Here is a 56570-nt window from a genome sequence, read left to right on the forward strand (position 1 = left end):
CGGCCTGAAGGCCGTCCCCCTCCCCGCATCCGCGTCCGGTCCTCCTACGAGGCCCGGCGTCTGCTCACTCCGGGGGAGACCGCCACCCGGTCCACGCCCCAGAACAGCACGAGGACGAGCAGCGCGAGGACGGCCGTGACGGCGGCTCCGCCGGCCACCTTCTCGTAGTTGTGCTGGTAGAGGCCGTCCAGGATGTACCGGCCGACCCCGCCGAGGGACACGTAGGCCGCGATCGTGGCCGTGGAGACGATCTGGATCGTCGCCGAGCGCAGCCCGCTGAGGATCAGCGGCAGTGCCGCCGGAACCTCGACCTGGAACAGGATCCGCGCCTCCGGCATGCCCATGCCGCGGGCGGCGTCGACGGGGGAGGGGTCCACGGTGCGGATCGCCTCGTAGGTGGTGATGAGGACCGGCGGGACCGCCAGCACAACGAGCGGGATCATCACCGGCACGATGCCGAGGCCCAGCCACACGAACATCAGGACCAGGAGTCCGAAGGTCGGCAGCGCCCGGGCCCCCGCGGACAGGAAGGCGAGCGTGTTGCCGCCGCGCCCGGTGTGCCCGGTGACCAGCCCGATCGGCAGCCCGATGGCCGAGGCGATCGCGAGGGCCGCGGCCGTGTACTGGACGTGCTCCCAGACGCGCTGCGGGATGCCGTCGTAGCCGTGCCAGTGGGAACCGTCGCTGAAGAAGGCCTGCATGAAGTGCAGTACGTTCACGAGGCGGCCTCCGGGACGGGGGTGGCGTCCGCGGCCGTGGCCCCGAAGCGCCCGGTGCGGGCGGACGGGGGCTGCCAGGGGGTGAGCACCCGCCGCAGCAGGACCAGCAGGGCGTCGATCACGACCGCGAGGACGGCCAGGGTGACCACCGCGGTCACGGCCAGGCGCGGGCGGCCGTACAACTGGGCGTAGGTCAGCAGGTTCCCGAACGCGCCCTGGTTGCCGATCAGCGCGCCGACGCTCACCAGGCTGATGCTGGAGGCGACGGCCACTCGCAGTCCGGCCATGATGGCCGGTACGGCGATGGGCAGTTGGACCTGGAAGTAGCGGCGCGCGAGGCCGATGCCCATCGCCGAGGCGGCGGCGTTCGTCTCCTCGGGGACCGACCGGACCCCGTCGACGACCGCCGGGACGAGCACGACCAGGCTGTACAGACACAGCGGGATCATCACGGTGAGCCGGCTCAGCCCGGTGTAGTCGATGAGGACCACGAAGAAGGCGATCGAGGGGATCGCGTAGAGGATCGTCGAGGTCCACAGGACCGGCGCGTAGAGCCAGTCGAAGTGGACGCAGAGCAGTCCGATCGGCAGGGCCAGCAGCAGGCCGGCCAGCACGGGGACGAGCGCCTCCTCCATGTGGAGGGCGATCAGACCGCCGTAGCTGTGCTGGATGGCGCTCGGTATCTCGAAGAACTCGTTCATCGCGCGGCCTTCGCCGTCGGCGTCGCCAGCGGGGCGTCCGCCGCCCGCCGTCGCCGGGCCGACCGGATCGCCGCGGCGATCGTCTCCTGCCCGGCGACCCCGAGGACCGTCCCCGAACCGTCGACCGCCACGGCCAGGCCGGTCGGCGACAGCACGGCCCGGTCCAGGGCGATCCGCAGCGAGTCCCGGCCCACCTCGAAGGCCGGGCCGTACGGTTCGAGGTCCCCGACCTCTCCGCCCCAGCTCCCCGGGTCGGCCCAGCCGAGCGGCCGGCCGTCGGCGTCGGTGACCAGCACGGGCGCACCCACGGGCTCGCGTGCGGCGATCTCGCGCCAGTCGGAGCCGACGGAGAAGACCCGGGAGCGGTCGAGTTCGAGATCGTCGGTGCCCAGGAACGACAGGCCCCGGATGCCCCGGTCGGAGCCGAGGAACTGCTCGACGAACGGATCGGCCGGCGCCGAGAGGATCTCGTCCGGGGCCGCGAACTGGGCCAGCTTGCCGCCGGTCCGCAGCACGGCGATGCGGTCACCGATGGTGATCGCCTCGTCCATGTCGTGGGTGACGAAGACGATGGCCTTGCCCAGTTCGCTCTGGATGCGCAGCAATTCCTCCTGCAGTCCCCGGCGTACGACCGGGTCGACCGCGGAGAACGGCTCGTCCATCAGCAGGATGGGCGGATCGGCCGCCAACGCGCGGGCGACGCCGACCCGTTGCTGCTGACCGCCGGAGAGCTGGTACGGGTAGCGACGGGCCATGGCCGGGTCGAGGCCGACCCGTTCCATCAGTTCCGTGGCGCGTTCCCGCGCCCGCTGCTTGGACCAGCCGAGCAGCCGGGGCACCGTGGCGATGTTGTCGACGACGGTCCGGTGCTGGAAGAGTCCGGCGTTCTGGATGACGTAACCCATGGAGCGGCGCAGGGTGTTGACCGGGCGGCTGCGGATGTCCTCACCGTCGACCCGGATCGTGCCGCTGCTCGGCTCGATCATCCGGTTGATCATGCGGAGCGTGGTGGTCTTGCCGCAGCCCGAAGGTCCGACGAGAACGGTGATGGAGTGGTCCGGTATCTGGAGGGACAGGCGATCGACGGCCACCGTGCCGTCGGCGTATCGCTTGCTGACATCTTCGATGGCTATCAAGCGTCGAGAACCCTTCGGGAACGGCCTTGCCCGCGCGTGGCGCGGTGACGTGCACGAGGGTGCGTAGTCTAGTCAGACGATGTTCGTTCCCGGCCATGACAGATCGTGAATGTCGTGCGCGCGTCCGCCTTTTTCCGGGCGCGTCCCGCTTCCGGACCCCCTCGGCCTCCGCCCGGACCCGTCCGGTCCGGTGCCGACTCCCGCTCGTACGCGGGGAGTTCGGGTCAGCCCTCGGAACCGACGGGCCCCCGGCCCGCGGTGACCAGTTCGCGCGGACGCTCGCTCGTCCGCGGCTGGTGGGTCCGCTCGACGGGTACACCGCTGCCCTGCCGCCACAGCCAGCCGATGTCGCGGCCGAACGACCACACGAGCAGGGCGAGCGCGGTCAGCACGGCGGCCATCTCCGCGTCGTGCGGCAGCAGTCCGGAGCCCGCGACCAGCAGGATGACGCCCTGCAGCGCCGCCACCGTCTTGCGCGCCATGCTCGGCGGCAGCTCGCCGTTCAGCCACGGCAGCACCCGGGCGGCGGCGACGAACGCGTACCGCATCGTGCCGATCAGCAGCACCCACGGGCCGAGCGACATGGAGACGTACACGCTCAGCACGAGGATCAGGAACGCGTCCACCTCCATGTCGAAGCGGGCGCCCAGGGCCGACGACGTGCCGGTCCGCCGGGCCACCTTGCCGTCGACGCCGTCGAGGATCAGCGCGACCGCCGTCAGACCGACGAGCAGGCTCACCGGCGGCGAGCTCTCGAAGGAGTCCGCGACCAGCGCGGTGACACCGCCGACCAGGATCGCGCGGCCGAGCGTCACCCGGTTGGCGGGTCCGAAGGAGCGGGGCTGTGTGCGCCGCAGCGCGCGGGTCAGCACCGCCCAGGTGGCGAAGGCGAACACCAGACCGGTCAGCCAGCCCGCCGGCCCCATCCCGATCGCCGTGCCCAGCAGGGCCAGCACCAGGAGCTGCACACCGGCTCCCACCGTGGTCTCCTGCTGGGGGAGCCTTGCGCCGTACATGTTGTTCAGGGCCACCGCAGTTCCTCCGGCCGAATGACAGATTCGATCAACGCCGCGTACCGTGTGCGCGACTTGTCACTGCTCCGTACGTGAAGATCTGCGGAATCGTTCAGGGGAACGCTCATGGAACTCACAGCTCGCGCCTTCTGGCTCGCGTCTCCGGGCCACGGCGAGATCCGTGACGTCACCCTGAACGAGCCCGCGGACGGCGAGGTGCTCGTCCGTACGCTCTACTCGGGAGTCAGCAGAGGCACCGAGACCCTCGTGTTCCGCGGGGGAGTCCCGGAGAACCAGCACGCCTCGATGCGCGCGCCGTTCCAGGACGGGGACTTCCCCGCACCCGTGAAATACGGCTATCTGAGCGTCGGCCGGGTGGAGGAAGGACCCGAGCGGCTGCTCGGGCGGACGGTCTTCTGCCTCTACCCGCACCAGACGCGCTACGTCGTCCCGGTGAGCGCCGTGACCGTCGTACCCGAGTCGGTGCCCGCCTCCCGCGCCATCCTCGCGGGCACCGTCGAGACCGCGGTGAACGCTCTGTGGGACGCCGCCCCGCTCGTCGGCGACCGGATCGCCGTGGTCGGCGGCGGCATGGTCGGCTGCTCGGTCGCCGCGCTGCTCGCCCGCTTCCCCGGCGTACGCGTCCAGCTCGTCGACGCCGATCCGGCACGCGGTGCCGTCGCCCGTGCGCTCGGCGTCGACTTCGCGCTCCCCGAGGAGGCCGAGGGCGAACGCGACCTCGTCGTGCACGCCAGCGCCAGCGAGGCCGGACTCGACCTCTCCCTGCGCCTGCTCGCCCACGAGGGCACCGTCATCGAGCTGAGCTGGTACGGGGACCGCCGGATCGCCCTGCCGCTCGGCGAGGCCTTCCACTCCCGTCGGCTGACCCTGCGCAGCAGCCAGGTGGGTTCCGTCTCCCCCTCCGCCCGGGCCGGCCGCAGTTACGCGGACCGGCTGGCGCTGGCCCTCGACCTCCTCGCCGAACCGGCCTTCGACGCCCTGATCACCGGCGAGTGCTCCTTCGGCGAACTCCCCGACGTGATGGGGAAACTGGCCTCCGGATCGATACCCGCCCTGTGCCACCGAGTCGCCTACGAACAGGTTTGAGCCGACGAGAACCGGCCTGACCTCCACGGACTCCGAAGAAAGGGCGACGCGCGGCTGAACAAGGTGAACCGGGCAGCCGTACTACACGACGTGATCCCGGCAGGGGATCAGACGCACCGCACCTGGAGGGTCGTCCGTTGTTCAGCATCACCGTCCGCGATCACCTGATGATCGCCCACAGCTTCCGTGGCGAGGTCTTCGGACCCGCGCAGCGCCTCCACGGGGCGACGTTCCTGGTGGACGCCACCTTCCGTCGCCCCGAGCTGGACGACGACAACATCGTCGTCGACATCGGCCTGGCCACGCAGGAGCTCGGCGCCGTCGTGAGCGAGTTGAACTACCGCAACCTCGACAGCGAGCCGGACTTCAAGGACACCAACACCTCGACCGAGTTCCTGGCGAAGGTCATCGCCGACCGCCTCGCCGACCGCGTCCACGCCGGAGCCCTGGGCGCGGGCGCGCGGGGCCTCACCGGCATCACCGTCACCCTCCACGAGTCGCACATCGCCTGGGCGAGTTACGAGCGTGACCTGTGACCGACGTGACCCTCGACAAGGCCTCCCCGGTGTCCGGCCGTGCCGCGCAGGCCGCCGGATCCGGTGCCCTGAACTACGTGCCCGTGCAGAACGCGGCTCTCAAGAACGCCGAGATCATCCCCATGTCCCTGCGCACCGTGCACTTCGTCATGCCGGGCGGCGTCGACGACCCGGCCACGCCGAGCGGCGGCAACGCCTACGACCGCCGCCTGTGCCTGGACCTGCCCGGCTTCGGCTGGCACGTCCAGCGGCACATCCTCGCGGGCCAGTGGCCCCGCCCCGCCGCGGCGGCCCGTACGGAACTCGCCCGGACCCTGGCCGACCTGCCCGACGGCACGGTCGTCCTCCTCGACGGGATCGTCGCCTGCGGAGTCCCCGAGATCGTCGCCCCCGAGGCCGACCGGCTGCGTCTCGTCGTCCTCGTCCACCTGCCGCTCGGCGACGAGACGGGACTCGACCCCGCCGTGGCCGCCGAGCTGGACGCCCTGGAACGTACGACCCTGCGGGCCGTGTCGGCCGTCGTGGCCACCAGCGAATGGGCCGTGCGCCGGCTCGTCGCCCACCACGGCCTCGCCCCCGACCGCGTGCACGCCGCCGCGCCCGGCGCCGACATCGCGCCGGTCGCCTCCGGCACCGACGGTGTCTCGCGGTTGCTGTGTGTCGCCGCGGTGACCCCGCGCAAGGGCCAGCACCGGCTCATCGAAGCCCTCGCCACCGTCACCGACCTGCCCTGGAGCTGCGTCTGCGTCGGCGGACTCACCCAGGACCCGGCCTACGTCGACCATCTGCGCACCCTGATCGACCGGCACGGCCTCGGCGACCGGCTGCACCTCGCCGGACCCCAGGCCGGCGCCGAACTCGACGCCAGCTACGCGGCGGCCGACCTCATGGTCCTCACCTCGTACGCCGAGACGTACGGCATGGCCGTCACCGAGGCGCTGGCCCGCGGCATCCCCGTGCTCGCCACGGACGTCGGCGGAGTGCCCGAGGCCGTCGGACGCGCCCCCGACGGCGGAGTGCCCGGCATCCTCGTGCCCCCGGAGGACCCGGCGGCGCTCGCCGCCGAGCTGCGCGGCTGGTTCGGCGAGGCCGACGTGCGCCGCCGGCTCAAGGCCGCGGCGCGCGGACGGCGCGCCGCGCTCGACGGCTGGGCGACCACCGCGCGCAGCCTGGCCGGAGTGCTCGGCCGGCTGCCCCAGGAACCCCGGAGGGCGGCATGAGCACCGCCACGACGCCCGCGAGCGGGCCGGACTCCGGCATCCCCGAGCAGAAGGTGAGGACGGGCGTGCCCGGTCAGCGAGTCGGGGACCCTGACGCCGAAGAGGTGCGCTACGCACCGCAGTGGCTCCAGTTGCGCGAGCCCGCCGACGCGGCCGCGCGGGCGGTCGACCTGCTCGACCCGCTGCGCATCCGGCTGGCCAACCGGCCGGTCCGCGGCGGAGACCTGGCCATCCACGACCTCGGCTGCGGCACCGGCTCCATGGGCCGCTGGCTCGCGCCCCGGCTCGACGGCGCCCAGCACTGGATCCTGCACGACCGCGACCCGTACCTGCTGCACTTCGCCACGGTCGGGGCGCCCAAGGCGGCGGCCGACGGCAGCCATGTCGCCGTCACCACCCAGCGCGGCGACATCGGACGGCTGACGGCGGACGCCCTCGCCGGCGCCTCCCTGGTGACCGCCTCAGCGCTGCTCGACGTGCTCACCGCCGAGGAGATCGACCGGCTCGCCGCCGCCTGCGCCGGAGCGGGCGTGCCCGCCCTGCTGACGCTGTCCGTGGCCGGCCGGGTCGAGCTCACCCCCGCCGACCCGCTGGACGCCGAGATCACCGAGGCGTTCAACGCCCACCAGCGGCGCGGCGAACTGCTCGGCCCGGACGCCGTCACCGCCGCCTGCGACGCGTTCGCCCGCTACGGCGCGACCGTACGGGTGCACCCGAGCCCCTGGCGGCTCGGCCCCGACGAGGCCGCCCTCACCGCGGAGTGGCTGCGCGGCTGGGTCGGCGCGGCCGTCGAGGAACGCCCTGAGCTGGCCGAACGGGCCGAGGCCTACCTGGAGTCCCGGCTCGACGCCTGCGCCGCGGGCGAGCTGCGCGTGGTCGTGCACCACAGCGACGTGCTGGCGCTGCCCCACCCGGCCGGGGGTGCGGCGTGAGCGCGGGCCTGGAGACGCTGGGACCGGTCGCCGCCCCGGTGGCCGCGGCCCCGGAGCTCGACGGCCCGCACCTGAACCTCCCCGCGGAGTCCGGCGCCTCGCGGGCGCCCGGCCCGACGGACGCCGAGCCGGGACCCGTCCCGGCCGGCGGCTCCGGGAGCCCGGCGGCCGGCGCGGTCTCCCCCGCCCGGCGGGTGTGGGGCCGGGTGCGCGGGCACGTCGGCACCGCCGCCGGTGTCCTCATCCTCGGAGTGCTCCTGTGGCGGCTGGGTACCGGGGTGTTCGTGGACGGGCTGCGCAGGATCGACGCGACCACCCTGACGGTGGCCGTCGCCATCGGGCTGCTCACCACGGTGTTCAGCGCCTGGCGCTGGTGCCTCGTCGCACGCGAGCTGCGCATCGAACTCCCGCTGGGCGCGGCCGTCGCCGACTACTACCGCGCGCTGTTCCTGAACGCCGCGCTGCCCGGCGGGGTCCTCGGCGACGTGCACCGGGCCGTGCGGCACGGGCAGAGCGCCGGTGACATCGGCCGGGGGGTGCGCTCGGTGGTGCTCGAACGCACCGCGGGCCAGGCCGTGCTGGTGGCCGTCGGCGCGGTGGTGCTGCTCACCCAGCCCTCACCCGTCCTCGCACAGGCCCGGGAGACCGCGCTGGTCCTCGTGATCGCCGCGGTGTGCGGCGCGACGGCCTTCGCCGTCGTCCGCGGGCGGCGGACGACGTCCGGCACCGGACGGCGCTACGGAGCCGTCCGCGGCGCACTCGTGGAGGCCCGGGGCGCCCTGCTGGCCCGGCGGAGCTGGCCCGGCGTGACGCTCTCGTCGGTCCTGGTACTCGCCGGCCATCTGGCGATGTTCGTGCTCGCCGCCCGGGCCGCCGGGTCCGGCGCGTCGGTCCTCCGGCTGATGCCGCTGGCGCTGCTGGCGCTGCTGGCCATGGGACTGCCGCTGAACGTCGGCGGCTGGGGCCCCCGCGAGGGAGCCACCGCCTGGGCGTTCGGCGCCGCCGGGCTCGGCGCCGGGACGGGCCTGACCGTCGCGGTGATCTACGGCGTCCTCAGCCTCGCGGCGAGCCTGCCCGGCGCCGTGGTCCTGGTCGTCCGCTGGGGTGCCTCGCTCCGGCGCTCCCGCGAGGAGAGCGCGGGAGGGTCCGGTCAGTGCAGCGTCTCGGACGTCACCAAGGAGAAGTACGCCCCGAAGGCCTCGGTCAGCCCGGCGAGGAGTTCCTTCCCCTTCTCGGCGCCGGCCATCGAGGGACGGCCGATGACCCCGGACTCGGTATAGCCCGCCATGCCGAGAGTGAGCAGATGCCGACGGTCGTCGGCCACGAAATCGGAGGTCTCATAACCGTCTTTGACGCATTCCGGATGGGCATGCAGGAGAATGGACGTCTCGATTTCTCCCGCGTGCATATCAGTGAGCAACGACGTCTGCACACCGGCCCGTTCACACGCGCCCTCCCAGTCCTCCATGGCAGGGAAAAGCGCCATGCGCGTACCGGTGCCCGCGGATTCCTGAACCACATTGCCCAGTACGTAATTTCCGCCGTGCCCGTTGACCACGACCAGCGTGTCGACGCCGGAGCGCCGCAACGAGGCGGCGATGTCCCGGACGACGGCGTACAGCGTGACGGCGGAAATGCTGACGGTGCCCGGCCAGGCCGCGTGCTCGTGCGAGCAGGAGATCGTCACCGGAGGAAGAAGATGCACCGGATAGGCGGCCGCGATCTCCCGCGCGATGGCGCACGCCACCAGTGTGTCGGTCGTCAGGGGAAGGTACGCGCCGTGCTGTTCGAGGCTGCCTACGGGAAGGACGGCGACCTGGCGGGCGACACCGGCCCCCCGCTCGCGGACATCCTCCGTGGTGTCCAGTGACAGCACACCGGACTCCATCACGCGTGTTCCCGAACTACTCATCTTTCACGGCCCTTTCGACTCTGCTTAGGAACCAGATCATGACAGATAACTTTGGCGTACTCGGCGGGAATGCCCACCTCACAGGTGTCGAACGAGTCGTGATTGCCCCGCTCCCCACCGAGTACGGCTTTTTCCACGCCGTCGGCTTCCTCGACCACGACCGCGGTGAGGAACAAGTCGTCCTCGTGCACGGCGACTTGGACACGCTCGGAAAGGGCGACGTCCTGACCCGGCTGCATTCCGAATGCCTGACGGGCGACTCCTTCGCGTCCCAGCACTGCGAGTGCGGCCCCCAGCTCACCGCCTCGCTGCGCGCCATCGTGGCCGAGGGCCGCGGCATCCTCGTCTACCTGCGCGGCCACGAGGGCCGGGGCATCGGCCTGCTCGCCAAGCTCAAGGCGATGAAGCTCCAGGCGGAAGGCCTCGACACCGTCGAGGCGAACGAGGCCCTCGGGCTGCCCGTGGACGCCCGCGACTACCGGGTGGCCGCGGAGATGCTGCACGACCTCGGCGTACGGTCCGTGCGGCTGCTGTCGAACAACCCGCGCAAGCGCGAGTCGCTGCTGCGCCACGGCATCAAGGTGGCCGAGCAGGTGCCGCTCCTCATACCGCCGTGCGAGGACAACCTCACCTACCTGCTGACCAAGCGGGAGCGCCTCGACCACTACCTGCCGCACCTGGACGGCGAGGAGTGGGCGAAGGCGATCTTCGCCGGAGAGGCCAAGACGGTCGTCACCGAGGAATGACGGACGCCGACGACCACAGCGGCACGACGGGGACGAAGGCGGCGGCGCGGGGGCCGAGGATCCGGACGGCACCCCTGCGCAGCGCCGGCTTCCGGCGGTTCGCGCTGGCGAGTCTGATCTCGGCCACGGGATCGGCGATGGCGCCGCTCGCACTGGCCTACGCGGTGATCGGCCAGGGCGGCGGAGCCGGATCGCTCGGCGTGGTGCTCGCCGTGAACACCGTTCCGACCGTCGCCTTCCTGCTGGTGGGCGGGGTGCTCGCGGACCGGATGTCCCGCAGCCGGATCCTGCTGGGCGGCAATCTGACCGCGGCCCTGGCCCAGGGGGCGCTCGCCGTCATCGTGCTGACCGGCGCGGCCTCCACGACGTCCATCGCCGCCTGCGGCTTCCTCTCGGGAGTCGCCGTGGCGTTCACCGTGCCCGCGGGCCAGGGCGTGGTGAACCAGTTGGTCGGACCCGAGCATCTCCAGCAGGCGAACGCGCTGGTCCGGCTGCCGACCAACGCCGTACGGGTGCTCGGACCCGTGGCCGGCGGGCTGGTCGTCGCCCTCTGCGGACCGGGCTGGGCACTGACCTGGGACGCGCTCTCGTTCCTGATCGCGGCCCTGCTGCTGCACGGACTGCGGCTGGACGCGCCCGTCACCGCGGGCGGTGTCCTCGGCGATCTGCGGGCGGGCTGGTCCGGCTTCCGCTCCCGCACCTGGCTGTGGACGTACACGGTGGCCGGGACGGTCGTGGTCGCCGCCTGGCTGGCCGGATTCCAGATGCTCGGGCCGGTCCTCGCCGTGCGGCTCTACTCCGGAGCGGGCTCCTGGGGCCTGGTGCAGGGCGCGTTCGCGCTCGGGCTGCTGACGGGCGCGCTGGTGTGCCTGTGGTGGAGGCCGTACCGGCTGCTCGCCGTCGCCGTCTGCACCGCCTCCCTGCTCTTTCTGCCGTTGACGGCGATGGGGCTCGCGCTGCCGCTGCCCGCCGTCCTCGGCGCCGCGCTCCTCGCGGGCATCGGCCTCGACATCGCCATCGTCGCCTGGACCACCGCCTTCCAACTGCACGTTCCCGAGCACGAACTGGGCCGAGCGGCCGCGTTCAACAGCGTCGGGGAGCGCTGCGCGATCCCGCTGGGCTATCTGCTCGCCGGGTCGGCCGCCGGTGCCTGGTCGGACCGGCAGGTGCTGCTGGTCTGCGCGGGAGTGATCGTGGCGACGACGCTGCTCAACCTGTGCGTACGGGACGTGTACCGCGTCAACCGGACCACTCCGCGGTGATCAGGACCGTACCGCCCGGTGCACCAGGCGCTTGAGATCCGGGAACACCGAGTGCGCGCCTTTCGGGCGCAGTTGGCTCAGGAACTGCACGGTCAGATCGCGCCGCGGGTCGACCCAGAAGGTCGTGGTGGCCACCCCGCTCCAGCCGAACGCGCCCTCGACGGAAGGGGACCGGGTGATCGCCGGGTCCACCACGACGGACACGCCCAGGCCGAAACCGAGGCCGGCGTTGCCCGGTTCCTGGTGGACGGGGCTGCCGAAGGAACGCCGGTCCGCGTTGCCGGGCAGGTGGTTGGCCGCCATCAGGTCCACGGTCCCGGGGCGCAGCAGACGGGTTCCGTCGAGTTCGCCGCGCCGCCGGAGCATCTCCATGAAGCGGTGGTAGTCGTGGGCCGTGGCGACCATGCCCCCGCTGCCCGAGAGGAAGCGGGGCCTGCCGTGCAGCGGGAGACCGGCGATCGGGACGAGCCGTCCGTCGTCGTCCTGCCCGTACAACTCGGCCAGTCTGCGCGCCTGTTCGTCGCTCACCTGGAAGCCGGCGTCCGTCATCCCGAGCGGACCGAGGACGCGCCGCCGCAGGAAGACGTCGAGGTCCTCGCCGGACACCACCTCGATGACGCGGCCGAGGACGTTGGTGGCCACCGAGTAGTTCCACCGGGTGCCCGGCTCGAACTGGAGCGGCAGCCGCGCGTACACCTCGCAGGTCTCGGCCAGGTCGGCGCCCGGTGCCACGGACGACTCCACACCGGCGTCGCGGTAGAGCCCGTCGACGGGATGCGCGTGGTAGAAGCCGAAGGTCAGACCCGCCGTGTGGGTCAGCAAGTGGCGGATCAGGACGGGCTGTTCGGCTGGCCGGGTCGTCGTGTCCGGCCCCGCCCCCGCGACGTACACCCGTGGTTCGGCGAAGGCGGGAAGGAAGTCGGCCACCCGGTCGTCGAGTCCGAGGCGGCCCTCCTCGACGAGCATGAGCGCGGCGACCGAGGTGACCGGCTTGGTCATGGAGTAGATCCGCCACATCGTGTCGCTCTCCACCGGAAGCCCCGCCGCACGGTCGCGCCGCCCGTACGTGGTGAGGTGGGCGACCCGTCCGTGCCGGGAGACGGCGACCAGGAAGCCGGGGAGGCTGCCCTCGTCGACCAGGGCGGCGAAGTGCCGGTCGAGCCGGTCCAGTGCCCCGGGGTCGAGGCCGACGGATCCCGGCTCGACTTCCTGTCGCAGATCTCCCATGGTTCTCCTCTGGACCGCGGCTCGTGTCCCTCATCGTCCCAAACGGGCTGGTGACGCGTCGGCCGGGCGTCCCCCGGCGGTGCTCACGGACTGCTTGTGCCCCGGAAGCCTCAGGGCGAGCAGTGTTCCCGTCGCCGCGAACACCGCGAGCACGGCGAGCGGGGGACCGACGGCGGCGCCGGGTGTCAGCGACATCAGCGTGGCCGCCACCGCGATCCCCAGCGTGGGGCCGATGTTCATCGCCGTCTGCTGCAGGCCGCCCGCCACACCGGCCGAGGCCGCGGGGGCGTGCCGTACCGCGACCGCCGTCGTCGTCACCATCACCGTCACGAAACCGGCGCCCAGCAACAGGAAACCGCAGGCGACGGGCACGGCCGTCGACGCCGGCCCCAGCCGGGCCAGGAGCAGGACACCGAGCGTGAGGACGAGCGTTCCGGCCACGGCGGTGCGGCGCGGGCCGAACCTGCGCATCAGGACGGCGGCGAGCGGAGCGCCGAGCACCATCGTCACCCCGGCGGGCAGCGCCCGCAGGCCGGTCTCCTGCGGGTCGAGGCCCAGGGTGCGCTGGAGGAAGTAGCTGGCGGCGAACAGGGTGCCGAGCATCGCGGCGGACACGGCCACCAGGATGCCGAGCGCGGCGCCGATGGTCGCCGAGCCGAGGATCTCGGCCGGCACCAGGGGGCTCGCGGCCCGGCGCTGGCGGCGGACGAACGCGGTGCCGGCGACGGCCACCACGGCAAGCCCGGCCGTGGTCCGCGCCGTCCAGCCGGTCCCGGGCACGGCGACCAGGGTGTGCACCAGGGCGACCAGGGCGAGAGTGAGCAGGCAGGCGCCCGGCACGTCCAGACGGTCGGCCGCCGCGCGACGGCCGGTCCGGGGCTCAGGGACGGTCGCGGGCCGCACGGCCAGGGCCGCCACGCCCATCGCCAGCGCGGGCGGCACGTTCAGGAGGAAGACCGACCGCCATCCGAAGTGGGCCACCAGCGCGCCGCCCAGCAGCGGACCCGCGGCCGCGGCGATCCCGATGGCGCTCGCCCGCAGCGCGATGGGCGTGCCGAGCCGGTCGGGCGGGTACGCGGCGCGCAGCATGCCGAGCGTGGCCGGCTGGAGCAGCGCGCCGAAGACGCCCTGCGCGACCCGCAGCGCGATCACCCAGCCGATGCCGGGCGCGAGGGCGATGCCCGCGGACGCCGCCCCGAAGCCCAGGATGCCGAGCGCGAAGATCCTTTGATGCCCGTGCCGGTCCCCGAGGCGTCCCGCGAACACCAGCAGGCCCGCCACCGCGATGAGATACCCGGTGCTGGTCCACTGCACCTGGGCGAACGAGGCGCCCAGGTCGTGCTGGAGGGTGGGCTGCGCGACGGTGAGGACCGTGCCGTCGAGGGCGACGATCACGGCGCCGACGACGCTGCTCGCGAGGGTGATCCGGCGGTGGGCGGTCATCCTTCCTCCGGTCCGAGGTGTGCGTCGAGCGCGGCCTTCAGCAGGGGGGTGACGTCCTCGGCGTCCGTGGCGAGCTGCAGGCTTCCCCAGCCCCACAGTTGGGCGATGCCGTGCAGGTTCGCCCAGAGGGCGCCGGCGAGGATCCGCGCGTCGGCCTCGGGACGCACCCGTCCGACGAGCTCCACCAGCGTCCCGAACAACGGCAGACTGGTCTCACGGAGGCCCAACCGGTTGCTCTCCAGCAGGTCGTGACGGAACATCAGCTCGTACATGCCGCCCTGGGACAGCGCGAAGTCCAGGTACGCCGTCGCGAGGGCGGTGAGCCGGGCCCGGGGGTCGGCCTCCGTGCCGCCGACCGCCTTCGCGGCCCGGTCCTGGAGGTCGGTGAAGCCGCGGCGCGCGATGGCGGACAGCAGTTCCCCGTGCGTCGGGAACCAGCGGCGCGGAGCGCCGTGCGAGACCCCCGCCCGTCGGGCGATCTCCCGCAGCGTCAGCGCCTGAGCGCCCTCCGCCGTCACGAGTTCGACCCCGACGTCGATCAGCCGCGTCCGCAGGCCGGTGGCTTCCAGCTCGTTCATGGACACTGTCTACCAGCCGGGAGTAGACAGTGTCTACGGGATGACGTGACGCATCCGGAGCGTTGACGCGGATATGACCGATGAAGAGACCCAGGACGCACTGCTGAAGCTGCTCTCCGAGTACAAGGGCGGAGTGCTCGTCACCCTCAAGAAGGACGGCCGGCCCCAGCTCTCGAACGTCAGTCACGTGTACTACCCCGACGAGGGAGTCGTCCGCGTGTCGCTCACCGACGACCGCGCCAAGACCCGCAACCTGCGCCGGGACCCACGTGCCTCGTACCACGTGACCAGCGCGGACCGGTGGGCGTACACGGTCGTCGAGGGCACGGCCGAGCTGACGCCGGTCGCGGCGGACCCGCACGACGAGACCGTCGAGGAGCTCATCCGGCTCTACCGGGACGTCCTCGGCGAACATCCCGACTGGGACGACTACCGCGCGGCGATGGTCCGCGACCGCCGGCTGGTGCTCAGACTCCACGTGGAGCGGGCGTACGGCATCCCGTCACGCTGAACCGCGGGGGGCCGCCGACTCGGCGGCGCGGTCCGCGGTCAGATAGGCGATGACCATGTCGCCGAGCATCGCGCGATAGTGCTCCCGCTGGTCCGGGGCGGTCAGATCGCGGCCGAACAGGGCGCCGAACGTATGCCGGTTGGAGACCCGGAAGAAGCAGAAGGCGCTGATCATCGCGTGCAGGTCCACCGGGTCGACGTCCGCGGTGAACAGCCCCGACGCGCGGCCGGCCGCCAGGATCCGGCCGATCACGTCGAGCGCTGGCGAGCCGATCCTGCCCAGGGCCGCGGAGTCCGTGATGTGTTCGGCCTCGTGGATGTTCTCGATGCTCACCAGACGGATGAAGTCGGGGTGCGCCTCGTGATGGTCGAAGGTCAGCTCGGCGAGCCGGCGGATCGCCGCGACCGGGTCCAGGCCCTCGACGTCCAGCTCCTGCTCGGCCTCCCGGATCGCCGAGTAGGCACGCTCCAGGACCGCCGTGAAGAGCCGCTCCTTGCCGCCGAAGTAGTAGTAGATCATCCGTTTGGTGGTGCTGGTGCGGGCGGCGATCTCGTCGACCCGGGCACCCGCGAACCCGGCGCGGGAGAACTCCTGGGTCGCCACGTCGAGGATCTCGGCTCTGGTACGGGCGGCGTCGCGGATGCGCCCGCCAGGTCGTGCCGGTTCTTCGACGCTGGTCATCGGGTTCCTTCGGGCGAGACGGTCGGTGCCCGCGATTCTAGAAGCGCCGAACCGCGGGCTCGGCACGCTCCACCGTACGAACGCGCGACGCCCCGGTGCGTCCCGCCGCGCGGCGGGACGCACCGGGGCGCTGAACGACGGCGGCCCGGAGGGGGCGTCCTTACAGGTCGAACTCGTGCGGCGGCAGGTCGAGCGTGAAGCACGCCTCGCGCACGACGGCCTGCTCGGTCTTGTCGAAGTCGCCGTCGGCACCGCCGATGACGATGCCGATCTGGATGACGGCGCGCGCCTCGGCGGGCTTCTTCTTCGCCTTGGCGATCTCCTGGAGAACGCCGACCTTGCCGAGGGCGAAGTCGGCGGTCAGCTTGTTCAGGTTGTCGTCGAAACGGCGCTGGAGGTCCACGGCGTCGAAGTTCTGCAGGACCTCGTTCGTCGCGATGAGCTGCGCCACACGCTGCCGCTCGGACGGGTCGATCGAGCCGTCCGCCGCCGCGACCAGGGCGCACATGGCCATGCTCGCGTCGCGGAAGGCGCCGCTCTTGAGATCGTTCTTCTTCGCCACGAGCTGGGTCTGCATCGTCGACGCGGACTCCTTGATGCGGTCCCACAGGGCCATGAGAACTCCAGAGGTAGTCAAGAGCCCGGTCCGCCCGGGCGGGCGGACCGGAAAGCTCCTCGGTTGTACAGCGGCACGGTGGAAACTAGTGGACCGTGACGGAAGTTCCCGGTTGATTCCACGCGGCGATCACGGGCTCGCCGTGTTCGGTGGAGAGCCGGCTGACGGTCCCGGTCGAGAGCTGGAACAGCCGTCCCGACTCGGGCGGCAGCCCCAGCCGGCGGGCCGTGAGCACTCGCAGGAAGTGCGCGTGCGCCACCAGCACCACGTCACCGGGCCGGTCGCAGAGCGCGGCGTCCACCCGGGAGAGCACCCGGTCGGCGCGCACGCCCACCTCACGGGGTGATTCGCCGGGGTGGCCGTCCGGGCCGGGCGGCACCCCGTCGTCCCACAGCACCCAGCCGGGCCGGGCCCGGTGGATGGCGCGGGTGGTGACCCCCTCGTAGCCGCCGTAGTCCCACTCGTGCAGATCGGGGTCGATCCGCGGACCGGACAGCCCCGCGAGCTCGGCCGTGCGCACCGCGCGGCCGAGGGGACTGGTGAGGACCTGGGCGAAGGAGCGCCCGGCGAAGAACGGCGCGATGGACTTGGCCTGCTCCTCGCCGTGCCGGGTGAGCGGAAGATCGGTCCAGCTCGTGTGCTGTCCCGTCAGCGTCCACTCGGTCTCTCCGTGGCGGACCAGGATGAGATCGCCCATGGTCCTTCCCTACTTCGCCGACTCGACGGCGTGACCGCCGAACTGGTTGCGCAGCGCCGCGATCATCTTCATCTGCGGCGAGTCGTCCTGCCGCGAGGCGAAGCGGGCGAAGAGCGAGGCCGTGATGGCGGGCAGCGGAACCGCGTTGTCGATGGCCGCCTCGACGGTCCAGCGGCCCTCGCCGGAGTCCTCCGCGTAGCCGCGCAGCTTGTCCAGGTGCTCGTCGTCGTCCAGGGCGTTGACCGCGAGGTCGAGCAGCCAGGAACGGATGACCGTGCCCTCCTGCCAGGAGCGGAACACCTCACGCACGTCGGTGACCGAGTCGACCTTCTCCAGGAGCTCCCAGCCCTCGGCGTACGCCTGCATCATGGCGTACTCGATGCCGTTGTGGACCATCTTGGAGAAGTGGCCCGCGCCCACCTTGCCGGCGTGCACGAAGCCGAAGTCGCCCTCCGGCTTGAGCGCGTCGAACACCGGGCGCACCTTCTCGATGTTCTCGGCGTCTCCGCCGACCATCAGCGCGTAACCGTTCTCCAGGCCCCACACACCGCCCGAGACACCGGCGTCGACGAAGCCGATGCCCTTGGCCGCCAGCTCCGCGGCGTGCTTCTCGTCGTCCGTCCAGCGGGAGTTGCCGCCGTCCACGACCGTGTCGCCGGCCTCCAGCAGGTCACCGAGTTCGTCGATGACGGTCTGGGTGGGGGCGCCGGCCGGCACCATCACCCAGACCACACGCGGGCCTTCGAGGCTGCTCACGAGTTCGGCGAGGCTGTGCACGTCGGCGAGGTCCGGATTACGGTCGTAGCCGACGACGGTGTGGCCGGCGCGGCGTATGCGCTCGCGCATGTTGCCGCCCATCTTGCCGAGACCGATGAGTCCGAGCTGCATTGTCAGTTCACTTCTTCCGGAGAGTGCGGTAAGCGGCCACGAGAGCGGCCGTGGAGGGATCGAGACCGGGGACGTCGGCGCCCTCGGTCAGGGCGGGTTCGACGCGCTTGGCGAGCACCTTGCCGAGCTCGACGCCCCACTGGTCGAAGGAGTCGATGTTCCAGACCGCGCCCTGGACGAACACCTTGTGCTCGTAGAGGGCGATCAACTGGCCCAGGACCGAGGGGGTCAGCTCGGCGGCGAGGATGGTGGTGGTGGGGTGGTTGCCCTGGAACGTCTTGTGCGGCACCAGTTCCTCGGGCACGCCCTCGGCGCGGACCTCGTCCGGGGTCTTCCCGAACGCCAGCGCCTGCGTCTGCGCGAAGAAGTTCGCCATCAGCAGGTCGTGCTGCGCCGCGAGTTCGTCGCCCAGCTCACCGACCGGGTTGACGAAGCCGATGAAGTCGGCGGGGATCAGCTTGGTGCCCTGGTGGATCAACTGGTAGTAGGCGTGCTGGCCGTTGGTGCCGGGCGTGCCCCACACCACCGGTCCGGTCTGCCATTCCACCGGGTTGCCGTCACGGTCCACGGACTTGCCGTTGGACTCCATGTCGAGCTGCTGGAGATAGGCCGTGAACCTCGACAGGTAGTGCGAGTACGGCAGCACGGCGTGCGACTGGGCGTCGTGGAAGTTGCCGTACCAGATGCCCAGCAGGCCCATCAGCAGCGGGGCGTTGGCCTCGGCGGGCGCGGTGCGGAAGTGCTCGTCGACCAGGTGGAACCCGTCCAGCATCTCGCGGAAGCGGTCCGGGCCGATCGCGATCATCAGCGACAGGCCGATCGCAGAGTCGAACGAGTACCGGCCGCCGACCCAGTCCCAGAACTCGAACATGTTCGCCGTGTCGATGCCGAAGTCCGACACCTTCTCCGCGTTCGTCGACAGCGCCACGAAGTGCTTGGCGACCGCCTTCTCCTCACCGAGCCCGGCGAGCAGCCAGGAGCGCGCGGAGGTGGCGTTGGTGATCGTCTCGATCGTGGTGAACGTCTTGGAGGCGATGATGAACAGCGTCTCGGCCGGGTCCAGGTCCCGCACGGCCTCGTGCAGGTCGGCGCCGTCCACGTTCGACACGAACCGCACCGTCAGCGAGCGGTCGGTGAACGGGCGCAGCACCTCGTAGGCCATCGCGGGGCCGAGGTCGGAGCCGCCGATACCGACGTTCACGACGTTCTTGATGCGCTTGCCGGTGTGCCCGGTCCACTCGCCCGAGCGGACCCGGCCGGCGAAGTCCGCCATCTTGTCCAGGACCGCGTGCACGGCCGGCACGACGTCCTCCCCGTCGACCTCGACCACCGCGTCCCGCGGCGCCCGCAGCGCGGTGTGCAGCACCGCCCGGTCCTCGGTCGTGTTGATCCGATCGCCCCGGAACATCGCGTCCCGCAGCCCGGACACGTCCGTGGCGGCGGCGAGTTCCTGGAGCAGGGCCAGGGTCTCGTCGGTGATCAGGTGCTTGGAGTAGTCGATCCGCAGGTCGCCGACCTGGACGACGTAGCGCTCGGCGCGCGCCGGGTCGGCGGCGAACAGGTCACGCAGCCGGGGGTGCAGCAGCGTGGTCGCGCGGTGGTCCTCCAGGGCCACCCACTCCGGACGCCGGGTGGGCTTGGGGTAGTCAGACACGGGGGGTCTCCTTGGGGGCCTCGCCGCGCAGGGCGACGGCGTACATCTCGTCCGCGTCGAGGCGGCGCAGTTCCTCGGCGATGAGCTGGGAGGTGGAGCGCACCTTCAGCGCGAGCGTGCGGGAGGGCTGACCGGGCAGGGACAGCGTCGCCAGCGGGCCCTCGGGGCGGTCGATGACGATCTCGCCGTTCTCGGTGCCGAGCCGGACGGCGGTCACCACGGGGCCCGCGGTCTCGACCCGCTCGGTCCTGACCTGGAGGCGGGCCTCCAGCCAGCGGGCCAGCAGTTCGGCGCTCGGGTTCTGCGCCTCGCTCTCGACGGTCGCCGAGATCACCTTCGTACGGGCCTGGTCGAGGGCCGCCGCCAGCATGGAGCGCCAGGGGGTGAGCCGGGTCCAGGCCAGGTCGGTGTCGCCCGGCGCGTACGAGGCGGCGCGGGCGTCGAGCGCCCGGAGCGGTGCCTCGACGGCGTACATGTCGGTGATCCGGCGCTGGGCCAGGGCGCCCAGCGGGTCCTTGACCGGGTTCTCGGGCGCGTCCACCGGCCACCAGACGACGACGGGCGCGTCCGGAAGCAGCAGCGGCAGGACCACCGAGTCGGCGTGGTCCGAGACCTCGCCGTAGGTCCGCAGGACGACCGTCTCGCCGGTGCCCGCGTCCGAGCCGACGCGCACCTCGGCGTCGAGACGGGAGTTGGTGCGGTCGCGCGGGGTGCGGGCGACGCGCTTGATGACGACGAGGGTGCGCGAGGGGTGCTCCCGGGAGGCCTCCTCGGCCGCCTTGATGGAGTCGTACGCGTTCTCCTCGTCGGTGACGATGACCATCGTCAGGACCATGCCCACGGCCGGGGTGCCGATGGCACGGCGCCCCCGTACGAGCGCCTTGTTGATCTTGCTTGCCGTGGTGTCGGTCAGGTCGATCTTCATGGCCTGCGCCAGCTCCGTCCGTCTCGTGCGAGCATCTCGTCGGCTTCCTTCGGGCCCCAACTGCCCGAGGGGTACTGCGCGGGCGTGCCGTGGCTCTCCCAGTACCCCTCGATCGGGTCGAGGATCTTCCAGGACTCTTCCACCTCCTGGTGACGGGGGAAGAGATTGGCGTCGCCGAGCAGGACATCCAGGATCAGCCGTTCGTACGCCTCCGGGCTGGACTCGGTGAACGACTCGCCGTACGCGAAGTCCATGGTGACGTCCCGGATCTCCATGGAGGTACCCGGCACCTTGGATCCGAAGCGCACGGTCATGCCCTCGTCCGGCTGGACGCGGATGACGATGGCGTTCGCGCCGAGCTCCTCGGTGGCCGTGGAGTCGAACGGGGAGTGCGGGGCGCGCTGGAAGACCACCGCGATCTCGGTGACGCGGCGGCCGAGCCGCTTGCCGGTGCGCAGGTAGAACGGGACGCCCGCCCAACGGCGGTTGTCCACCTGGAGCTTGACGGCCGCGTAGGTGTCGGTCGTCGACGCGGGGTCGATGCCGTCCTCCTGGAGGTAGCCGCGCACCCTCGCGCCGCCCTGCCAGCTCGCCGCGTACTGGCCGCGCACGGTGTGCTCGCCCAGGTTCTCCGGCAGCTTCACGGCCCGGAGGACCTTGAGCTTCTCGGCGAGCAGCGACTCGGCGTCGAACGCGGCGGGTTCCTCCATGGCGGTCAGCGCCATGAGCTGGAGGAGGTGGTTCTGGATGACGTCCCGGGCGGAGCCGATGCCGTCGTAGTAGCCGGCCCGGCCGCCGATGCCGATGTCCTCGGCCATCGTGATCTGGACGTGGTCGACGTACGACCGGTTCCAGACGGGCTCGTACATCTGGTTGGCGAAGCGGAGCGCCAGGATGTTCTGGACGGTCTCCTTGCCGAGGTAGTGGTCGATCCGGAACACCTGGTCCGGGTCGAACACGTCGTGCACGATCCGGTTCAGCTCACGGGCGCTCGCCAGGTCGTGACCGAACGGCTTCTCGATGACCGCGCGCCGCCAGGACCCCTCGGGGGCGTTCGCCAGCCCGTGCCTCTTGAGCTGTCGCACCACCTTCGGGAAGAACTTCGGCGGTACGGAGAGATAGAAGGCGTAGTTGCCGCTGGTACCCCGGGACGCGTCCAACTCGTCGACGGCGGAGCGCAGTTGCTTGAACGCCGTGTCGTCGTCGAAGTCGCCCGGGATGAATCGCATGCCCTCCGCGAGCTGCTGCCAGACCTCCTCGCGGAACTCGGTGCGGGAGTGCTCGCGCACCGAGTCGTGGACCACCTGCGCGAAGTCCTGGTCCTCCCACTCGCGGCGGGCGAACCCGAGGAGCGAGAAGCCCGGCGGCAGCAGACCCCGGTTGGCGAGGTCGTACACGGCCGGCATCAGCTTCTTGCGGGACAGGTCGCCCGTGACACCGAAGATGACCAGGCCGGAGGGGCCCGCGATCCGGGGGAGCCGGCGGTCGCGCGGGTCGCGCAGCGGGTTGTCCCAGTCGGCGGCCACGCCGAGCGCGGCGGCGAGTGCGCCGGAGGCGGGGTCGCCGAGGACTTCGGCGAGGCCGGCCGCCGGAGCGCCGGGGGCTTCGGTGAGATCCCCGGCCGCCGGGGCGCCGGGCGTCCCGGCCTGGCCTCCCGGCGTCAGGCCGTCCTGTTCCACGGCCGGGTCACCGGATCCCTGCGGCGCGGCGGCCGCATCCTTCGGGTCGCCGTCGGAAAGCGCCTCACCCTTGGTCATTCCCCTTCAACTCCCTTGCCCCGCAGCGATGTCGCCACGGCTTCGAGCAGGTCCTCCCAGGCCGCCTCGAACTTCGCGACGCCCTCGTCCTCCAGTTGCCCGACGACCTCGTCGTAGGAGATCCCGAGCGCCTCGATCGCGGCCAGGTCGGCCCGGGCGCGCTCGTAGCCGCCGGTCACCGTGTCGCCCTGGATGTCGCCGTGGTCGGCGGTGGCGTTCAGCGTCCCCTCCGGCATGGTGTTGACCGTGCCCGGCGCGACCAGCTCGTCGACGTAGAGGGTGTCCTTGTACGCGGGGTCCTTGACGCCGGTGGAGGCCCACAGGGGGCGCTGCGCGCGGGCGCCGTGCGCGGCGAGGGCGGTCCAGCGGGCGTCGCCCTCCGCCGTGCCGTCGGCGGTGCCGAACACGTTCTCGTACGCCTCGTAGGCCAGCCGGGCGTTAGCGAGCGCCGCCCTGCCCTTGAGCGCGAGGGCGTCCTCCGCGCCGTTCTTCGTGAGCCGCTTGTCGATCTCGCTGTCGACGCGGGAGACGAAGAAGGAGGCGACGGAGTGGATGCCGGCGAGGTCGATGCCCGCGGCCTTCGCCCGCTCCAGGCCGGCGAGGTAGGCGTCCACGACCTCGCGGTAGCGCTCCAGCGAGAAGATCAGCGTGACGTTGACGCTGATGCCGAGGCCGATGACCTCGGTGATCGCCGGGAGACCGGCCTTCGTCGCCGGGATCTTGATCATCACGTTCGGGCGGTCGACCAGCCAGGCGAGCTGGCGGGCCTCGGCCACGGTCGCGGCGGTGTCGTGCGCGAGGCGCGGGTCGACCTCGATGGAGACCCGGCCGTCACGGCCCTCGGTCGCCTCGAACACCGGGCGCAGGATGTCCGCGGCGGCGCGCACGTCCGCGGTCGTCATCATGCGGACGGCCTCGTCGACCGTCACCTTGCGCACGGCGAGGTCGGCGAGCTGCTGCTCGTAGCCCTCGCCGGAGCCGATGGCGGCCTGGAAGATGGACGGGTTGGTGGTCACGCCCACCACGTGTCGCGTCGCGACGAGTTCGGCCAGGTTGCCGGACTCGATGCGCTTGCGGGAGAGGTCGTCGAGCCAGATGGAGACGCCTTCGCCGGAGAGGCGCTCAAGAGGTACCGCGGTCGCGGTTGCTTCGGTCACAGTGATCATCTTCCTTCGTGCGAACGGATCAACCGCGCAGGGCGGCGACGGATTCCCGCGCGGCGGCGGCGACGTTGTCGGCGGTGAAGCCGAACTCGGCGAACAGCGTCCCGGCGTCGGCCGAGGCGCCGAAGTGCTCCAGCGAGACGACGCGTCCGGCGTCACCGACGTACCGGTACCAGGTCAGGGCGATCCCGGCCTCGACCGCCACGCGGGCCTTCACGGACGGCGGAAGGACCCGGGCCCGGTACTCGGGGCTCTGCTCCTCGAACCACTCGACGGACGGCATCGACACCACACGGGTGCCCACGCCCTCGGCCTCCAGCAGCTCACGCGCCGCGACGGCGAGCTGCACCTCGGATCCGGTCGCGATGAGGAGGACGTCCGGGGTCTCGGTGGAGGAGTCCCGCAGGACGTAACCGCCGCGCGCGGCGTCGGGGTTGACGGGGAGGGTCGGTACGCCCTGACGGGTGAGGGCCAGTCCGTGCGGGGCCGGGTTCGTGGCGTGCCGCCGGAGGATCTCGGCCCAGGCGACGGCCGTCTCGTTGGCGTCGGCCGGACGGACGACGTTCAGGCCGGGGATGGCGCGCAGCGAGGCCAGGTGCTCGACCGGCTGGTGGGTGGGTCCGTCCTCGCCGAGGCCGATGGAGTCGTGCGTCCACACGTACGTCACCGGCAGCTGCATCAGCGCGGAGAGGCGGACGGCGTTGCGCATGTAGTCGGAGAACACCAGGAAGGTGCCGCCGTAGATGCGCGTGTTGCCGTGCAGCGCGATGCCGTTCATCTCCGCGGCCATGGAGTGCTCGCGGATGCCGAAGTGGATCGTGCGGCCGTACGGGTTCGCCTCGGGCAGCGGGTTGCCCTCGGGGAGGAAGGAGGACGTCTTGTCGATCGTGGTGTTGTTCGAGCCGGCGAGGTCGGCGGAGCCGCCCCACAGCTCGGGCAGCACACCGCCGAGCGCCTTCAGGACCGTGCCGGACGCGGCGCGGGTGGCCACGGAGCCGCCCTCCTCGAACACCGGCAGCGCGCTCTCCCAGCCGTCGGGGAGCTGCCCGGCGACGATCCGGTCGAAGAGCTTCGCGTTCTCGGGCCGCTCGGTGCGCCAGGCGCCGATCCGCTTGTCCCAGTCGGCGTGCGCCTCGGCGCCCCGGTCCAGGGCCTGGCGGGCGTGGGCCAGCACGTCGGTGTCGACCTGGAAGGTCTGCTCCGGGTCGAAGCCCAGGAGCCGCTTGGTGGCGGCGATCTCCTCGGCGCCCAGCGCCGAGCCGTGCGAGGCCTCGGTGTTCCGCGCGTTGGGGGCGGGCCAGGCGATGATCGTGCGCATCGCGATGATGGACGGGCGGCCGGTCTCGGCCTGCGCGGTCATGAGCGCGGTGTACAGCGCGTGGACGTCGATGTCGCCGTCGGGCGAGGGCTCGACGCGCTGCACGTGCCAGCCGTAGGACTCGTAGCGCCCCAGCACGTCCTCGGAGAAGGCGGTCGCCGTGTCGCCCTCGATGGAGATGTGGTTGTCGTCGTAGACGAAGACGAGGTTGCCGAGCTTCTGGTGGCCGGCGAGCGAGGAGGCCTCCGCCGAGATGCCCTCCTCCAGGTCGCCGTCGGAGACGATCGCCCAGATGGTGTGGTCGAACGGGGACTCGCCCTCGGGGGCCTCGGGGTCGAAGAGGCCGCGCTCGTAGCGGGCGGCCATCGCCATGCCCACGGCGTTGGCGGCACCCTGGCCGAGCGGGCCGGTCGTGGTCTCCACGCCCGCGGTGTGCCCGTACTCGGGGTGGCCGGGCGTCTTGGATCCGTGGGTGCGGAACGCCTTCAGATCGTCGAGGCCGAGTTCATAACCTGACAGGAAGAGCTGGGTGTAGAGGGTCAGCGAGGTGTGGCCGGGGGAGAGGACGAAGCGGTCGCGGCCCGTCCACTCCGGGTCGGCCGGGTCGTGCCGCATCACCTTCTGGAAGAGCGTGTACGCCGCCGGGGCCAGGCTCATCGCGGTCCCGGGGTGGCCGTTGCCGACCTTCTGCACGGCGTCGGCGGCCAGGAGGCGGGCGGTGTCGACGGCGCGGCGGTCGAGCTCGGTCCAGGTGAAGCCGTCGGAGCTCTGCGTACTCATCTTCAAGAAGTCCTCACGGGGTGCGCTGAAACATGGTCTGTGCCTTCAAACCTAAAAGTCAGACTTTTGCTGGGGAAGGTGCCCGTGTGTCAGCCTTCGGTGAAAGTGGGACACATGGAGCCGTGGCGAGCCGACGCGAGAAGGACATGAACGACAGAACCACCCAAGGCGGCACCGGCGATGCGGACGGCGTGGAGGGGATCAGGACCTTTCCGTTTCCGGCCGATCTGAGCCTGTCCGGCGTGGGCATGCAGGTCGGCGCGATGGGAACCGGACGCACCTGGCACGCCGACGCCCCGCTGGAACGCGTGCACCGCATCGACTTCCACGTCGTGATGCTCTTCCACGAGGGGCCCGTACGGCACATGGTCGACTTCGCCGAGTACGAGGCCCACGCGGGCGACCTCCTGTGGATCCGGCCCGGGCAGGTGCACCGCTTCTCCAGCACCGACCCCTACCGCGGCACCGTCCTGACCATGCAGCCCGGCTTCCTGCCCCGCGCGACCGTCGAGGCGACCGGCCTCTACCGCTACGACCTGCCCCCGCTGCTGCGCCCGGACGCGGACCGGCTGGCCGCGCTGGAACACGCGCTGACCCAACTGGAGCGCGAGTACGTCGACACCACCACCCTGCCGCTCAGTCTGCACACGGCGGTGCTGCGGCACTCGCTCACCGCGTTCCTGCTGCGTCTGGCCCACCTCGCGGCGAGTTCCGCCGAGGCGACCCACGAGCACACGGACACCACGTTCACGCGGTTCCGGGACGCGGTCGAGAAGGACTTCGCCGTCAACCACAGCGTCAGCGCCTATGCCGACGCCCTCGGATACTCGCGCCGCACCCTGGTGCGCGCCGTGCGGGCCGCCACCGGCCAGACACCCAAGGGGTTCATCGACAAGCGGGTCGTCCTGGAGGCCAAACGGCTCCTCGCCCACACGGACATGCCGATCGGGCGCATCGGGGCCGCCGTCGGCTTCCCCGACTCGGCCAACTTCTCCAAGTTCTTCCACCAGCACACGGGGGCGACCCCGGTGGCCTTCCGGACCGAACTGCGCTGAGCGGGACGGACCGCGTACGTCCGTCCCGCCCGGCCCTGCGACGGGGCGGCCCGTCGCCTCCCCTGCCGGTGACCGGCAGGGGAGCGAGTGACCGCCCCGTCACCTCACCCGTCAGTGACCGAAGTCGAACCAGTTGACGTTCACGAAGTCCGCGGGCTGGCCGCTGGTGAAGGTGAGATACACGTCATGGGTTCCGGTCACGGAGCTCATGTTCGCCGGCACGGTCCGCCAGGACTGCCAGCCACCGGTGTTGGCCAGCGCGAAGCTGGCGACCGGTGTGCTCGTACGGCTGTCGAGGCGCACCTCGACCAGGCCGCTGACCCCGCCGGCCGCGCCGCTCGCGACCCGGCCGTGGAACTGGGTCGCCGCCGAGGAGCCGAAGTTGACGCCCTTGTAGAGCGCGTAGTCGCCGTTCGCGATGGTGCCGATGTCCTGGCCGCCGCCGCTGTCCGTCGTGGTCTCGGTGACGACACCGCTCTGGCCGTCGTAGGACTCGGCCTGGATGGCGCTGTAGGCGTCACGGTTGCCGGTGGGCGGCGGAGTGGTGCCGCCGCCACCGCTGCCGGCCGCCTGGAGCACCTGGACGTAGTCGACGACGAGCGGGTGACCGGGTTCCGTGCCGCTGTCGGGGCCGCCGCCGAAGGCGCCCGGGAAGCCGCCGCCCATCGCGACGTTCAGGATGACGAAGTAGCCGTGGTTGGTGGCGTTCGCCCACGTGGTCGCGTCGACCTGGTTCGCCTTCACCGTGTGGAAGTTGACGCCGTCGAGGTAGAAGCGGACCTCCTCGGGGCTCGTCGACCTGTCCCACTCCATCGCGTAGGTGTGGAAGCCCGCCTGGCAGGTCGTGCCGGCGCAGGGCGTGTTGTTGCCGATGCCGCTGGTCTCGTTGCACGGACCGCCGGGGCTGGTGCCGCAGTGCATCGTGGCCCACTCGGTGTTGAGGCCCTGGACGTTCTCCATGATGTCCAGCTCGCCGACCCCGGGCCAGTTCTGGTAGTTGCCGCGATAGGGCGCGCCGAGCGCCCAGAAGGCGGGCCAGTAGCCCTTGGCCGCGGCGCCGGTCACGTTCGGCATCTGCAGCCGCGACTCGATGCGCAGCTTGCCCCCGGCGGGGGGCTCGAAGTCGGTGCGCTTGGTCTCGATGCGGCCCGAGGTCCAGTTGCCCGAGGCGTCACGGCGCGGGGTGATCAGCAGGTTGCCGTTGCCGTCCAGGGCCACGTTGTTGGTGCTGGAGGTCATCGTCTCGACCTCGCCGGTACCGAAGTTGGCCGGCCCGCCCGGGTAGCTCGTACCCGTCGTGTACTGCCAGTTGGCGGTGTTGACGCCGCTTCCGGCCGCCCCGGTGAAGTCGTCGACGAAGACCTGGGACCAGCCGGAGGGGGGTGTGGGCGCCGACGCGTCGGCCGGGAAGGTGGCCGCGGTCGCGGCGGCCGCCGCCAGGCTCACGGTACTGAGCACGGCGATGAGGACGCGCCGGACCGAGCCGCGTCCTGGTGTGCGGGAAGTTCCACTCATGGGTGCCTCTTCGCGTACGGAGTGTGGGGTGCGCGGGTGGGGAGGGAGCGCTCCCACGGATCCTTGAGAGCGCTCTCAAAAAAGGTGCGCGGCCAATGTGCTCTCTGTCACTCCGGTCGTCAAGAGGTGAAGCCGAGAAAGTCCTTACGCCGAAAGGGAGTTCACGCCGTGAAGGAAGGGAGAAGGCCCGATGAGCGTGCCACGGAGGGTAGTTGAAGTCCGCTCATCGGGCTCGACCCTCACAGGGCGCTGCCGGCCTTCCAGTCGGCCCATGACAGGTTCCAGCCGTTCAGGCCGTTCGACGCTTCGACGGTCCGCTCGCCGGAGTTCCGGACGACGACCACGTCACCGAGCATCGAACTCTCGTAGAACCGGTAGCCCGCCACGGAACCGTCGTTCGCGCCCTTCGTGTCGTGCAGGCCGACGCAGCCGTGGCTGGTGTTGCTGCTGCCGAACACCGAGGGCGCGGCCCAGTAGTTGCCGTGGATGAAGGTGCCCGAGGTGGTCAGGCGCTGGGCGTGCGGCACGTCCGCGATGTCGTACTCGTCGCCGAGCCCGACCGTGGAGGACTCCATCCGGGTCTCCTCGAACCGCTCGCTGATCACCATGATCCCGGACCACGTGGTGTGCGCCGGGGCGCCGCCGCTCACCGGGTAGCTCGCGAGCGTCGCCCCGTCCCGCTCGACGGTCATGGTCTTCGTCGCGAGGTCGACGGTGCTCACCTGGCGGCGGCCGATGTGGAAGACGACGTCCTTGGACTGGACGCCGTAGACGCCGTCCCCGCCCTCGACGTCCCTCAGCCGCAGGCTCAGCGTGATCTTCGTCCCGGCCGCCCAGTACTCGGCGGGACGGAAGTCGAGCCGGGTGTTCCCGAACCAGTGACCGACCACCTCCACCGCGGGCTCCGCCGTCACCGTGACGGCCTTTTCCACCGCGGCCCGGTCCGTCACGGCCCGGGTGAAGTTGATCGACACGGGCATACCGACGCCGGAGGTCGAATTCGCCTCGGGCGTGAAATAGCCCGCGAACGTCTCGCCCGGGGACTTCGTGACGAACGTCGAGGTGTGTTCCGCGGCCCCCGTCACTTTCGCGGTGACCGTGTATTTGGTGCCCGAGTACGGATTGCGGGCCGAGGTCCAGCGCGTACGGTCCTCGTCGAAGGATCCGGCCAGAGTGGAACCGTCGTTGCCCGACACCTCGACCGCCGACAGCGTCCCGTCCGTCACGGAGACCACCACCGGAGCGGTGAAGCCGGCCTTCCTCGTGCCGTCGGCGGGGGAGACGGTGACCGTCGGCGTCCTCACCTGTGCCTTCGCCGTCGTCCCGGCCCCGGTCGCTTCCGTGTCCTTCCCCTCGGCGGCACCCGCCGGACCGCCGCACCCGCTCAGCGCGAGGGCCGGGACGGCGGACCCGAGGGCCGCGAGGACCCCGCGCCGTGACCAGGCCGGACGTCCCGGACGCCGTCGGGCCCGCTCCGGGTCTCCCGGTGCGGACTCGGGCCGATTCGCTATCTCAGGGACACCCACGGAACGCCTTTCCTCGCGTCTTTCGCTCACCAACACTGCGAGTGCATCCTGCGGGACTTCCCTGGGTTGATTCTTTGAATCCGCCTGCCCCAGCCTGAGATTCCGGTGAGGACGACCGGAGAGACGGCCTGAATCCACGGTTGCCGGGCCGCCACGAATTGTGAACAGAGTATGAAGCGCCCAGTCCGCTCCCCGAGATGTACGTGAGACCCACGTTCCCGGGGCCCATTCCGGCCTCTCCGGCCCACCAGGGCCAAGGAGAGGTTCGTTTGTCGGATCCGCGACAACCACGCCGGAGGTATCAGTGAGTCCAGCCCGTGAGAGGCACACCGTGGCCGTCGTCGGAGCGGGCGCCGCCGGCACGCTCACCGCCGTGCAGCTCTGCGAGACGGCGACCCGCCGCCGCACCCCGCTCGACCTCTTCCTGGTGGACCCCGCCCCCGAGGCCGGGCGCGGCACCGCGTACGCCACCACCGATCCCCGGCACCGGCTGAACGTGCCCGCGGGCGGCATGAGCTGCTATCCCGACGACCCCGGCCACTTCACCCGCTGGCTGTGCCGGCACGGCGAACCCACCGTCAGGGCCACCGACTTCGCCACCCGCCACCGCTACGGCGCCTATCTCGCCGACACGTTGGCCCAGGCGATCGTCCACGCCCACGGCACGGTGACCGTGCGCCGGCTGCGCACCAGGGCGCAGGCCTGCGCCCCCGCACCGGACGGCGGACTGGAGCTGCGGCTGGCCGACGGACGCGGCCTCGTCGCCGACGGCGTCGTCCTCGCCACCGGACCGGCCGCCACGACCGGTGCCTGGGCCCCGCCCCGACTCCGTACCTCCGCACGGTTCATCGGCTCGCCCTGGACGCCCGGCGCGCTCGACGGACCGCTCGCCGAACCCGCCGACCGCGCGGGAGCGGCTACGAGCGACGACGTCCTGCTCGTGGGTACGGGACTCACGGCCGTCGACCTCGCCCTCAGCCTCGACCGGCCCGGACGCACCGTCCACGCCCTCTCCCGCACCGGACTGCTGCCCCAGCCGCACGCCCTCGACCCGGCACCCGCGATGGCCCCGCCCGAGGGACTCGACGCGCCGACCCTGCCCACGCTGCGCCGGACCGTCTACCGCCACATCGGCCGCGCCCTGCGCGCCCACGGCGACTGGCGCCCCGCCCTCGACAGCCTGCGCCCGCACACCGCGCACCTGTGGCGCAGCCTCACCCCCGAGGAACGCGCCGCCTTCCTGCGCGCCGAGGGCACGCTCTGGAACACCCACCGGCACCGGATGGCCCCGACGACCGCCGAGTCGCTGGACCGCGCCCGCACGGCCCGCCGCCTGCGCGTCCACACCGGCCGGATCACCGACGCCGTCCCCCGGGCGGACGGCTCCGAGCTGATCACGCTCTCCGGCGGGCGGCGCATCACGGCCAGCTGGGTGATCGACTGCACCGGACCGGGTCCGCGCCCCGAAGACCCCCTGTGGGCCTCGCTGTTCGACACGGGCGCCGCCGTGCCCGGCCCGCTCGGCCTCGGTGTCGCGACCCGCGACGGCCGGCTCCTCGACGCCGAAGGCGGCACCGGGCCCGCGCTGTTCACCCTCGGCGCCCCACGCCGCGGCGAACTCTGGGAGACCACGGCGATCCCCGAGATCCGTGTCCAGGCCGCCGAACTGGCCGAGCGGCTGCTCGCGCCCCTGGCCCCCCGGCGCCGCCCCGCACGTCGCCGGCCCCTCGACGCGCACGGGCTCCCGCTGTCCACCCACGCCGAGGCGGCGGCGGCCCACCGCACCGGCCTCGACCGTGTCCTCAAGGTCAGGGCCGGCGCCGAGGACGCCTTCGCGCGCGCCGTCGCCCTCGACCCCGGCTTCGCGCTCGGGCACGCCGCCCTCGCCCTCCTCGGCCACGAGTGCGGCGCCGACGTCGACGTACCGCGTGCCCTGGCCGACGCACGGCGCTGCGCACGGGAACGGGCCGACGCGCGCGAACGCTCCTTCGTCGACGTCGTGAGCAGGCGTGTGCACGGCGACGGCCCGGACACCGGTACCCGCGCGCTGCTCGGGCATCTGGCGGCCCACCCCGCCGACGCGCTGGCGCTCGCCGTGGCCGTGCCCACCATCGCCTTCTCCGGCGTCAATGACCTCGACACCAGCTACGCGTCGGACCTGGTCGAGCGCTCTCTGCCCGCCTACGACGGCCACTGGTTCCCGGCCTCGCTGCTCGCCTTCCTGCGCCAGGACCAGGGCCGCCACGACGAGGCGGCCGAACTGGCCGGGCGCGCCCTGGACGCCGAGCCCGCCTCCGGGCACGCCGTGCACGCCCTCGCCCACGTCCACTACGAGTCGGGAGCCCACGCGTTCGGCCGCGACTGGCTGGACGCCTGGGTGTCCGGGCACGGCCGGGGCGCCGTCCACCGCGCCCACTTCTCCTGGCACATCGCCCTGCACGAACTGGCCCTGGACGATCCCGCCGCCGTCCGCCGACGCTGGTTCGCCCAGCTCGCCCCCGGACGGGTGACCGGTGTCCGCGCCCTGGTCGACTCGGGGTCGCTGCTGTGGCGCGCCCGGATCAGCGACAGTTGGCGTGGCCGCGTGCCGGCGGCGGACGTGCTCGACAGCGTCGCCCGCGAGATCGTGGAACGGCCCGCGACCGCCTTCACCGCGCTGCACGCCGCCGTCGCGCTCACCGCCGCCGGCGACATGGCGGGACTGCGCCGGCTGCGCGACCACGCGGCCGGCGCCGATCCGGTGCAGCGGGAGGTCGTCGTCCCGCTGTGCGAGGCCCTCGCCGCGCTCGTCGAGGAACGCTTCCAGGAGGCCGCCCGGGGGCTGGACGCGCTGCTGCCGGTGCTCGCCCGGGTCGGCGGCAGCGCGGCCCAGCGCGAGGTCGTCGAGGAGACGCTGCTGTACGCCCTCGTCGCGGCGGGCCGCTGCGAGGCCGCCCGGCGCCTCCTGGACACCCGCCTCGACCGCGGCCACGCGCCACGCGACCGACGCCTGCTGGCGGCCCTGCCCGACTGAGAGCCTGTCCAGGGGCGCGACTCCCCGGGCACGTCAGGTGCCGGCCTTCAGGTGCGCATCGGGCAAGCGGGCCGCGCCCACGTCAGGCGTCCGGCTCCGCGGGGGGAGCCGGGAGCCAGCCGAGGGCGCGGGAGATTCCCCGGGCCGCCAGCCGCACGGCCGGGATCAGCGCCGGTACCCGGGCCTCGGCCCGGGGCACGACGAGCGACACGGCCGCGACGACCGAGCCGTCGGAGCCCTGCACCGGCGCGGCCACCGACAGGGCGTCCTCGGTCACCTGACGACTGCTCACCGCGACGCCCGTCCGGCGTACTTCGGCCAGCACGCGGCGCAGCCGGACCGGATCGGTGATCGTGTACGGGGTGTACGCGGCCATCGGCCCGGCGCAGTAGGCCTCCTGGAAGGCGGGCTCCGCGTGGGCGAGCAGCGCCAGCCCGACGCCCGTCGCGTGCAACGGCCAGCGGGCGCCGACCTGGATGCGGACGCCGACCGAGGAACGGCCCGAGATCCACTCCGTGTAGACGACCTCCGCTCCGTCCCGGACCGCCAACTGCACGTTCTCGTGCGTCGCTTCGTACAGGTCCTCCAGATACGGCAGGGCGCTCTGGCGCAGCGCGAGGCCGCGTGGAGCGAGCGCCCCGAGCTCCCACAGGCGTAGGCCCACGTGGTAGACGCCGTTCACGTCCCGCTCCAGCGCGCCCCACCCGGCGAGCGCGCTCACGAGCCGGTGGGCCGTGGTGAGGCTCAGGCCGGCCCGGCGGCTGATGTCCGTCAGGGACAGCGCCGTGTGCTCGTGGTCGAAGGCGCCGAGCACGGCGAGGAGGCGGCCGGAGGCGGACGGGGCGGTCATGATGCCTGGATCCAACAGGCCGCGGGGGCGCGAGGGCAACGGCCGGTGACGCGGAAAGCCGTCCGAGGGGCGGCCGGTCCCCGGGAACAGGTGCGCGCGATGGCAGGCTGCTGGTCGGAAGACAGGGGTGGAACGGGTGGCCGGCGTTCTCGGATGCCGCCAGGCCCGTGGCACCGTACGGACTGCGAAGGTGGTACTTGCGTGAGGCTGACCATTCTGGGCGGCGGCGGATTCCGTGTCCCGCTCGTGTACGGGGCACTCCTCGGGGACCGGGCCGAGGGCCGCGTCACCAGGGTCGTGCTGCACGACCTGGACGCGGGACGGCTCTCCGCCGTGGCCCGCGTGCTCGCCGAGCAGGCGGCCGGGCACCCGGACGCGCCGGAGGTGACCGTCACGACCGACCTCGACGAGGCCCTGCGCGGCGCGGACTTCGTGTTCTCCGCGATCCGGGTCGGCGGTCTGGAGGGCCGGGCGGCCGACGAGCGGGTCGCCCTCGACCAGGGAGTCCTCGGCCAGGAGACGGTCGGCGCCGGCGGCATCGCGTACGGGCTGCGCACCGTGCCCGTCGCCGTGGACATCGCACGGCGGGTGGCCCGTCTCGCGCCCGACGCCTGGGTCATCAACTTCACCAACCCGGCCGGACTGGTCACCGAGGCCATGTCCCGTCACCTCGGCGACCGGGTGATCGGCATCTGCGACTCGCCGGTCGGCCTCGGCCGCCGGATCGCCAAGGTCCTGGGCGCGAACCCGCGCGAGGCGTGGATCGACTACGTCGGGCTCAACCACCTCGGCTGGGTACGCGGCCTGCGCGTCGCCGGCCGGGACGAACTCCCGCGCCTGCTCGCCGATCCCGGACTGCTCGGCTCCTTCGAGGAGGGCCGGCTCTTCGGGCCCCAGTGGCTGCGGTCCCTGGGCGCCGTCCCCAACGAATACCTGCACTACTACTACTTCAACCGCGAGACCGTCAGCGCCTACCAGCGGGCCGACAAGACGCGCGGCGCGTTCCTGCGCGACCAACAGGCCGGATTCTACGAGGAGATGAAGCAGCCGAGCGCGGCGGCTCTGGCGGCCTGGGAACGCACCCGGGCCGAGCGTGAGGCCACGTACATGGCGGAGAACCGGGACGCCGCCGGTGCCGGGGAACGCGAGGAGGACGACCTCTCCGGCGGCTACGAGAAGGTGGCCCTCGCCCTGATGCGCGCGATCGCCCGGGACGAACGGACCACCCTGATCCTCAACGTCCGCAACCGCGGCACCCTGAGCGTCCTCGACGCGGAGGCCGTCATCGAGGTGCCGTGCCTGGTGGACGCCAACGGGGCGCATCCGGTCGCCGTCGACCCGCTGCCCGGGCACGCCACCGGACTGGTGTGCTCGGTCAAGGCGGTGGAACGCGAGGTGCTCTCCGCCGCCGAGTCGGGATCCCGTACGACCGCGGTCAAGGCCTTCGCCCTGCACCCGCTCGTCGATTCGGTCGGCGTGGCACGCGCGCTCGTCGACGGCTACACGTCCGTGCACCCGGGGCTCGCCTATCTGACCTAGGGCGGCCCGTGCACCGGAGGCGGCGCACACGGGTGGTGGCCGGTCCCTCCCGATGACACCCGCTTTGCGCACCGGACTTGCCGACGCCTTGACGATCCGTTCCCTGCGTGTTCAACCGGCTGTCCGTGCCCGCGTTGTGTAGCGTCCCTAGGGTCCCTGAGTGCTTCGAGTGCGTCGAGTGCTTCGAAGGAAGGGACCCATGGACAGACCCCTCGCCGTCCGGGCTCGCGGGATCACCAAGTGCTTCGGCGACGTCGTCGCACTCGACGGCGTCGATCTGGATGTGGCACGCGGCCGGATCCACGGCCTGGTCGGACAGAACGGCGCCGGCAAGACGACCCTGCTCGGTCTGCTGCTGGGCCTGGCCGTCGCCGACGAAGGCCGCCTGGAGATCCTCGGCACCCCCCTCGGACGGGCGCTCGCCGCGCCCGGCGGCGTCGCCGGCTTCGTCGACGGACCCGGCCTCTACCCCTCGCTCACCGCCCGGCAGAACCTCGCCGCCCTGGCCGCACTGCGCGGCCGGAGCGCCCGGTCGGCCGGAGTGGACGACGTGCTCGGCCAGGTCGGACTCACGGACGTCGCCGACGACCCGGCCCGCGGCTACTCCCTGGGGATGCGTCAGCGGCTCGGCCTGGCCGCCGCCCTGCTCACCGAACCCCGGCTGCTGGTGCTCGACGAACCCTCCAACGGCCTCGACCCGGCGGGCAAACGCCATGTGCACGGCGTGCTCGACCGGCTCGCCGCGAACGGGACCGCGGTCGTCCTCTCCAGCCACCGCATGGACGACCTCCAGGCCCTGTGCTCCGAGGTCACCATCCTCGCGACCGGACGGGTCGTCTTCAGCGGACCGCTGGGCAAACTGGCCGCCGAGAACCGTGAACTCGACTACCGGCTGCTCACCTCCGACCCGGCCGCCGCCCGCTCGCTGGCCCTGGACACGGCCGGGATCCGGGTCGTCGACGAGGCGGCGCCACGGCACTCCGCCGACGTCCTCGTCGTACGCGCGCCGGTGCCCGCCGTCGACGCACTCGTGGTGCGGCTCGTGGGCGCGGGCGTCGCGCTGCGCGAGCTGGCCCCCGTGGTGTCGCCCCTCGAAGCCGCGTTCCTCGCCCTCACCGACCAGAAGGAGACCGGCGGATGACCGCGACCGTCGCCGAGGACGCGGACCTCGAGGCAGTGGGCCCGGACGACGACGGCGCCGCCGCCCCGCGCGTGCCGGTCGGCCGCGTCTACCGCTTCGAGGTGGTCAAACTCGTCTCCCAGTGGCGGATCCGGCTGCTGGTCCTCGCCTGCTGGATCGTGCCCGCGCTCTTCGTCGCCGCGGTCGGACAGCAGAGCACGCTCCCCGTCGACACCCTCTTCGGCCGCTGGATGCACGCCACCGGATGGGCCGGACCGCTCGTCATGCTCGGCTTCGCGGGCACCTGGGCGCTCCCGCTGCTGACCTCGGTCGTCGCCGGTGACGTGTTCGCCTCCGAGGACCGGCTCGGCACCTGGCGCCATCTGCTCGTCGCGATCCGGTCGCCGCGCCGCATCTTCGTCGCGAAGACCCTGGCCGGCCTCACGGTCGTCCTGCTGCTCGTGGCCGGGCTGGTCGCCTCCAGCTCGGCCGGCGGAGCCGTGGCGATCGGAGTCCATCCGCTCGTCGGCCTCGACGGCCATCTGCTGACCCCCGCGGACGCCGCCGGCAAGGTCCTGCTCGCCTGGCTCTGCGTCCTCGCGCCGACCCTGGCCCTCGCCGCGGTGGGGCTGCTCGGCTCGATCACGCTGGGGCGCTCCCCGATGGGGCTGCTGCTGCCGGCGCTCGTCGCGCTCGCGATGCAGCTCGCCCAGATGATGCCGCTCCCCGTCGCCGTGCGCCTCGCGCTGCCCAGCTACGCCTTCATCTCCTGGAGCGGTCTGTTCACCAGCCCCGCACAGCTCGGTCCGCTCCTGATCGGCATCGCCGTCAGCCTGTCGTGGGCGGTGGCCGCGACGGTGTCGGCCTATCTGCTCTTCATGCGGAGGGACTTCACCGACGCGGCCCACGACGGCTCGGGCCGCGGCGCGGTCACCGGAGGCGTTCTGCCGCTCGTCGGGCTGGCCGCCGTGACCGCCGTGGTCGTCGGGCTCACCACCGGGGCCACGGGCTCCGGGATCGAACAGGACAAGGTGCAGCGCTCGGCCGCGACGGCCTTCGCCCACCTCTACCGGCTCCAGACTGCCGAACTCAACCGCCCGGCCGTCACCGAGGCACAGCTCAAGGCCACGGCGGCCTGCGACAAGGGCAGCGTGAAGGTCGCCGCCGAGGGGCCGGGCAACGACTGGCGCTGCGTCATCACCTGGCACCTTCCCGGCGTCGACGCCGTGGGGACGGCCGTCTACCAGCTCGACGTCACCCCGGACGGCCGCTTCATGGCCGACGGCGACGGGCCGAAAGAGGTGAACGGCTACTTCCTGGTCCGCACCCCGGCCGGGGACGCACCGAATCCGCTGTGGCAGTTCGACGGCGACGTCGACCTGCTCGCCATCACGAAGGGATGACCCCATGCAGGTGACGCGTCGCCGACGGAGTGCGGAGAAGGGGCGTTCGAGCCCACTTCGCAGATACACGGGACGACGGATACCTCTGGTGACGGCGGGCATCACCGCGCTCGCCCTCGTCGCGGCAGGGGCCGCGTTCGCCCGGACGACGGACTTCGGCACCGACCAGGTCGGCCAGGTCACCGATCGCGGCCAGGTCGTCTCCAGCGACCAGTACATCGCCCCGTACGGCGACCGGCTGGTCGTCCAGAACGGGAAGATCATGTCGTCCTCGGTCAGCCCGGACGGCACCCACCTGGCGGCCTCGGTCACCGACGGCGGCAGCGCCCTCGCGATCGTCGACCTGAAGAGCTGGAAGGTGCAGCAGCTCGTCGGCAGCTCCGCGTCCTCCGTCCCGCGCATCAGCGGCAACAGCGTGGGCCAGGAAGGCCCGACGTACTCGCCCGACGGCTCGCAGCTCTGGCTCGGCCAGACCGACGGCTACACCCGGTTCACCGTGAACGCGGACGGCGGCGTCACGAACCCGGTGGCCGTCCCGATCGCGGCGGACGGGCCCAAGCACGCGCTGGTGGGCGCGGCGGTGTTCTCCTCCGACGGCACCACCGTGTACTCCGCGGTCAACGGACAGAACCGGGTGGTCGCCATCGACGCGGCCACCGGGACCGTCCGCCAGAGCTGGAACGTGGGCAACGCCCCGCGCGGCCTGGTGGAGGCGGGCGGCAAGCTCTACGTGAGCAACGAGGGCGGGCGCCCGGCCCGGGACGGCGACACCACCATCAACTCGTACAACACCCAGGTGCCCGCGGACCCGGTCACCGCCGCGACCACGACCGGCACCGTCAGCGTCATCGACCCCGCGGACCCGGCCGCCGCCGTCACGAGCATCCCGGTGGGCCTGCACCCGACCGCGCTGTACGCCAAGGGCCGGGCGCTGTTCGTCACCAACACCGCCACCAACGACGTGTCGGTCATCGACACCACCCGGAACAAGGTCGTCCAGACCATCGCGACCCAGCCGTGGCCCGAGGCCTCGGTGGGGTACGAGCCCGACGCGGTGACGCTCACCGACGACGGGCACCTGCTGGTGACGCTCGGCCGCGCCAACGCCGTGGCCGTCTACCGGTACCGGTCGCCGCAGGACCCGGTCCGGTACATCGGTCTGCTGCCGACGGACTACTTCCCCGCCGAGATCGCCGCCGTCGGCAAGGACATCGTGGTCTCCAACACCCGTGGCGTCGACGCCCGCCGGACCACCACGGCGGCCGGGCACGGGACGCACGACACCACGTCGAGCGTGCAGCGGTTCACCCTGCCCGACGACAGCGTGGTCCGGGCCCAGACGGCCAAGGTCTTCCGGCAGAACGGCTGGACCAGCGGCTCGGTCGCCCGGTCCCCGGGCAGGAACCACGCGAAGCCGGTGCCCGTCCCGCAACGGCTCGGCGAGCCCTCGACGATCAAGCACGTCTTCCTGATCGTCAAGGAGAACCGCACGTACGACCAGGTCTTCGGGGACGTGCCGGAGGGCGACGGCGATCCGTCGCTGGCCCAGTTCGGCGAGAACGTGACGCCCAACCAGCACGCTCTGGCCCGGCAGTTCGGCCTCTACGACAACACGTACGACATCGGCACGAACTCGGCCGAGGGCCACAACTGGCTGATGCAGGCGGACGATCCGGAGTACACCGAGTCCTCGGCCGGTGAGTACGCGCGCAGTTACGACACCGAGGACGACGCCCTCGGCCACCAGCGGACCGGCTTCCTGTGGACCGGTGCGCAGGCCGCGGGCAAGTCGGCCCGGGACTTCGGCGAGTTCCAGCAGTTCCTCACCAAGCCGGCCGACGCCACCTGGCAGAACCTGTACTGCGACTCCCGCAACATGACGTCGACCGGCCAGGACACCGCGTACACACTGAACTCGTCCTCGCCGATCCCGTCGCTCAACGACGTGTCCGTGCACGGCTTCGCGAAGTTCGACACCAGCGTCCCGGACATCTACCGGGAGGAGATCTGGAAGCGTGACTTCGAGAAGAACGGTCCGGCGAACCTGAACATGTTCTGGCTCTCCAGCGACCACACCGGCGGTCCCGCGAACGCGGCCGCCCAGGTCGCGGACAACGACCTCGCGACCGGCAGGATCGTCGACGAGATCTCGCACAGCCCGTACTGGAAGGACTCGGCGGTCTTCGTGGTCGAGGACGACTCCCAGGCCGGTCTCGACCACGTCGACGGCCACCGCGCGCCGATCCAGATCATCAGCCCCTGGGCCCGGCACGGCGTCGTCGACAGCCACTACTACTCGCAGATCACGCTGATCCGGACCATCGAGCAGATCCTCGGCGTCCACCCCATGAACCAGAAGGACAGCGCGGCCACTCCGATGCGCGCCGCCTTCACCGGGCGTCCCGACTACACGCCGTTCACGGCGCTGCCCAACCGGACCTCGCTGACCGACGGCCTCAAGACCGCGCCCTCCTGCGGTCTGGACACCCCGGCGCCGCAGAATCCCGCCGCGGCGCCCGTGCCGTCGGCGAAGGTCCCGGCGGACAAGCGGGCGCTCGCGGCGACGTGGGACACCTGGAAGTCGCGTCAGCGGCTGACCGGGCCGAACGCCGTTCCGGACTTCGCCAACCCCGCGCAGATGAACCACTTCACCTGGTACCAGACGCACGGGTGGACCAAGCCGTACCCCGGCGAGCACCGGATCTTCGCGCCGAAGGACGTGCCGGGCGCCTACCTGCCGTCGTCGGAGTCCGACGGCTGACGACCGTCGCCCGGCAACCGGCAGTCGGTGACTGCCGGCCCGCCGGCTGACGTACAGGCACAAAGAGATGGGCCGCCCGGATCACGTCCCGGGCGGCCCACCGCGTTGCGCTCGTTCCCGTCGGCGTCAGCCCGTGAAGCCGGCCGTGATCGACGTGAACTGCCAGGTGCTCTGGCTGATGCCGGAGCAGTTGCTCACCACGCCGCCGCCGGGGCAGGACCGGTCGCGGTTGACCGACCAGTAGGCGAGCCGGGCGATGTGGTGGCTGTTCGCCCAGTCACGGATCGAGGTCCAGATCGCCGGGGTCGTGTTCTCCTGCTGGTCGGACAGACCGTTCATGCCGGAGATGCCGATGTGCGAGTAGGCCGTGGCGTCGTCCCAGCCGAACGTCGACTTCAGCTTGGTCTTCAGCCCCTCGGTCGCGTTGACCGTGTTGCCGTACATGTCGGAGCCGCCGCCGAAGTCGAACGGCATGATGGTGAACACGTCGATGTTCGCGTTCAGCGACTGCGCCTGCTCGATGAGCCGGTTGCCGTAGTAGGTCGGGCCGGTCGTCGAGGTGCCGAAGGTGACGATCGTCTTCAGGCCGGGGTTGTTGGCCTTGACGGTCTTCAGCGCGGTCAGGATCCTGGCCTGCACGGCCTCGTTCTCGAACTCGTCGGTGTTCTCGATGTCCATGTCGATCGCCTTGAGGCCGTAGGCGTCGATCACCTTCTGCAGCGCACCGGCGAGCGCGCTCGCCGAGGAGCAGTTGGCGCCGAGCTTGCTGCCCTGCCAGCCACCGAACGACGGGACGATGTCACCGCCCGCGGAACGGATCTGGTTGATCGCCGTCTGGTCGACACCGCCGGTCAGCGCCCGGCTTCCGTCCCAGGCGGGGTTGCAGCCGCCGGAGTCGAGCACGAACGCCATCGTGAACCACTTGATCCCGGTCGCGTTCATCACCGTGGTCGGGTTCGGGGGGTCGCCCCAGCCCTCGTACAGATAGGGAGCGGCCTGCTTGAAGCCCGTCCCGCCTCCACCGCCCGCGGACGTGGTGACACTGACCGCGTTGGACGCACCCGAGGTGTTCCCGGCCGCGTCACGCGCCTTGACGGTGAACGTGTAGGCGGTGCTCGCCGACAGCCCGCTGACCGTGCCGCTCGTGCCCGACACGCTGAGCACCTTGTTGGAGCCGCTGTAGATGTCGTACGCCGTGACGCCGACGTTGTCGCTCGACGCACCCCACGACAGGGACACGCTGGACGAAGTCTTGCCGGTGGAGGTCAGGTTGGTAGGCGTGGTCGGTGCCTGGGTGTCGGTCCCGCCGCCACCGCCGCCCGGGCCGTCGAGGCTGATGTCGTCGGCGTAGTAGGTGCCCTGCGCGTACCAGCCGTGGACGTAGATCTTGGCGCTGGTCTGCGAGGCCCCGGTGGTGAAGGAGACGGTGAGCTGGCTGTACGCCGACGGGGACGTCGTCCAGGTCGAGGCACCGCCGTCCACGCCGAGGTAGACGTAGCTGCCGCGCACCCAGCCGGAGAGGCTGTACGTCGTGTTCGGCTGGACCGAGACGGTCTGGGTGCACTGGGCGTTGTCACTCGAACTCACCGCCCCCGCGAGGGCTTTGGAGCCCCCGTGCACGGGGCTGGAGACGATCGATCCCAGGTTCCCGGAGCAGGACCAGGGGGAGAGGCCGCCGGTCTCGAATCCCGGGTTGGACAGGATGTTGGCGGCCTCCGCGGTACCCGGCAGGGCGACCGCGCCGGCGAGGGCCAGCGCGGCCGTGCCCAGCAGGGCGAGGAAACGGTGTCTGGAACGTCTGAGCATGGTCATGCGCACGCGATCTCCCTGGAGATATGGGGGTGTTCGGGAGTGCAGAGAGGTGCGCAACCAAGTTGGTATGGACCAATCCCGCTGTCAAGACACTGCGCGGGAATTGGTCCAGACCGGTAAAGGGGGAGCGGCGCCGACCCGGCCTCCGGCCGGATTCCGGGCCGGGGTCGCCAGGCCCTAGACCAGGGCCTAGGTCGGGGCCTAGGCCGGGGCGATCGCCGCGGTGGCGGCAGCGGCGGACTGGGCCGGAACGGCGGCGGCCGTCGCGTCGGCCGGCAGGGGCTGTGCGGAGGGCGCCGACTGCACGGGCTGCGGGGACGGTACGGGCTGCGGGGACGCCGGTTCCGCGGTCTGCGCCGGCATGGCGGACAGGGTGGGCACGCCCGGCTCGGTCCGCTGCGCCGGCAGCGACACCGGACGCACCGGGCGCGGCCCCGCGACCACCGTGTAGTCCGGTCCGAGGAACGGCGGGACCACCTCGCCCGTCTCCTCGCCGAGCGCCAACTGCACGGCCGCCCATGGGGCGTTGACTCCGCACTGGGCGATCTGGTGCAGCCCGCCCGCAGGACGCGTGTTCACGTCCATCAGCACCGGCTCGTCGCCGAACATACGGAACTGGATGTTGGACAGATAGTGCAGCCCGAACGCCTCGGCGAGCAGCCGGGCGGGCTCGATCCACGCCTCGTCGAGGGTGAACCCGCGTCGACGGCCGTTCTTGGTGCGGCCGATGGCCATGCGGACGCGGCCGTCCGGCCCGGTGAGACAGTCCACCGACACCTCCGGCTGTCCGAGGTGCGGCATCACCAGCCAGTCGACCGGCTCCGTGGCCGTGCGCAGCGCCTCCACCACCAGCTCCAGAGGCACGTACGGGCTCGGGAAGCCGTTCAGGTGCAGGAGCGAGAAGGGCGTGCGGGTGATGACCCGGAAGCCCACACCGCCCGCCCCGGCCGCCGGCTTGAAGCAGGCCCGGTGACCACCCGCCTCCAACTCCTCGACCGCCACGACGAGTTCCTCCACCGTGCGTACCCGGTACCACGGAGGGACCGGGATGCCCACGGCCTCCACGGCCTGGTAGGCGACGGCCTTGTCGTGGAAGACCGCGACCGCCTCCGCAGGCGGCGCCAGCAGCGCCGTCCCGAGCGCCGCGAACTCGGCGCGCTGCGCCACGATCGCGTCCTGGTGCAGCACCGGCACGAACACGTCGACGGAACGGCGTGCGCACATGTCGAGCGCGTACTCGACGTAGGCGCGCGGCGACAGGCCCTCGGGCTCCGGCTCGGCGGTGTCGGCGGCGGCCAGGACGGGGGAGTCGGCGTCACCGTGGGTGGCGTGGATCTCGACCGCGCGGTGCTGCGGATTATGGCGAAGCTGGTCCATGAAGAAGACGTTCTCCGCGTACGTGCGGTTGAGCCAGACGCGTACGGGAGAGCCCATGCAAGCCACCATTCGGGGTTCGCGGGCACGGCGGAGCGGGCCGGGCCCGGCCAGGGTTGGGGGAGGTACACCGAGCCGTCGCACGCGAAAGCAGATTGGAGCGGTGGTGTTGGGGCGATCATAAGGGTCCGGGAACCCTCATGCTGCTACAGGGATGTTACGGATTCGCCCGCCTGCCCGCCCGGGCCTCCTTGTCCGGTGGCGGGAGCGTGTGCTGTGGTGTCGGTATTCGCTTTCTACGGGGGTGGCGCGTGCGGCCTACAGACGGCGGTGCCGGAAATCTGCTGGCCATCAGCGACCTGCACATCGGCTACGCGGAGAACCGCGCCCTGGTCGAGGACATGCGCCCCGAGACGGACCGGGACTGGCTCCTGGTGGCCGGTGACATCGGGGAGATCGTCGAGGACATCCGGTGGACGCTCACGACGCTCGGCGAACGGTTCGAGAAGGTCGTCTGGGTGCCCGGCAACCATGAGCTGTGGACCCATCCCAAGGATCCGGTCCAGCTCCGCGGTGTGGCCCGCTACGAGCATCTGGTGTCCCTGTGCCGGGAGTTGGGCGTCGTCACCCCCGAGGACCCCTACCCCGTCTGGAACGGCCCCGGCGGTCCCGCCGTCGTGGCGCCGCTCTTCCTCCTCTACGACTACTCCTTCCTGCCGCAGGGCTGCGCCACCAAGGCCGAGGGGCTGGCGTACGCCGAGGGGACCGGCATCGTGTGCACGGACGAGTACCTGCTCCACCCCGACCCGTATCCGAGCCGCGAGGACTGGTGCCGGGCCCGGGTGGCCCTGACCGAGCGCAGACTCGCCGAGATCCCCGACGGACTGCCGGTCGTCCCGGTGAACCACTACCCCCTGGACCGCCACCCGATGGACGTCCTGTGGCACCCCGAGTTCGCCATGTGGTGCGGTACGGAGGCCACCGCCGACTGGCACCGCAGGTTCCGCGTCGAGACCATGGTCTACGGACACCTGCACATCCCCCGGACCACCTGGCACGAGGGTGTCCGGTTCGAAGAGGTGTCGGTGGGCTATCCGCGAGAATGGCGCAAGCGACCGGGACCGCCGGCCGCGCTGCGCCGCATTCTGCCGATGGAGGTCAAAGCCGGTGATGGAGGAGCTGCTTCCGGAGTCGGTGGTGGCCGTGGAGAGCCACGGTGACGAACCGGCCGGGGACGCGAGTCTGTACCCCGAGGAACTGGCGGTCCTGACCCGCGCCGTGGGCAAGCGGCGCCGCGAGTTCGCCACCGTGCGCGTCTGCGCCCGGCGTGCCATGGAGAAGCTGGGTGTGGCCCCCGGGCCCGTGCTGCCGGGCGAGCGTGGCGCCCCGCGGTGGCCGGCAGGCGTCATCGGCAGCATGACGCACTGCGAGGGCTACGCCGCCGCCGCGCTCGCCCGGGCCGGCGATCTGGCCTCCCTCGGCATCGACGCCGAACCCCATCTGGCGCTCCCCGACGACGTCCTGGAGGCCGTCGCCCTGCCCGGGGAGTCGGACCGTCTGGACCGGCTCGCCGCACAGGTCCCCGCCGTCCACTGGGACCGGCTGCTGTTCAGCGCCAAGGAGTCGGTCTACAAGGCGTGGTTCCCGCTCACCGGCAAATGGCTCGACTTCTCCGGGGCCGACATCGCCATCTCCGTCGACCCGACGCCCCTCGACCCGACGCCCGCAGCGGACGGCCTCTCGGGCGGGCTGAGCGCTCAACTTCTCGTTCCGGGGCCCGTGGTGGACGGGGTTCCGGTCCAGGTCTTCACCGGCCGCTGGACGGTACGGGGCGGCCTGGTCGCGAGCGCGATCACGGTCCCGCACGCCGGACCGGGCTCGGCGCCGGGCCCGGCCACCGTCTGACCGTACGACGCACGGCCAGGGCACCCGACCCGAACCCGCGATCGCCGGCCCACCCCGGCCGTACGCCCCGACCGGCCGGGCGCCGGGCCCGTACGTCTCCACGCCGAGCCCCGCCCCCCCGCCTGCGGGCGGTCAGCCCGGATCCGGGCACCAGGCGTGCAGCAGTTCGAAGAACGCGTCCTCGTTGCCCGCGAGGCCGGCCGCCTTCAGGGCCCGTTCCGTCTCGGCGAGCACGGCGGGCGGGACCATGGGGGGCCGGCCGCCGTCCGTCGGGCCGTCGAAAGCCGCTCGTACCGTCTGGAGGAGGCGGAGGTAGGCCTGCACGGCGGCGCGTTCGTGGTCGGTCAGTACGGCTGTCGGCATCGGACGGCTCCCCTGGTCGGCTTGTCGTGACACTGGTCCTGACCCCAGCTTGCCGTCCGCCACTGACAATGCGGTTTCCGACCGGGGAGGTTCGCCCGCTTAGCGGAGGCGAAACCTCACCGAAACCCCAGGTGGAACAGGGCCCCTACGCTGGAGGGAAGAGCTCGGGGCCGTCCGCGGGACGGCCCCGCAGGCCGCCGTGAAGGCGGCTCGGGTGCCGTCATCGCGGCGGCCTGGGAACGGGAGGTCGGCCCGTGGTCGACGTACAGCCCCGGCAGTCGCGGCGCACCGCGCGGCTGCGTTCCGTCGGTGACGGAGAACTGCGTCTGCATCACCGCCTCGTGCACGGCTACCGGCGCGCCTACCGGATGGCGGGACAGGGCCCCGCGCTCGTCCTGATCCACGGCATAGGCGACTCCTCGGCGACCTGGGCGGAGCTGATCCCCGACCTCGCCCGCACCCATACGGTCATCGCACCCGACCTGCTCGGCCACGGCGCGTCCGACAAGCCGCGCGCCGACTACTCGGTGGCCGCCTACGCGAACGGCGTGCGCGATCTGCTGGCCACGCTCGACATCGAGTCCGCCACCCTGGTCGGGCACTCGCTGGGCGGGGGAGTGGCGATGCAGTTCGCCTACCAGTTCCCCGAGCGCACCGAGCGGCTGATCCTGGTCAGCGCGGGCGGAGTGGGCGGCGAGGTCAATCCCGTCCTGCGTGCCGTGTCGCTGCCGGGCGCGCATCTGATGCTGTCCCTGCTGCGACTGCCCGGCATGCGGCTCAACGTGGGCCTGTTCCTGCGCCTGATGCGGCTGCTCGACGCCGATCTGGCGCAGGACGCACCGGAGTTGGTGCATCTCGTGGACGCGCTTCCCGACGCCACCTCCCGCAGCGCGTTCGTCCGGACCCTGCGGGCCGTGGTCGACTGGCGCGGCCAGGCGGTCACCATGCTCGACCGCTGCTATCTCACCGAGGGCATGCCCACCATGCTGCTCTGGGGGGACCGGGACAGCGTGGTGCCGGTGCGGCACGCCCACGGGGCGCACGCGGCAATGCCGGGCAGCCGTCTGGAGATCTTCGAGGGAGCCGGTCACTTCCCCTTCCACAGCGATCCGGCGCGTTTCCTCGCCCTGGTCGAGGAGTTCACGACCACCACCAGTCCGGCCGACTGGAGCCGCGAACGCTGGCGCGAGCTGCTGCGCGCCGGACGCCCGGGTACGGCGGCGGGGCAGCCGGACACCGCGCGGAACCGTTCGCTGGAACGGGACCTGCGCGAGGCGAGCGAACGCAGCGCGACCTGAGGACCCGGCCGGGGGACGGCGGTGCGGGGTCAGCCGGTTCGTTCGCGGGTGTCGTGTCCCGGTCCGGTCGTGGCGTCCGCCCGGCCCCGGACGGCCGCGACGACCGGCGAGTGACGCAGCGCGTCGGACATGCGGACGAGGTCGCGGCGGCCGTCGGTGTGCGCGGGAGCGGTCCCGGTCACGGGCGGCGGGTCCGCCGTCTCCGCCGAGCGGATGACACGGCCCTCCGGGTCGGCGGCCCGTGCCCGCACCGCGACCGTCACCATCGCCGCGTCGGCCTCGGCGTGCGCCTCGGCGGCGGAGGAGCCCGCCGCGACCGCGGCCCCGTACGCCCGGGAGCGCACCTCGGAGTCGAAGTAGGGGTAGAGGCTCAGCATGCCGTCGTGGATGTCAGACTCCCGCTGGGTGACCTGGAGTTCGGCGGGCGTCCACCAGGACATCCGCACCGCGCGGTCCTCCGGCACGGCGACCGGCTTCAGTTCCCGCCACAACGGTCCGAGCCGCCGGTAGGCCGACCAGGTGTTCCAGACGTCCTCGACACGGCGCCAGGCGAGGGGGAGGCAGAAGCCGACCGCGGTGATCTGGGCCCCGGCCGAGGCCAGCATGGGGGCCACGTTGGTACTGAGGCCGTCCAGGTCCGCGCTGTTCCAGCGGGCGACCACGGCGGTGAACTTGGCGGCGGAGTAAGGGATGTTGCACAGGGACCCGAAGGCGATGATCACCAGCCCGGCGCGCAGCCGGCCCTGCACCTGGATCGCCCAGCGCCAGCACATGAAGTTCATCGCGACACCGGCGACGGTCAGCGACGCGAGGTACAGGACGATCATCTCGCGGATGAAGGGCGTGTTGGCGTAGTACGTGTCGAGGTCGCGCAGCCGTTCGACGGAGGCGTCCCCGAGGGCGAACAGGACGATCAGTGCCACGCCGACCACGGTGTATCCGAGGATCCAGCGGCGGGAGAGCCGCCGCGTCACCTCGGGCGGTCCGCCGCGCCAGTTGATGATCAGCACCAGACAGGAGGCGCTGTAGGCGCTCAGCAGGCAGTAGACGAGGGGGGCCGAGATGTTGGCTATCCCGGTGGCGTCGTTGACGGCGGCGATGGTCGGCGGGGCCGCGAAGAGGAACACCAGGCCGGCGAGGGCGAGGAGCGCGCCCACGGAGCGCAGCAGCGGATCGCGCCGGCCGCGCAGCAGCGAGGGGCCTTTGAACGCGATCGCCGCGCCCATGGCGACGGCCGGGATGTAGTAGCTGGATCCGTCCATGCCCCCGGGACCTTCAGCCTCGCGGCCCGCGACAGCCCAGGGAGGCCTCGATGCGGCCGGCCAGGCCGTGTCGCTGCACCGGGCCGCGGAGCGAGGAACCGGCCAGCCAGGTACGGCACTTGCTCGCGAGCAGGAGTCCGAAGCTCTCGGCCTCCTGCTCGTCGGCGCGGTCGAAGCGGGTGCGCGCCGCCACTTTCAGGACGGTGGCCTGAAGATCGGCACCGTCGTTCAATAAGCGCGCCGCGACGGCCGCGCCCTCGACGTGATGGCTGCAGTGCCCGGCCTTCATGTGCCACAGCTCGTGACCGAGGATGACCAACTGGTGGTCGGGCGCGGTGCGTTCCTCGATGACGACCAGGTCCTGTTCGGCCATGTCGAGCCACAGCCCGCTGGCGGTGCCGGGCGGGAAGGCGGCCGTACGGAACTGGACGGGACGCCCGCGGCGCCTGCTCATCGCGCCGCACAGCTCGGTGTAGAGGTCGGCGGGTGCCGCCGGTGCCGGGAGCGAGAGCTCCGAGACGAGTTCGCCGCACAGGCGGCGCATTTCCCTTCCGATGCCCACTGGTCTCCCCCGGCTCACGACTCTGGCCGCTTGACGCTCTCCAGGAGCATGTCCAGCCATTCCGCGACCTTGTCCCGGTGCTGGTCGGTGGGCAACTGCGCGGCCCGCCAGGCGATCCCGCGGACGCCGTGGTCGAGGAGCAGCCGTTCGAGCGGATCGTGGGCGACGGTGGCGGCGGCCCGTTCGCGGTCCGCGAGGCGCTGCAGGAGTTCCTGCTCCGACCGCTGGAGCGCGCCCACGAGCGCTTCGGAGTCCTCGGCCGTGAGGAACCCGGCGTGCACCCGGAAGAAGCGCTGGATGGCGTCGCAGTGCTCCATGGTGGGGCGCCGGTCGCCGTTGATGAGGGCGCCCGCCTGCTGCCGGGACATGCCGGCACCGTCCGCTATCTCCTGCTGCGTGTAGCGGCGGCCGTTGGGCTTGAGCCGGGTGCGCCGCAGCAGGTCGAGGCGTTGCAGGAACCGTGCCTGCAGGTCGGGTTCACCGGCGGGCCGGCCGCCCAGCAGGGCCTTCGCGACGGGTTCGGGGACACCGGACTCGGCCGACAGCCGCCGGACGTCGAAGACTTCCGCCTGCGGCACGCCGAGCCGGTCGGCGAGTGCGGTGACCCTGGCCACGACGGCCTGCAGCAGAACCGTCGCCGTGGCGCACGGAACCTCGAAGCCATCCGTCACCGACAGATCTCCTACGTCTCTCTCAGGTGGCTCTCACGAAGTTCGGGAACCATGTGGACACGAGGGTCAGGAACCATCCCGGCGGCAAGACCGGGGACCATCCGGAGCCTAGCCGGTCGCTCGAACTCACATCCAGGTCTCGCCACAACTGTGGCGAGATTCAGCCGTCAACAAGCGCCAAATGCCACGATAGTTGACACGCCTGTCTCCGGGGCAGCAGGATCGGGGCGCCGCGTGAAGGCCGCAGAGGCAAGAGGGGTGACCTCCCGATGGCGTACCAGGCAGGAAGGCAGCGGTCCCAGCCGCGACCTGTCCCCGAGAGTCTCGAAGCGCAGGCGTACCTCCAGGACTACGCCACGCTCCTCGAGGCCGTGCCCTTCCCCTCCTTCGTCTTCGACCGCCGCTGGGACGTCGTGCTGTCCAACGACGCGTTCGAGACACTTTTCTCCGGCGTGGGCGCGCATCCGACCGCCATGCCGGGCGACAACTTCCTGCGTTTCGTGCTGTTCCACCCGGACGCCGGGTCGGTCCTCGGCGAGCACGAGTCGAGTTGGTGCCTGCCGATGCTCGCGCACTTCGCCGCGGCCGTGGAGCGCAACGGCCAGGACCGCGGACTCCAGGCGATCCGCCGGGACATCGCCCAGGACCCGATCATGGACGCCGCCTACCGGCACGGCCTGCCGCACTGGATCGAGGCCGTCGGACCGCGCGGGGTCGAGCACGACGGGGCCGTGCGCCCGCTGGTCCACCCCGATCCCCGCTGGGGCGGCACGGACTGCCGGATCGTCGACGAGACCCCCAAGGCCCTTCAGGACATGGGGTATTCGCGCATCACCCTGGTGCTGCGCGACGCGGCCCGGCCGGTCGCGGGCGGACCGGGCAGGGCACGCAAGACGCGCAACGGCGCGGCGGAGCTTCGTGCCGTGTGACGCGCGTTGACTCCCGGCGCGGAGGGGACCGAGGGACGCGGTCCCAGGGGGCGGATCGGCGCGTTCAGCCGCCCGGCATGACGAGGACGAGGGGCACACTGTCGCAGGGGACGAGCCGCATGTCCTCGTGGCGGGTGCCGCGGGCCGCCGCCAGCACGGCCGCGAAGTCGGGCCCCTTGACGAGTGATCCGGCCAGATGCGCGGGATCCGCCGACGCGGCCACCCGGCCGCGGGCGTTCACCAGGAAGGCGGCTCCGGGCAGCCGTTGCAGCAGCGGGACGACCGCCTGCTCGAAGTGCCGCAGATACACGTCGGCCGCGGCGACCCCCACGAACCGGCCCTCCACCTGGACCGGAGCGGACAGCGTCAGGCTGTACTCGTCGGAGCAGAGGTAGTCGACGTAGGGCCCGGCGACCGCGCGCTGCCCGGTGTCGCGGGGGAGGGCGAACCAGTCCCAGTGCGTGTAGTCCGAGTACGCGGAGTGCGCCGGGTCGAGGTCGAGCAGCAGCGGTCGTACGCTGCCGTCGGAACCCTGCTGCCACCACTCCAGCCACGCCGGTACGTCGCCGAGGAGGCCCGGTGCCGCCACGAACCCGGCGCCCGACACCAACTCCTGCCGGGTCAGCCGCAGATGCAGTCCCGGTCGCAGTGCCGCCAGGTCCACCGTCGCGGGGCGGCGGCCCCCGGCGGCGACGCGGGTGAGCAGCGCGGCCGCGTCGGCCCGGGTGTCGGCGACCGCGTCGAAGACGGCCTCCAGCGTGCAGCGGACCTGCGTGGCGACGGCCGCCTCGGCGGAGACGTCAAGCGTCGCCGTCGCGCCGGCCGGCCCGGGGCTCCTGCGCATGGGTGCCCTCCAGTGGACGCGTACCTGACACGGCACGCGGCATCTGGAGGCGCAGGGTGATGAGCCGCGCCGTCGAGTCCACCACGCACCGCTCGGCCAGTGCTCTGGCCGAATCGTGGGCCCCATCTTGCACGGCCGAGATTACGGAGCGGTGACGGTCGGCGACTTCTTCACGATATTCGTCGTCCCCCAGCACGAGGCACATCAGCGCCCCCACCTCGGTCTGGAGCACGACCTGCTCACGCGTCAGCCGCGCGGACTGCGCCGCCGCGGCGAGCTCGACGTGGAAGCGGCCGTAGACGCGGCTGCGGGCGGCGGCGTCCTCGGCGGCCGACAGGTCGTCCAGGGTGCGCCGCAGGGCCTTGAGGTCGTCCGGCTCGGTCCGCTGCGCCGCGAGCCGGGCCGCCGCTCCGGACAGCGCGGCCCAGTGGTCGCCCAGGTCGCGCAGCTCCTCGGTGCTCCACCCGGCCAGCCGGGCCAACAGCCTTTCCTCGCCGGGGACTTCGGGAAGCGACACGAAGCTGCCGCCGCCGCGCCCACGCCGTGTGGTGACCAGTCCCTGCTGCCGCAGGGCCATGAGGGCCTCGCGCAGGGTGACCGTGGACACGCCGAGCTGGCCGGCCAGCTCCATCTCTCCCGGCAGTTGCTCGCCGTCGGCGAGCAGCCCCAGCTCGATGGCGTCACCGATCCGGTGCACGACCGTCTCGACGCGGGCGCGGTTGTCCACGGGTGTGAAGACGGCTCTGCGGACGCCGTCGCCCCTGTGTTGCTTCACGGTCACCACCTTGTGCGTTGACTCAACCTTTACTCTAAGGGGGTCTTGAGCTTTGAACTATGGCTTCATATCTTTCCGGTCAGTGTTGCAACGCACCAACGCACCAGAAAGGTTCCCCGCCCATGGAGGCAAAGGCGATCCGGCTCCAGGGCCTGCGCAAGGCGTTCGGTGAGACGACCGCCGTGGCCGGAGTCGATCTGGAGATAGCCGACGGCGAGTTCTTCTCGATGCTCGGTCCCTCGGGCTCGGGCAAGACGACCGTGCTGCGGATGATCGCCGGATTCGAGAGCCCGACGGAGGGCCGGATCGAACTGGCGGGCCAGGAGGTCACCGGTCTCGCCCCCTTCGAACGGGACGTGCACACCGTCTTCCAGGACTACGCCCTGTTCCCGCACATGACCGTCGAGGAGAACGTCGCCTACGGACTCAAGGTCCGCAAGGTGCCCAAGGCCGAACGGCTGGTCCGGGCCCGCAAGGCACTCGCGGACGTCCGCCTGGAAGGGTTCGGGCGCCGCCGTCCGGGTCAGCTCTCCGGAGGGCAGCGCCAGCGCGTGGCTCTCGCGAGGGCTCTGGTCGGCCGCCCCAGCGTCCTGCTCCTCGACGAACCCCTCGGCGCCCTCGACCTCAAGCTGCGTGAGCAGATGCAGGTCGAACTCAAGGCGATCCAGCGCGAGGTCGGCATCACCTTCGTGTTCGTCACCCACGACCAGGAGGAGGCCCTGACGATGAGCGACCGCATCGCCGTCTTCCACCAGGGCCGCATCGAACAGGTCGGCACCCCGGCCGAGATCTACGAACGCCCCGCCACCGCCTTCGTCGCGGGCTTCGTCGGTACGTCCAATCTGCTCGACGGGCAGTCGGCGCAGCAGATCGTCGGCGCCCCGGGCACGTACAGCATCCGGCCGGAGAAGATCCGGGTCCTCGCGGAGCCCACGGATCCCGCCGGGCCCACGGATCCCGCCGACGGCGCCGGGTCCGCCGACGCCGGCGCGGCCGGCGAGCCGGAGCACTCGACCGCCACCGGCACCGTCGCCGAGGTCGTCTATCTCGGCGACGCCACCCGCTTCCTGGTCGATCTCGACGCGGGCGGCCGCCTCACCGCGCTCCAGCAGAACCTGGACACCTCCTCCGAGGACGTCGCCGCCCTGCGCGGCACCCGGGTCCGGCTCCGGTGGCACCGCCGCCACGCCTTCCAGGTCCCCGACCCCCGCTGACCCTCCCGCTCAGTCCACCGTCACGTATGGAGTACGCCGTGCGCCTCACCCCACCCCTCAAGGCCGCCGCCGCCGTCGCGGTGCTCCTCGCCGCCACCGCCTGCGGATCGTCCGGTACGGGCTCCTCCGCGTCCACCGGCCTCAACCCACCCGACCTCAAGGCGCAGTCGAAGCTCGGCAAGACCGAGGGCCAGGTCAACCTGATCGCCTGGGCCGGCTATGTCGAGGACGGTTCCAACGACCCCAAGGTCGACTGGGTCGGCGACTTCGAGAAGCAGACCGGCTGCCAGGTCAACTCCAAGGTCGCCGCCAGCTCCGACGAGATGGTCAAGCTGATGAAGACCGGTCAGTACGACGCCGTCTCCGCCTCCGGTGACGCCTCCCTGCGCCTCATCGCCTCGGGCGACGCGGCCCCCGTCAACACCAGCCTCGTACCGAACTACAAGAACGTCTTCAGCGGCCTGAAGAAGGGCGCCTGGAACTCCGTCAAGGGCCAGATGTACGGCATCCCGCACGGCCGGGGCGCCAACCTCCTGATGTACAACACCGAGAAGGTCAGCCCGGCCCCCACGTCCTGGTCGGCGGTCTTCGACGACGCCTCGGCGAACAAGGGCCACGTCACCGCCTACGACTCGCCGATCTACATCGCCGACGCGGCGCTGTATTTGAAGGCGACCAAGCCCGAGCTGAAGATCAAGGACCCCTACGCGCTCGACCAGAAGCAGTTCGACGCGGCCGTCGCCCTGCTGAAGAAGCAGAGCGCGAACGTGGGGGAGTACTGGAGCGACTACCTCAAGGAGATCTCCGCCTTCAAGAGCGGCGACTCCGTGGTCGGCACCACCTGGCAGGTCATCGCCAACCTGACGGCCGACGAGGGCGCCAAGGTGAAGGCCTTCGTGCCCGAGGAGGGTTCCACCGGCTGGTCCGACACCTGGATGGTCTCCGCCAAGGCCAAGCACCCCAACTGCGCCTACAAGTGGATGGACTGGATCATCTCGCCGAAGGTGAACGCCCAGGTGGCCGAGTACTTCGGTGAGGCGCCGGCCAACTCCGAGGCCTGTCGGTACACCAGCGACAAGTCCTTCTGCGACACCTACCACGCCACCGACGAGAGCTACTGGAAGAACATCGCCTTCTGGAACACGCCCATCGAGCAGTGCCTCGACGGCCGCACCGACGTCAAGTGCGTCCCGTACGCCAAGTGGGTCCAGGCCTGGACCGAGATCAAGGGCTGACCGAACGATGACCTCCATCCCGCAGGCCGCCGGACGCTCCCCCGTCCGGCGGCTCGCGGGGACACTGCACCGGCACTCCCGGCTGCGGCTGTCCCTGCTGCTGACCGCACCGCTGCTCTGGCTGACGGTGCTCTATCTCGGCTCCCTGGCCGTGCTGTTCGTCTCGGCCTTCTGGACGACGGACTCCTTCACCTCCGAAGTGGTGAAGGTCTGGTCGACCGACAACTTCCACCAGCTCCTGACCACCCCCGTCTACCGCCAGGTGATCCTGCGCAGCGTCGGGGTCGCCCTCGCCGTCACCGCCCTGTGCGCCGTGATCGCGTTCCCCGTCGCCTTCTACACGGCCCGGATCGCCCGGCCGCAGCGGCGCCCGCTGCTGGTCGTCGCCATCCTCACCCCGCTGTGGGCGAGTTATCTCGTCAAGGTGTACGCCTGGCGGCTGATCCTCTCTCAGGACGGCCTCGCCGACTGGGTGTTGAAGCCCCTGGGACTGAGCGGACCCGGGTACGGACTCACGGCCGCGATCATCGCGCTGACCTACCTCTGGCTTCCGTACATGATCCTGCCGATCCACACCGCGCTGGAGCAGTTGCCCGCCAACCTGCTGGACGCCTCGGCGGACCTGGGGGCCCGCGCGGGCCGCACCTTCCGGTCGGTGGTGCTGCCGATGGTCCTGCCGTCCGTGGCCGCCGGCTCGGTGTTCACCTTCTCGCTCAGCCTCGGCGACTACATCACCGTGCAGATCGTCGGCGGCAAGACCCAGCTCATCGGCAACGTCGTCTACTCCAACATCGAACTGAACCTGCCCATGGCCGCCGCGCTCGGCACGGTCCCCGTCGTGGTCATCGTGGTGTACCTCCTCGCGATGCGCCGCACGGGCGCCCTGAGCAGTCTCTGAGGAGCCCGCTGTGCAACTCTCCCGTCCCGCGCGTATCGCGCTGCGCGTCGCCGCCGGGCTCGGCTTCGCGTTCATCTACGTGCCCCTCGCCCTCGTCCTGGTCAACTCCTTCAACCGGGACCGCAGCGCGAGCTGGCCGCCGTCCGGGCTCACCTTCCACTGGTGGTCGGTCGCCTGGGAGAACGAGGGGGCCCGCGCCGCGCTGTGGGTCTCGGTCAAGGCCGGCCTCGGCGCCACGGCGATCGCGCTGGTGCTGGGCACGCTCGTCGCCTTGGCCGTCGCCCGCCACCGGTTCTTCGGCCGGGACACCGTCTCCTTCGTGGTCGTCCTGCCGATCGCGCTGCCCGGCATCGTCACGGGCATCGCGCTCAACTCGGCGTTCAGCACGGTGCTCGAACCGCTCGGCGTCGGCCTCGGCATGTTCACCGTGATCGTCGGCCACGCCACCTTCTGCATCGTCGTCGTCTTCAACAACGTGGTCGCGCGACTGCGCCGTACGTCGGGAACGTACGAGGAGGCGGCGATGGACCTGGGCGCGGACACCTTCCGGGCCTTCGTCGACGTCACCTTCCCGCTGGTGCGCTCGGCGCTCCTGGCCGGCGCGCTGCTCGCCTTCGCGCTGTCCTTCGACGAGATCGTCGTGACGACGTTCACCGCCGGGCCCGGCATCGAGACCCTGCCGATCTGGATCTTCGACAACATGACCCGGCCCCGCCAGGCGCCGGTCGTGAACGTCGTGGCCGCCGTGCTCGTCCTGCTCTCGGTGATCCCGATCTACGTGGCCCAGCGCCTGTCCGCGGACACGGCCACGGAAAGCCGGATCTGACGGGCGCCGCGCGAACCGCCTTTCACGCGAACCCCGCTCCGCGCGATCCGCCCTTCCCGCGAACCGCCCGGCACGGGATCTGCCGCGCATCTGAAGTATGTGACATAGTACTGATGTGAGTAGGCCTGTCACCTGCGATGTCGTGATCGTCGGAGCCGGAATGGTCGGCGCCGCCTGTGCCTGGTACGCGGCTCGTGAGGGCCTCGACGTCGCCGTGGTGGACCGCGGCTCCGTGGCCGGCGGGACGACCGGCGCCGGAGAGGGCAATCTGCTCGTCTCCGACAAGGAGCCCGGACCC

General features: G+C 71.7%; 50 protein-coding genes and 1 pseudogene (1 of these 51 running past the window's edge). 23 read left to right on the forward strand and 28 right to left on the reverse strand.

Annotation, left to right across the window (positions count from 1 at the left end; all coding sequences use genetic code 11):
• Window positions 1-44: 44 nt before the first annotated feature.
• From ACFRIC_RS37775 to ACFRIC_RS37790, 4 genes are all read right to left on the reverse strand, one after another.
• Window positions 45-719, reverse strand: a complete 675-nt coding sequence (locus tag ACFRIC_RS37775) for an ABC transporter permease (RefSeq protein WP_382796012.1) — start codon at window positions 717-719, stop codon at window positions 45-47.
• Window positions 716-1420: an ABC transporter permease gene (locus ACFRIC_RS37780; protein ID WP_382796015.1), complete on the reverse strand. Its 705-nt coding sequence runs from the start codon at window positions 1418-1420 to the stop codon at window positions 716-718. Before ACFRIC_RS37780 ends, ACFRIC_RS37775 begins: the two co-directional genes overlap by 4 nt.
• A complete protein-coding gene (locus ACFRIC_RS37785) occupies window positions 1417-2556 on the reverse strand; it encodes an ABC transporter ATP-binding protein (protein ID WP_382796017.1) in 1140 nt (379 codons plus the stop codon). Before ACFRIC_RS37785 ends, ACFRIC_RS37780 begins: the two co-directional genes overlap by 4 nt.
• Before the next feature lie 224 nt (window positions 2557-2780).
• Window positions 2781-3587, reverse strand: a complete 807-nt coding sequence (locus tag ACFRIC_RS37790) for a CDP-alcohol phosphatidyltransferase family protein (RefSeq protein WP_382796019.1) — start codon at window positions 3585-3587, stop codon at window positions 2781-2783.
• Between the two features lie 108 nt (window positions 3588-3695).
• Here ACFRIC_RS37790 and ACFRIC_RS37795 point away from each other — a divergent pair, with 108 nt between their 5' ends.
• The 5 genes and pseudogenes from ACFRIC_RS37795 to ACFRIC_RS37815 form a co-directional block, all read left to right on the forward strand.
• Window positions 3696-4676 (forward strand): FAD-dependent oxidoreductase, encoded by a 981-nt coding sequence (locus ACFRIC_RS37795; protein ID WP_382796021.1) that lies wholly within the window; start codon window positions 3696-3698, stop codon window positions 4674-4676.
• A 137-nt stretch (window positions 4677-4813) separates the two neighbouring features.
• The gene (locus ACFRIC_RS37800; RefSeq protein ID WP_382796023.1) at window positions 4814-5212 is read left to right on the forward strand and encodes a 6-pyruvoyl tetrahydropterin synthase family protein; all 399 of its coding nucleotides are present in this window, start codon (window positions 4814-4816) and stop codon (window positions 5210-5212) included.
• On the forward strand, window positions 5209-6432 hold the full coding sequence (locus tag ACFRIC_RS37805; protein ID WP_382796025.1) for a glycosyltransferase family 4 protein: 1224 nt from the start codon (window positions 5209-5211) through the stop codon (window positions 6430-6432). Before ACFRIC_RS37800 ends, ACFRIC_RS37805 begins: the two co-directional genes overlap by 4 nt.
• Window positions 6429-7364, forward strand: a complete 936-nt coding sequence (locus ACFRIC_RS37810; RefSeq protein WP_382796026.1) for a class I SAM-dependent methyltransferase — start codon at window positions 6429-6431, stop codon at window positions 7362-7364. The genes ACFRIC_RS37805 and ACFRIC_RS37810 overlap by 4 nt, the downstream gene beginning before the upstream one ends.
• 284 nt (window positions 7365-7648) lie before the next feature.
• Window positions 7649-8377 (forward strand): annotated as a pseudogene (locus ACFRIC_RS37815) (lysylphosphatidylglycerol synthase domain-containing protein); the annotation flags it as partial.
• A gap of 137 nt (window positions 8378-8514) precedes the next feature.
• Here the strand turns inward: ACFRIC_RS37815 and ACFRIC_RS37820 are convergent.
• Complete coding sequence (locus tag ACFRIC_RS37820) at window positions 8515-9276, reverse strand: creatininase family protein (RefSeq protein WP_382796029.1); 762 nt, start codon at window positions 9274-9276, stop codon at window positions 8515-8517.
• A gap of 38 nt (window positions 9277-9314) precedes the next feature.
• On the opposite strand from ACFRIC_RS37820, the gene ribA reads away from it, so the two are divergent.
• Window positions 9315-10022 carry a GTP cyclohydrolase II gene (gene ribA / locus ACFRIC_RS37825; RefSeq protein ID WP_382796031.1) on the forward strand — a complete coding sequence of 236 codons (708 nt, stop codon included), beginning with the start codon at window positions 9315-9317 and terminating at the stop codon, window positions 10020-10022.
• Window positions 10019-11284, forward strand: a complete 1266-nt coding sequence (locus ACFRIC_RS37830) for an MFS transporter (RefSeq protein ID WP_382796033.1) — start codon at window positions 10019-10021, stop codon at window positions 11282-11284. The genes ribA and ACFRIC_RS37830 overlap by 4 nt, the downstream gene beginning before the upstream one ends.
• Here the strand turns inward: ACFRIC_RS37830 and ACFRIC_RS37835 are convergent, their stop codons facing one another.
• From ACFRIC_RS37835 to ACFRIC_RS37845, 3 genes are read right to left on the reverse strand one after another with little or no spacing between them, the layout of a single operon-like run.
• The gene (locus ACFRIC_RS37835) at window positions 11285-12511 is read right to left on the reverse strand and encodes a serine hydrolase domain-containing protein (RefSeq protein WP_382796035.1); all 1227 of its coding nucleotides are present in this window, start codon (window positions 12509-12511) and stop codon (window positions 11285-11287) included.
• 30 nt (window positions 12512-12541) lie between these two features.
• Window positions 12542-13954 (reverse strand): MFS transporter, encoded by a 1413-nt coding sequence (locus ACFRIC_RS37840; protein WP_382796037.1) that lies wholly within the window; start codon window positions 13952-13954, stop codon window positions 12542-12544.
• Complete coding sequence (locus tag ACFRIC_RS37845) at window positions 13951-14532, reverse strand: TetR/AcrR family transcriptional regulator (RefSeq protein ID WP_382796039.1); 582 nt, start codon at window positions 14530-14532, stop codon at window positions 13951-13953. The genes ACFRIC_RS37840 and ACFRIC_RS37845 overlap by 4 nt, the downstream gene beginning before the upstream one ends.
• A 73-nt stretch (window positions 14533-14605) precedes the next feature.
• Here ACFRIC_RS37845 and ACFRIC_RS37850 point away from each other — a divergent pair, with 73 nt between their 5' ends.
• Entirely contained in the window at window positions 14606-15043 is a 438-nt protein-coding gene (locus ACFRIC_RS37850; RefSeq protein ID WP_382796041.1) for a PPOX class F420-dependent oxidoreductase, read from the forward strand.
• On the opposite strand, the gene ACFRIC_RS37855 is transcribed toward ACFRIC_RS37850, so the two are convergent.
• The 9 genes from ACFRIC_RS37855 to tkt all read right to left on the reverse strand — a co-directional run bounded on the left by ACFRIC_RS37855 (window position 15035) and on the right by tkt (window position 25522).
• Window positions 15035-15724, reverse strand: coding sequence for a TetR family transcriptional regulator (locus ACFRIC_RS37855; protein WP_382796043.1), 690 nt, complete (start codon window positions 15722-15724; stop codon window positions 15035-15037). The two genes, ACFRIC_RS37850 and ACFRIC_RS37855, sit on opposite strands and share 9 nt — an antisense overlap.
• A 160-nt stretch (window positions 15725-15884) precedes the next feature.
• Complete coding sequence (locus tag ACFRIC_RS37860; RefSeq protein WP_382796045.1) at window positions 15885-16340, reverse strand: tellurite resistance TerB family protein; 456 nt, start codon at window positions 16338-16340, stop codon at window positions 15885-15887.
• An 85-nt stretch (window positions 16341-16425) separates the two neighbouring features.
• Window positions 16426-17037 carry a histidine phosphatase family protein gene (locus ACFRIC_RS37865; protein ID WP_382796047.1) on the reverse strand — a complete coding sequence of 204 codons (612 nt, stop codon included), beginning with the start codon at window positions 17035-17037 and terminating at the stop codon, window positions 16426-16428.
• 9 nt (window positions 17038-17046) lie between these two features.
• Window positions 17047-17925 (reverse strand): phosphogluconate dehydrogenase (NAD(+)-dependent, decarboxylating), encoded by an 879-nt coding sequence (gnd, locus tag ACFRIC_RS37870; RefSeq protein ID WP_382796049.1) that lies wholly within the window; start codon window positions 17923-17925, stop codon window positions 17047-17049.
• 7 nt (window positions 17926-17932) lie between these two features.
• Window positions 17933-19579, reverse strand: coding sequence for a glucose-6-phosphate isomerase (gene pgi, locus ACFRIC_RS37875; protein ID WP_382796051.1), 1647 nt, complete (start codon window positions 19577-19579; stop codon window positions 17933-17935).
• Window positions 19572-20504: a glucose-6-phosphate dehydrogenase assembly protein OpcA gene (gene opcA / locus ACFRIC_RS37880; protein ID WP_382796053.1), complete on the reverse strand. Its 933-nt coding sequence runs from the start codon at window positions 20502-20504 to the stop codon at window positions 19572-19574. The genes pgi and opcA overlap by 8 nt, the downstream gene beginning before the upstream one ends.
• The gene (gene zwf / locus ACFRIC_RS37885) at window positions 20501-22030 is read right to left on the reverse strand and encodes a glucose-6-phosphate dehydrogenase (RefSeq protein WP_382796193.1); all 1530 of its coding nucleotides are present in this window, start codon (window positions 22028-22030) and stop codon (window positions 20501-20503) included. Before zwf ends, opcA begins: the two co-directional genes overlap by 4 nt.
• 227 nt (window positions 22031-22257) lie before the next feature.
• Window positions 22258-23427, reverse strand: a complete 1170-nt coding sequence (gene tal, locus ACFRIC_RS37890) for a transaldolase (protein WP_382796055.1) — start codon at window positions 23425-23427, stop codon at window positions 22258-22260.
• Between the two features lie 19 nt (window positions 23428-23446).
• Window positions 23447-25522 (reverse strand): transketolase, encoded by a 2076-nt coding sequence (gene tkt, locus ACFRIC_RS37895; protein ID WP_382796057.1) that lies wholly within the window; start codon window positions 25520-25522, stop codon window positions 23447-23449.
• Between the two features lie 146 nt (window positions 25523-25668).
• Here tkt and ACFRIC_RS37900 point away from each other — a divergent pair, with 146 nt between their 5' ends.
• Window positions 25669-26577 carry a helix-turn-helix domain-containing protein gene (locus tag ACFRIC_RS37900; protein WP_382796059.1) on the forward strand — a complete coding sequence of 303 codons (909 nt, stop codon included), beginning with the start codon at window positions 25669-25671 and terminating at the stop codon, window positions 26575-26577.
• A 111-nt stretch (window positions 26578-26688) separates the two neighbouring features.
• Here the strand turns inward: ACFRIC_RS37900 and ACFRIC_RS37905 are convergent, their stop codons facing one another.
• Both ACFRIC_RS37905 and ACFRIC_RS37910 read right to left on the reverse strand, forming a co-directional pair.
• A complete protein-coding gene (locus ACFRIC_RS37905; RefSeq protein ID WP_382796061.1) occupies window positions 26689-28092 on the reverse strand; it encodes a glycoside hydrolase family 16 protein in 1404 nt (467 codons plus the stop codon).
• Window positions 28093-28331: 239 nt separating this feature from the next.
• Window positions 28332-29618, reverse strand: coding sequence for an Ig-like domain-containing protein (locus ACFRIC_RS37910; protein WP_382796063.1), 1287 nt, complete (start codon window positions 29616-29618; stop codon window positions 28332-28334).
• Window positions 29619-29922: 304 nt separating this feature from the next.
• Here ACFRIC_RS37910 and ACFRIC_RS37915 point away from each other — a divergent pair, with 304 nt between their 5' ends.
• Entirely contained in the window at window positions 29923-32631 is a 2709-nt protein-coding gene (locus ACFRIC_RS37915; protein ID WP_382796065.1) for an FAD/NAD(P)-binding protein, read from the forward strand.
• Window positions 32632-32713: 82 nt separating this feature from the next.
• Here ACFRIC_RS37915 and ACFRIC_RS37920 read toward each other — a convergent pair whose 3' ends face one another.
• Window positions 32714-33481, reverse strand: coding sequence for an IclR family transcriptional regulator (locus tag ACFRIC_RS37920; RefSeq protein ID WP_382796067.1), 768 nt, complete (start codon window positions 33479-33481; stop codon window positions 32714-32716).
• Between the two features lie 201 nt (window positions 33482-33682).
• Between ACFRIC_RS37920 and ACFRIC_RS37925 the strand changes: the two genes are divergently transcribed.
• The 4 genes from ACFRIC_RS37925 to ACFRIC_RS37940 all read left to right on the forward strand — a co-directional run bounded on the left by ACFRIC_RS37925 (window position 33683) and on the right by ACFRIC_RS37940 (window position 40304).
• Window positions 33683-35020, forward strand: coding sequence for a 6-phospho-beta-glucosidase (locus ACFRIC_RS37925; RefSeq protein ID WP_382796069.1), 1338 nt, complete (start codon window positions 33683-33685; stop codon window positions 35018-35020).
• A gap of 199 nt (window positions 35021-35219) precedes the next feature.
• The gene (locus ACFRIC_RS37930) at window positions 35220-36161 is read left to right on the forward strand and encodes an ABC transporter ATP-binding protein (RefSeq protein ID WP_382796070.1); all 942 of its coding nucleotides are present in this window, start codon (window positions 35220-35222) and stop codon (window positions 36159-36161) included.
• A complete protein-coding gene (locus ACFRIC_RS37935; RefSeq protein ID WP_382796072.1) occupies window positions 36158-37543 on the forward strand; it encodes an ABC transporter permease in 1386 nt (461 codons plus the stop codon). Before ACFRIC_RS37930 ends, ACFRIC_RS37935 begins: the two co-directional genes overlap by 4 nt.
• A gap of 4 nt (window positions 37544-37547) precedes the next feature.
• On the forward strand, window positions 37548-40304 hold the full coding sequence (locus ACFRIC_RS37940; RefSeq protein ID WP_382796074.1) for a bifunctional YncE family protein/alkaline phosphatase family protein: 2757 nt from the start codon (window positions 37548-37550) through the stop codon (window positions 40302-40304).
• 126 nt (window positions 40305-40430) lie between these two features.
• On the opposite strand, the gene ACFRIC_RS37945 is transcribed toward ACFRIC_RS37940, so the two are convergent.
• A complete protein-coding gene (locus ACFRIC_RS37945; protein ID WP_382796075.1) occupies window positions 40431-42116 on the reverse strand; it encodes a carbohydrate binding domain-containing protein in 1686 nt (561 codons plus the stop codon).
• Window positions 42117-42317: 201 nt separating this feature from the next.
• Window positions 42318-43550, reverse strand: coding sequence for an ATP-grasp domain-containing protein (locus ACFRIC_RS37950; protein WP_382796077.1), 1233 nt, complete (start codon window positions 43548-43550; stop codon window positions 42318-42320).
• Between the two features lie 251 nt (window positions 43551-43801).
• Here ACFRIC_RS37950 and ACFRIC_RS37955 point away from each other — a divergent pair, with 251 nt between their 5' ends.
• A complete protein-coding gene (locus tag ACFRIC_RS37955; RefSeq protein WP_382796079.1) occupies window positions 43802-44710 on the forward strand; it encodes a metallophosphoesterase family protein in 909 nt (302 codons plus the stop codon).
• The gene (locus ACFRIC_RS37960; RefSeq protein ID WP_382796081.1) at window positions 44658-45395 is read left to right on the forward strand and encodes a 4'-phosphopantetheinyl transferase; all 738 of its coding nucleotides are present in this window, start codon (window positions 44658-44660) and stop codon (window positions 45393-45395) included. The genes ACFRIC_RS37955 and ACFRIC_RS37960 overlap by 53 nt, the downstream gene beginning before the upstream one ends.
• Before the next feature lie 132 nt (window positions 45396-45527).
• Here the strand turns inward: ACFRIC_RS37960 and ACFRIC_RS37965 are convergent, their stop codons facing one another.
• Window positions 45528-45758: a hypothetical protein gene (locus ACFRIC_RS37965; protein WP_382796082.1), complete on the reverse strand. Its 231-nt coding sequence runs from the start codon at window positions 45756-45758 to the stop codon at window positions 45528-45530.
• A 254-nt stretch (window positions 45759-46012) separates the two neighbouring features.
• Between ACFRIC_RS37965 and ACFRIC_RS37970 the strand changes: the two genes are divergently transcribed.
• Complete coding sequence (locus ACFRIC_RS37970; protein ID WP_382796083.1) at window positions 46013-47056, forward strand: alpha/beta fold hydrolase; 1044 nt, start codon at window positions 46013-46015, stop codon at window positions 47054-47056.
• A 29-nt stretch (window positions 47057-47085) separates the two neighbouring features.
• Here the strand turns inward: ACFRIC_RS37970 and ACFRIC_RS37975 are convergent, their stop codons facing one another.
• Genes ACFRIC_RS37975 through ACFRIC_RS37985 form a run of 3 tightly spaced genes read right to left on the reverse strand, consistent with a single transcriptional unit; the run spans window position 47086 to window position 49551 of the window.
• On the reverse strand, window positions 47086-48318 hold the full coding sequence (locus ACFRIC_RS37975) for an MAB_1171c family putative transporter (protein ID WP_382796084.1): 1233 nt from the start codon (window positions 48316-48318) through the stop codon (window positions 47086-47088).
• A gap of 13 nt (window positions 48319-48331) precedes the next feature.
• Entirely contained in the window at window positions 48332-48862 is a 531-nt protein-coding gene (locus ACFRIC_RS37980; RefSeq protein WP_382796194.1) for a toxin-antitoxin system, toxin component, read from the reverse strand.
• A 32-nt stretch (window positions 48863-48894) separates the two neighbouring features.
• The gene (locus ACFRIC_RS37985; protein WP_382796085.1) at window positions 48895-49551 is read right to left on the reverse strand and encodes a helix-turn-helix domain-containing protein; all 657 of its coding nucleotides are present in this window, start codon (window positions 49549-49551) and stop codon (window positions 48895-48897) included.
• A gap of 269 nt (window positions 49552-49820) precedes the next feature.
• On the opposite strand from ACFRIC_RS37985, the gene ACFRIC_RS37990 reads away from it, so the two are divergent.
• A complete protein-coding gene (locus ACFRIC_RS37990) occupies window positions 49821-50480 on the forward strand; it encodes a hypothetical protein (RefSeq protein WP_382796087.1) in 660 nt (219 codons plus the stop codon).
• Window positions 50481-50544: 64 nt separating this feature from the next.
• On the opposite strand, the gene ACFRIC_RS37995 is transcribed toward ACFRIC_RS37990, so the two are convergent.
• Entirely contained in the window at window positions 50545-51324 is a 780-nt protein-coding gene (locus tag ACFRIC_RS37995) for a cache domain-containing protein (RefSeq protein WP_382796089.1), read from the reverse strand.
• Window positions 51281-52099, reverse strand: coding sequence for a FadR/GntR family transcriptional regulator (locus ACFRIC_RS38000; RefSeq protein ID WP_382796091.1), 819 nt, complete (start codon window positions 52097-52099; stop codon window positions 51281-51283). Before ACFRIC_RS38000 ends, ACFRIC_RS37995 begins: the two co-directional genes overlap by 44 nt.
• Before the next feature lie 122 nt (window positions 52100-52221).
• Here ACFRIC_RS38000 and ACFRIC_RS38005 point away from each other — a divergent pair, with 122 nt between their 5' ends.
• The 5 genes from ACFRIC_RS38005 to ACFRIC_RS38025 all read left to right on the forward strand — a co-directional run.
• A complete protein-coding gene (locus ACFRIC_RS38005) occupies window positions 52222-53313 on the forward strand; it encodes an ABC transporter ATP-binding protein (protein ID WP_382796093.1) in 1092 nt (363 codons plus the stop codon).
• 26 nt (window positions 53314-53339) lie between these two features.
• Window positions 53340-54548, forward strand: a complete 1209-nt coding sequence (locus tag ACFRIC_RS38010) for an ABC transporter substrate-binding protein (protein ID WP_382796095.1) — start codon at window positions 53340-53342, stop codon at window positions 54546-54548.
• A 7-nt stretch (window positions 54549-54555) separates the two neighbouring features.
• Window positions 54556-55446 (forward strand): ABC transporter permease, encoded by an 891-nt coding sequence (locus ACFRIC_RS38015; protein WP_382796097.1) that lies wholly within the window; start codon window positions 54556-54558, stop codon window positions 55444-55446.
• A gap of 10 nt (window positions 55447-55456) precedes the next feature.
• Window positions 55457-56272, forward strand: coding sequence for an ABC transporter permease (locus ACFRIC_RS38020; protein WP_382796099.1), 816 nt, complete (start codon window positions 55457-55459; stop codon window positions 56270-56272).
• Window positions 56273-56387: 115 nt separating this feature from the next.
• Window positions 56388-56570, forward strand: the beginning of a protein-coding gene (locus tag ACFRIC_RS38025; RefSeq protein WP_382796101.1) for an NAD(P)/FAD-dependent oxidoreductase. The gene runs 969 nt beyond the window's last position; 183 of the gene's 1152 nt are visible here — the first part of the coding sequence; it begins with the start codon at window positions 56388-56390; its stop codon lies beyond the right edge, outside the window.

It is taken from the genome of Streptomyces sp. NPDC056738, assembly GCF_042790435.1.
Classification (GTDB): domain Bacteria; phylum Actinomycetota; class Actinomycetes; order Streptomycetales; family Streptomycetaceae; genus Streptomyces.

Excerpts from the sequence above, each read along its gene's own strand:
- ACFRIC_RS37780 (WP_382796015.1), bottom strand. The coding sequence starts at position 1,420 with ATGAACGAGTTCTTCGAGATACCGAGCGCCATCCAGCACAGCTACGGC.
- ACFRIC_RS37795 (WP_382796021.1), top strand. The coding sequence starts at position 3,696 with ATGGAACTCACAGCTCGCGCCTTCTGGCTCGCGTCTCCGGGCCACGGC.
- ACFRIC_RS37810 (WP_382796026.1), top strand. The coding sequence starts at position 6,429 with ATGAGCACCGCCACGACGCCCGCGAGCGGGCCGGACTCCGGCATCCCC.
- ACFRIC_RS37820 (WP_382796029.1), bottom strand. The coding sequence starts at position 9,276 with ATGAGTAGTTCGGGAACACGCGTGATGGAGTCCGGTGTGCTGTCACTG.
- ribA (WP_382796031.1), top strand. The coding sequence starts at position 9,315 with ATGACAGATAACTTTGGCGTACTCGGCGGGAATGCCCACCTCACAGGT.
- ACFRIC_RS37830 (WP_382796033.1), top strand. The coding sequence starts at position 10,019 with ATGACGGACGCCGACGACCACAGCGGCACGACGGGGACGAAGGCGGCG.
- ACFRIC_RS37835 (WP_382796035.1), bottom strand. The coding sequence starts at position 12,511 with ATGGGAGATCTGCGACAGGAAGTCGAGCCGGGATCCGTCGGCCTCGAC.
- ACFRIC_RS37840 (WP_382796037.1), bottom strand. The coding sequence starts at position 13,954 with ATGACCGCCCACCGCCGGATCACCCTCGCGAGCAGCGTCGTCGGCGCC.
- ACFRIC_RS37845 (WP_382796039.1), bottom strand. The coding sequence starts at position 14,532 with ATGAACGAGCTGGAAGCCACCGGCCTGCGGACGCGGCTGATCGACGTC.
- ACFRIC_RS37850 (WP_382796041.1), top strand. The coding sequence starts at position 14,606 with ATGACCGATGAAGAGACCCAGGACGCACTGCTGAAGCTGCTCTCCGAG.
- ACFRIC_RS37855 (WP_382796043.1), bottom strand. The coding sequence starts at position 15,724 with ATGACCAGCGTCGAAGAACCGGCACGACCTGGCGGGCGCATCCGCGAC.
- ACFRIC_RS37860 (WP_382796045.1), bottom strand. The coding sequence starts at position 16,340 with ATGGCCCTGTGGGACCGCATCAAGGAGTCCGCGTCGACGATGCAGACC.
- ACFRIC_RS37865 (WP_382796047.1), bottom strand. The coding sequence starts at position 17,037 with ATGGGCGATCTCATCCTGGTCCGCCACGGAGAGACCGAGTGGACGCTG.
- gnd (WP_382796049.1), bottom strand. The coding sequence starts at position 17,925 with ATGCAGCTCGGACTCATCGGTCTCGGCAAGATGGGCGGCAACATGCGC.
- opcA (WP_382796053.1), bottom strand. The coding sequence starts at position 20,504 with ATGAAGATCGACCTGACCGACACCACGGCAAGCAAGATCAACAAGGCG.
- tal (WP_382796055.1), bottom strand. The coding sequence starts at position 23,427 with ATGATCACTGTGACCGAAGCAACCGCGACCGCGGTACCTCTTGAGCGC.
- tkt (WP_382796057.1), bottom strand. The coding sequence starts at position 25,522 with ATGAGTACGCAGAGCTCCGACGGCTTCACCTGGACCGAGCTCGACCGC.
- ACFRIC_RS37900 (WP_382796059.1), top strand. The coding sequence starts at position 25,669 with ATGAACGACAGAACCACCCAAGGCGGCACCGGCGATGCGGACGGCGTG.
- ACFRIC_RS37905 (WP_382796061.1), bottom strand. The coding sequence starts at position 28,092 with ATGAGTGGAACTTCCCGCACACCAGGACGCGGCTCGGTCCGGCGCGTC.
- ACFRIC_RS37920 (WP_382796067.1), bottom strand. The coding sequence starts at position 33,481 with ATGACCGCCCCGTCCGCCTCCGGCCGCCTCCTCGCCGTGCTCGGCGCC.
- ACFRIC_RS37930 (WP_382796070.1), top strand. The coding sequence starts at position 35,220 with ATGGACAGACCCCTCGCCGTCCGGGCTCGCGGGATCACCAAGTGCTTC.
- ACFRIC_RS37935 (WP_382796072.1), top strand. The coding sequence starts at position 36,158 with ATGACCGCGACCGTCGCCGAGGACGCGGACCTCGAGGCAGTGGGCCCG.
- ACFRIC_RS37940 (WP_382796074.1), top strand. The coding sequence starts at position 37,548 with ATGCAGGTGACGCGTCGCCGACGGAGTGCGGAGAAGGGGCGTTCGAGC.
- ACFRIC_RS37945 (WP_382796075.1), bottom strand. The coding sequence starts at position 42,116 with ATGACCATGCTCAGACGTTCCAGACACCGTTTCCTCGCCCTGCTGGGC.
- ACFRIC_RS37950 (WP_382796077.1), bottom strand. The coding sequence starts at position 43,550 with ATGGGCTCTCCCGTACGCGTCTGGCTCAACCGCACGTACGCGGAGAAC.
- ACFRIC_RS37965 (WP_382796082.1), bottom strand. The coding sequence starts at position 45,758 with ATGCCGACAGCCGTACTGACCGACCACGAACGCGCCGCCGTGCAGGCC.
- ACFRIC_RS37975 (WP_382796084.1), bottom strand. The coding sequence starts at position 48,318 with ATGGACGGATCCAGCTACTACATCCCGGCCGTCGCCATGGGCGCGGCG.
- ACFRIC_RS37980 (WP_382796194.1), bottom strand. The coding sequence starts at position 48,862 with ATGCGCCGCCTGTGCGGCGAACTCGTCTCGGAGCTCTCGCTCCCGGCA.
- ACFRIC_RS37990 (WP_382796087.1), top strand. The coding sequence starts at position 49,821 with ATGGCGTACCAGGCAGGAAGGCAGCGGTCCCAGCCGCGACCTGTCCCC.
- ACFRIC_RS37995 (WP_382796089.1), bottom strand. The coding sequence starts at position 51,324 with ATGCGCAGGAGCCCCGGGCCGGCCGGCGCGACGGCGACGCTTGACGTC.
- ACFRIC_RS38005 (WP_382796093.1), top strand. The coding sequence starts at position 52,222 with ATGGAGGCAAAGGCGATCCGGCTCCAGGGCCTGCGCAAGGCGTTCGGT.
- ACFRIC_RS38010 (WP_382796095.1), top strand. The coding sequence starts at position 53,340 with ATGGAGTACGCCGTGCGCCTCACCCCACCCCTCAAGGCCGCCGCCGCC.
- ACFRIC_RS38015 (WP_382796097.1), top strand. The coding sequence starts at position 54,556 with ATGACCTCCATCCCGCAGGCCGCCGGACGCTCCCCCGTCCGGCGGCTC.